The following is a 57,671-nucleotide window of genomic DNA, read 5'->3' as shown; positions in this document are numbered from 1 at the left end:
TACGTATCGAGATTATTTTCGGGACTCTGGCGAAGAATTCGCTCGAAATCTGCGCAAGGGCAATCTTTCCTACGAACCCCGTTGGATTGATAAAGAGTTGTATCCCGGTCGTAAGGACGATGCGTTCCTGAAAACCAAATGGACCGATTACGATCAACGTTTCGGGGCCATGAAGTTACCGGATTTCAAAGAGAATCTGAATGCTCTGACTTGGATTCTACGCTATGCTGATAAGCATAAACTGACTCTGCGAGTGATTTGGATGCCTTGGAACAAAGGGTATGCCGATCCGCCTTATGTCGCATCCCTCAAGCAAACAGTCAATGCGCAATTGCAAGCAGCGAATGTGCCGACACTCGATCTGATGCACACCTATGATCCGCGTTATTTCCATGATCTCGTGCATTTGAACCGCGAAGAAGGCGCTCCGCTATTTACGAAGGAGGTAGACACATGGTTAAAATCCTTAGGAAAACCATCGAAGTCCTGATCTATCTCGTGATGCTCTATTTGGTTTTCATCTATTTCACCGGCAAGGGCTTATTTATCTACGAAAAGTTCTAAGATAACAAGCTTTCCAAGCGAGGAGTTCTTTAGCCATGTTTTATATGCATATGAACGCGATTATCGCCATGATTGGCATGATTGCTGTTCTGATGCTCACTCGGAAGTGGGCCGACAACAAACGCATTCTGATGATTATATTCAGTCTTTGCTTTTTGCTGCTCTTCAGTCAGAAGCTGCTTGTTTTTTATGCTGCATTTACGGTTATCAACTATGCTGGTTTTGTTTATTTGTGTCGCACGACGGTCTGGCGTAAAGCTACCTTCATATTCGCGATAGCCGCTAATGTGATCGGGGTCTTCCTCGGTGTCCGCCTTTTCGTCACGGGTATTTTCCATAACCCGCTTTTTGATACCATCATTTATCTAGGCCTTATCTATAACGTTCTCAAGGTCATCGACGCTTATTATTTCGCTTACTTCTTTGGCAAAGAGGGGCAAGTGCCGGCGATTGACTACGCAAACTATTTGCTGTTCATTCCAACCTTCACCTCTGGACCTATTCTGAAATTCCGTGATTTCATGGCGGACAGCAAAAAGCCTTATACGGTGAACGCTGCGCTCTTCGAGGATAGTGTGAAACGAATTATTCTCGGCTTATTCAAAAAAATCGTTGTCGTCACCTGGATGACGAGCATCTTTGATCAAGTGCTGAAACAGGATCTGCATACGCACCAATCGTTATTTTTATTAATCTGGTTCTATATCCTTATCTACATGGATTTCTCCGGCTATTCCGATATGGCCATCGGTTTCGGTCGTTTAATGGGCTACACGATGCCAGAGAACTTCAAGCGTCCGCTCTTCTCGCCTTCCATGACGCAGTTCTGGCGCAATTGGCACGCCACGTTAGGCGACTTTTTCCGTGATCATATCTTCATGTTCTTCTCTCGTACTGTACCCACTCGCTGGGTTGCCTCTGGCCTGTCGGTGCTCATCATGGTGCTGATCGGGCTGTGGCATGGCTTCACTTGGCTATACTTCTTCTACGGGCTCTATCATGGCCTCATTCTTGCGATCGAAAATCTACTCAAGATTACAACTGTGAACAAGAAGAAGGTATCCAAAAGCTATTTCTATTTCCGTTGTTTTGTAACACAGGCGTTAGTTACTTTCTCCGTTATTATCTACAGTTCCAATTACGAGACCGTACTTCGCATCTACAAAGGCTTGCTTCATTTTACTGGATGATAGTGGTATAATTTGTTTGGTTGTTTACCATTTATGGAGGTGTACCTAATGAAGTTAGGCGTTTTTATGGTTCTTTTCGGTGGAAAACCTTTCGAGGAAGCTCTAGATTACATTGCAGCAAAAGGCTTGGATGCTGTTGAAATTGGCACAGGGGGCTATCCGGGCACAGCACATTGCAACCCAAGCGAACTCCTTGCCGATGCAGGGAAGCTTAAAGCCTTCAAACATGCGGTCGAGTCCCGCGGTTTAACGATCAGCGCACTAAGCGCACACGGCAACCCGCTTCACCCGCAAAAACACATCGCCAAAGAATTTCACGATGCTATTATACAAACAATTGATCTCGCTGAGCGCCTTGAGGTCCCTGTTGTAAACACATTCTCTGGCTGCCCTGGCGACCACGAGGACGCGAAGTATCCGAACTGGCCGGTTGCACCATGGCCGAACGACTTCCAGGAAATTCTGGACTGGCAGTGGGGAACGAAAGTCATTCCTTATTGGACGGAAACAGGCAAATATGCAGCTGACCGCAATATCAAGATTGGGCTTGAGCTGCACGGCGGTTTCTCGGTACATACGCCAGCCACACTGCTTCGTCTACGTGAAGCAGCAGGCGACGCGATCGGCGCCAACCTGGATCCGAGTCACATGTGGTGGCAAGGCATCGATCCTGTACAAGCCGTTCAAATTCTTGGCCGCGCAGGCGCGCTTCACCATTTCCATGCCAAAGATACATCCCTTGATGTGAATAACGTGAATCGTCACGGTGTAACGGACATGCAGTCCTACACGAACATGCTGGATCGCGCATGGCAGTTCCGTTCCGTTGGCTATGGCCATGATATGAAAGTATGGGCTGATATCATCAGTGCGCTTCGTCTTGTTGGTTATGATTATGTCGTGAGCATCGAGCACGAGGACGGCTTGATGTCTGTGGACGAAGGTTTCTCCAAGGCTGTCCAAAATCTTCAACAAGTTCTCATCAAGGAACCGCTTGGTGAAATGTGGTGGGTATAATCCCACAAAAAAGCCCACAGGCTCGATGATCTTGCGATCTCAAGCCTGTGGGCTTTTATCTTGTTTAACTCCGATTTACCAGCCGCTGATCATGACGTAATCCATGATGCCGAATACGATCAAGGAAACTCCTGCGAATCCTAGAGCAAACAAATTTCTTCGCGGGTTGATCAACTGTCGAATAACTGCAATTAAAATGACCACCGTGAAGATCAAAACGTAAATATCAAAGCTTGTATACGTGCTAGTCGTTGCTGCTGCTTCTGCCAATAACATGGTGAAACCTCCTTATAGTAACTCGGTGCAAGGCACACGTCCTGCTATTTTAATTCTATGTTAGCTTGATTGGGCACTAGATGCAAGTGATTACAACGATGTGTAACAAGTTTGTCACCTTTTGGATGAATTGGCCTTTCCTCATACGTATAAAATGTCCATCTCTTCGATTATTTATAACAAAAATAAACCCGAAGTTCCACAAGGGAATACGGGTTCCATCCTGGACCACAGACCTTATTTCCCCCCCATCAAATAACAAGCTCGTATGAGGAAATGAAATCTGAATGCGGACCCTCAGTTGGGTCTTGTTCTTTCAGTGCCAACTCTTTCTCCTGCCAAGCTAAAAAACGGAACGGGTCGATCCCCAAAGCAGCAACAATCTCTTGTAATTCTAACGTTGGTTTCATAACAGCCTCCAAATATGTAGATAGATTAGAACTGTCTGTATCTCTCGATTATCAATAGTGGGTACGGGACAATGGAAATTTCAACATATCTTCTTATTTCATTATAAGTCTACTATCTTGTTCCGCGATAGAGGGTTAAATTGTCGAATTCAATTAAGTCTTGACAAATATCATGGTAACCTAGTCGGAATTGTGAAAAAAGACACACTTTTGAATCGGTCCAAATAAAAAGCATGGCTTCCGACTACTTGCGTCAGATCACCATGCTTTTATTGTGTACAGCTAAAATTAGCCCACCGATTCTTCCAAAACAGCTAGTCGCTTCGCGTAGTTCTCAGACCGCTCCCGATCTCTCTCGAGGATCGGTTTCAAATACTGACCGGTATACGATCCGGCCACTTTCACAACATCCTCCGGCGTCCCGGTAGCCACGATCAAGCCGCCTCGGTTCCCACCTTCGGGGCCTAGATCGATTACATGGTCTGCCGTCTTGATGACATCGAGGTTATGCTCGATGACGAGCACCGTTTCACCGTTCTCTACGAGACGGTGAAGGACCTTGAGCAGACGATCGATATCGTGGATGTGAAGCCCCGTAGTGGGCTCATCCAAGATGTAGATCGTCTTGCCTGTGCTGCGGCGATAAAGCTCCGCAGCAAGCTTCACACGCTGGGCTTCGCCGCCTGACAGCGTAGTCGCCGGCTGGCCCAACGTCATGTAGCCCAGCCCCACATCGAGCAGCGTCGTCAACTTCCGGTGAATCCGCGGCAAGTTCTTGAAGAACTCGCAACCGTCCTCGATGGTCATCTCGAGCACTTCCGAAATGCTCTTGCCTTTGTATTTCACTTCCATCGTCTCACGATTGTACCGCTTGCCTTTGCACACTTCGCACGGCACGTAGACATCAGGCAAGAAATGCATCTCGATCTTGATAATGCCGTCCCCGCGACACGCCTCGCAGCGTCCGCCCTTCACGTTAAAGCTGAAGCGGCCTTTCTTATACCCGCGCACCTTGGCCTCATTCGTATTCGCATAAACATCACGAATATCGTCAAAAACACCCGTATACGTCGCTGGATTGGAACGAGGCGTACGGCCAATCGGCGATTGGTCGATATCGATTACTTTATCGATTTGATCAAGCCCGACGATTTCTTTGTGTTCGCCTGGTCGTACTTTGGCACCGTTCAAATCACGGGCCAACGTTTTGAACAAGATTTCGTTAATAAGTGTGCTTTTGCCTGAGCCAGACACACCCGTGACACATGTAAAGACACCCAGTGGCACTTTGGCGGAAACATTGCGCAAATTGTTTTCCTTAGCGCCTTTAACTTCAATCCACTTCCCATTGGGCTTGCGCCGCTCAGCTGGAATAGGAATGAACTTCTTGCCGCTCATATACTGGCCTGTCAGAGAATTCTCATCTTTCATGAGTTCAGCAGGCGTTCCCTGGGCAATAACTTGTCCCCCATGGATACCAGCGCCTGGGCCGATATCGATAATGTAATCCGCTGCCATCATCGTATCTTCATCATGCTCCACGACAATCAGCGTGTTCCCAAGATTGCGCATATGTTCAAGCGTCTGAATGAGACGCGTATTATCCCGTTGATGGAGCCCAATGCTAGGCTCATCCAAGATATAGAGAACGCCCATCAAGCTGGATCCAATCTGTGTTGCTAAGCGAATCCGCTGCGCTTCTCCGCCTGACAACGTGCCAGCTGCACGATGCATCGTCAAGTAATCCAGACCCACATTCACAAGAAAGCCTAGACGCGCTCTAATTTCTTTGAGAATCAGATTGGAGATCGTCAATTCTTTCTCATTCAGGTTAAGTCCTTTAAACCATTCCTCTGCCTCTCCAATAGAAAGCGAGGTTGCATGAGCAATGTTCTTGCCGTTAATGGTTACAGCTAACGTCTCTGGTTTCAGACGTTGTCCCTTACACTTAGGACAAGGCTTCGTGCTCATATAGGTTTGTATATGCTCGCGAATCCCCTCCGAGAACGTATCTTTGAATCGGCGCTCTAAGTTGCGAATAATCCCCTCGAAAGGCACTAACGCTTCCTTCGTCGCTCCCAAATCATTCTCATAGCGGAAGCGAATCTTCTCGCCGCCCGTCCCGTAGAGAATAACCTTCAATTGATCAGCGGTGATCTCGGATACAGAAATATTACGAGGAATCTTATAATGCTCGCAAACGGCCGCCAGAAACTGAGGATAATAATTGGACGTACTGCCTGCCCAAGCTTCGAAGGCACCTTCTTCGATCGTGAGCTTCATGTCCGGTACAAGTAAATCCGGGTCAACGATCATTTGGCTGCCCAGACCATCACATTCCGGACAGGCACCGAAAGGACTGTTAAACGAGAACATTCTTGGCGCCAGTTCTTCCACACTAAAGCCGCATTCCGGACATGCTAGATTTTGGCTGAACATCAATTCTTCTTTATCTATAATATCAACGATGACACGGCCATTAGCCAGCTTCAGAGCTGTTTCTAAGGAATCGGCAAGACGCGTTGCTACATCTTCCTTAATCACAATACGGTCAACTACGACATCGATGGTATGTTTCTTATTCTTATCCAGCTCAATCTTCTCAGCTAGATCTAGCGTTTCACCGTTCACGCGCACCCGCACAAAGCCTTGTTTCTGTACATCCGTAAACAACTTGACATGTTCACCTTTGCGACCAGAAATAAGTGGAGCAAGGATCTGGAGCTTCGTGCGCTCTGGATACTCCATAATGCGATCTACCATTTGTTCCACGGTTTGCGAGGTAATCTCGATGCCGTGAGTTGGACAATGCGGACGACCAATACGCGCATAAAGCAGGCGTAAATAGTCATAAATTTCTGTGACCGTTCCAACCGTGGAGCGTGGATTACGACTCGTCGTCTTCTGATCAATTGAAATGGCTGGGGACAATCCTTCAATCGAATCGACATCCGGCTTATCCATTTGCCCAAGAAATTGTCTGGCATATGCAGACAAAGATTCTACGTATCTGCGCTGCCCTTCCGCGTAAATCGTATCAAAGGCAAGCGACGACTTCCCCGAACCACTTAAGCCGGTTAAAACAACGAACTTATCACGTGGGATCGTGACGTCGATATTTTTGAGATTATGAGCTCTAGCTCCTTTAATGACGATTTGGTCTCTAGACACGTTACCCTTCCTCTCCTATGTGAAGCCGACGCCAAATTAGGCGTCAGCTTTCATTTCCATAATGGCGTCACGCAGTTGTGCCGCTCGTTCGAACTGCAGATTCTTCGCAGCTTCTTTCATTTCGCCTTCCAGACGCTCGATCAATGAAGCGCGATCTTTCTTCGACATCTTCGCGCCTTTCACATCAGCCAAGTAATCGGCTTTCTCTTCCGCCACTTTCGTAGCTTCAATGACGTCGCGAATCCTCTTGGCAATTGTCTGCGGCGTAATGCCGAGCTTCTCGTTGTGCGCCTCTTGCAAGCTCCGGCGGCGCCCTGTTTCGTAGATGGCCTTCTGCATGGAATCCGTGATCTTATCCCCATACATAATGACTCGGCCATCGGAGTTACGCGCAGCACGGCCGATCGTTTGAATCAACGAGCGCTCCGACCTCAGGAAGCCTTCTTTGTCAGCATCTAAGATCGCAACCAAGGAAACCTCTGGTAAATCAAGTCCTTCTCTGAGCAAGTTAATCCCTACAAGAACATGGAAAGTTCCTAAACGCAGATCACGTAAGATCTGCATCCGTTCAAAGGTCTTAATATCTGAATGCAAATATCGGACTTTAATCCCGATTTCTTTGAAGTAATCCGTCAAATCCTCCGACATTTTCTTGGTCAATGTCGTTACAAGCACTCGCTCGTCTTTCCGTATCCGATCATGAATCTCGGCAATCAGATCATCGATCTGACCTTTTGTTGGCCTCACCTCAATAATCGGATCCAACAAGCCCGTAGGACGAATAATTTGCTGCACCATCTCTGGGCAATGTTCCAACTCGTAAGGCCCTGGTGTTGCTGATATATATAAAATTTGATTAACTTTCTCCTCAAACTCCTCAAAACGCAGCGGGCGGTTATCCAGCGCAGAAGGCAGACGGAAACCATGGTCAACCAGCACTTCTTTTCTTGCTCTATCGCCATTATACATTGCGCGGATCTGTGGCAATGAGACGTGCGACTCATCGACCATAAACAGCATATCGTCCGGGAAATAATCAATTAATGTATAGGGTGTAGCCCCCCGCTCACGGAAAGTTAGTGGTCCCGAGTAATTCTCAATACCGGAGCAGAATCCCATCTCTTGCATCATTTCCATGTCGTAACGCGTCCGCTGCTCCAATCGTTGAGCCTCGAGCAACTTTCCTTGCTCCTTCAACTCAGCAAGTCGCTCCTCCAGCTCCCGTTCAATATTCACGAGCGCGACTTTCATCGTATCTTCGTGCGTCACAAAGTGAGACGCAGGGAAAATCGCGATATGTTCGCGTTCGCCAATGATTTCACCGGTCAGCACATTAATTTCTGTAATTCGCTCAATCTCGTCGCCAAACAACTCTACTCTTACCGCCTGTTCGCCATGCGATGCCGGGAAAATCTCAACGACATCCCCCCGCACGCGAAACGTCCCGCGGACAAAATTCATATCATTTCTCTGATATTGAATGTCTACGAGTTTATGAAGAATCTCATTACGCGATTTCTCCATCCCTACACGCAAAGAAAGCAGCATATTGCCATATTCGATTGGCGAACCCAAACCGTAAATACACGAGACGCTCGCAACAATAATAACGTCGCGTCGTTCGAATAGGGAACTGGTCGCAGAATGGCGAAGTTTATCAATCTCTTCATTAATGCTGGAGTCTTTCTCGATGTAAGTGTCAGAGGAGGCAATGTAGGCTTCTGGCTGGTAGTAATCATAGTAGCTGACGAAATAGGAGACGGCGTTATGAGGGAAAAATTCTTTGAACTCACTGCACAATTGTGCGGCTAGTGTTTTGTTATGGGCAATAATCAAGGTCGGGCGATTCAACTTGGCAATTACTTGCGCGGCTGTAAATGTTTTCCCTGTCCCTGTTGCTCCTAACAGCGTCTGGTGCCTTTTTCCAGATTGAATACTTTTGACGATTTCCTCAATAGCTTGAGGCTGGTCGCCTTGTGGAGAAAAATCAGATACGAGCTCGAACTTCTTAGAGCTAACAACAAGATCATTCATCACTTATCACCTACACTTATTGAAATAAATCGAACTTTTATCCTATTCATTTTCCATTTGTAATATCCGATAAAGAAGTTTATGGAACTTGCACGATCATTTATGAAGGAATTTGAAGCCGTTCCTCATAAGAATGTTTGTTCTGGTTTTTCCATTATACCCTTTTTGAATCATGGATGCAAACAGCAATATCTGTTAAAGCCTGTCGCCATCAGGATGAGACACCATAGAACTTATCAGGCTGCTTGTAGAATCCCTATTCTTTTTATGCTAATTAGGAGTGGTAAAGTCATGGATTTGACAACGGTTTTAGGATTAGTATTAGGTCTAGTAGGTTTAATTGGCGGCTACGTATGGGATGGAGGGCATATTAGTTCCCTAATTATTCCAAGCGCTATGCTGATCGTGTTCGGCGGGACCTTTGGAGCTGTAGCTATCAGCTTCCCCCTCTCTATTTTATCCAAAATTCCTAAAGCACTGGGCATCGCCTTCAAAGAAGCCAAAAAGGATCCAGCCGCAACCATTGAAGAACTGGTAGATATGGCCTCGATTGCTCGCAGAGAAGGTGTACTGGCTTTGGAACAGCGTGCTCAAGAGCATCAGAATCCCTTTTTGAAAGATGGTTTGCTTATGGTTGTGGATGGTACCGATCCTGAGCTAACCAGGCAGATCCTAGAGCTTGAAATGGATGCGATCGAGCATCAAGTTGACAATATGTCCAAAATCTTCGAAGCTGGCGGCGGCTACGCGCCTACTATGGGGATCATCGGAACGGTCATGGGGCTTATTCACGTTCTCGGCAACCTCGATGATCCGTCCAGCTTGGGACCTGCGATTGCCGTTGCCTTCACAGCAACCTTGTACGGCGTTATGAGCGCCAACTTGATCTATCTTCCTATTGCCAACAAAATCAAAGTACGGGGCAAAGAAATGGTCTCCGAAATGGAACTGATGCTCGAAGGCATTCTTGCCCTGCAAGCTGGTGAAAACCCTCAGTTAATTAAGAAAAAACTAAATTCCTTCCTCCACGATAAATCAAGGTCCAAAAAAGCAGTGGTAGAGGAGGAAGGCAACAATGGCGCGGAGAGGTAAGAAGCAGGAAGAGCATGTTAATCATGAGAGATGGCTCATTACCTATGCGGATTTAATCACCTTGCTGCTCGTATTCTTCATCATTATGTATGCGATGAGTAAAGTGGATGTTCAAAAGTATGCCGTTTTGGCGCAAGTATTAAACATGCAGTTCCAGAAAGCTGACTCGGTTCTAGATAAAGGCCACGGGATCAGCGGTCAAATGACTCCTAAACAGGGGGACTCTGACAGCAAGGACAAAGATTATACGAAGCAAAACTTAGACGAACAAAAGGAAGAGAAAGATAAAACCAAGCCTGATCAAAGCGAGAAAGAAAAGCGCGAAAAGGAACTCCAAGATCTCTTAAAACAAGTCCAAGCTTACATTAAGGATCAAAATTTGGAGGCTCAGGTATCCGCTAGCGATACCGAGCGCGGTGTGGCGATCACACTGAATGATTTATTCCTTTTTGACCTGGGCAAAGCGGATCTGAAACCAGCCTCCTCGCCCATTCTCCAAAAGCTTGCTTCCCTCTTCCCAACGCTAAATAGCAAGGTAAGCATTGAGGGGCACACCGACAACTTGCCTCTGGCTCCCGGTTCGCCACTCAAAGACAACTGGGGCTTGTCCTTTGCCCGTTCCCTTTCTGTCCTTCGTTATTTCAGCGATACGGCCAAGCTTGATAATAATAAATTCATTGCCACGGCTTATGCCGATACAATGCCCAAAGTCCCTAACACCAGCGATGAGAACCGCAGTAAAAACCGCCGCGTCGAAATCATTGTCCTCCGTGATGGACTGGCTCCAGCAACTGTTATTAAATAACGTAAGAGGCTATCCCAAAAGCAACGATCGTTGATGACCGGGACAGACTCATTCGTTGGGAAAAAATGAAAAAAGGAGCTAAGCGACTTGTATCGTCGCTTAGCTCCTTTTTTGGCGTCGGTAGTCGCCATTCGAACAAATAAGCACTTTCAACTAGCTTATTTTCAATGCAGAGAAACACTCCATAATGGTGTGGCGCCCAAAGCGCAGCAAGCACCTCTTACGAACTCAGCAAGCTTTATTTGATCAAAATCGAGCGTTTGGAAAATCTAATGAATCCCCATCCCGTTATATCATGCTTATGATCTTATGATCATTATTTCGCCTATAAGCTGCTCGATAACGCCAATTCAGTTCATTAGATCGCCGAAGAGGCTGTTTTCTCGTCTATAAGCATCATACAGTTCTTTAGAGAGCAGCAAATGAATTGTGGGGGGCGGAGAGCGATAACGGTATTTGAAACAGCCCCTCATTCAGTTGAAGATGCCCTTTGAGACCTTTACATCGATTTCGTTGAATCATTGGATAGCAGCCCGGTCAGTTTCCCGCGCAAATAGGAAAATAAATGCACTGGACGATGCTCTGTGAAGTAAAGAGCCTCTTGATCAGGTGCCAGAATAATGCCTAGCTGGTGGTGCTCGCCTGCATACAAGGCACGGTGCAGGAAGCGTACTTCACCCTGCTCATTCAACACTTCCAGCCTGCAAAACGCTGAGTTCAATCCCATCGCGACATGTAAATCGGTTTTTGTTTTGATCTTGTGACCATTCACTTTATGCAGAATTTCGCCTACTTGAATGCCAAGCTCTTGCGCTGGGCTCCCAGGTACAACCGATAAGACCATAAGCCCTCGCTGTGAATGCACGTAGAACGGAATTTGCTTCGCTTCCAACCATTGATTGTAACGGATCAATCCTTCATGCAAACCAATGCTCAGCACCGCTGCTACAAGCATAATCGGCGACCAGTACTGGGCTGCCATTGCCGCACCGAACAGGATAAGACCATAAAGATAGAGCATACTTGCACTAAAGCGAGCCTGTCTGCGCGGCAGCTTCGAAATCGTCAGCTCCGTGAAACCGATCATCGCCGGGAAAGCAAGCAGCGTCCATCCGGAGGCAAGGTTCGATCCAAACAGGGTTTCCCATGGAAGTCCTGCGGAATTGCCTCCTGCTAGCGGCACCAACAGGAACAGTGGGACGGGCCAGAAGCCTTGCAGTTGCTGGGCCCCGACGATCTGCCCACGTTTCCCCTCAAGGAAAAGAGGGCTTGCCATCCGCGCTCCCTGAAATCCAACCAGAAAGCCTTCCAGCAGATGAAGAACGGCTACGATCACCAGCAAAGAAGGGATATCTGCGCCTGCAACTATCTTAAAGACGGGAAATGCCTCCTGGATAGCTTCGCTTGGCAGCCAAGACAACAGAACTTGGGCGATCCCCAGAATCCCCACAGCATAAGCCAAACAGATAAATCGGACACGAAACAGCACAAGAACTGCCGTTAACACCCACAACAGAATAATGACATCCGCCTCAATGCTAACCCCGACGAAAAGCATGACAACTGAAGCGCCGATACCACCGATCCAACCCCAAAGAATGGTGCGCCAAGTCTCATTCAGCAACGAATGAAGACGAGTGTGAAATAACTTGCGTTCCATCTGTATTTGCTTACGATAATGCAAGACGATAAATAAAATGCCTATATAGTAGAAAGGATTCACAAACAACTGCCCAACGGCCTGCAGCAGCCTGTCCAAAAATTGAGTCAACACATCCATAAGGGCTCCTCGGATAAAAGAAATAGGAAGGCTGCCTAATCTAAGCAACCTTCCTATCTCATTTCGACTACAAACCGTACTTTTCCTGCCATACCTAACGAATTTCCATTATCTGACCCACAATTATTTCCCGAGCTGCTTCTGAATCTGACTGACCGCCGCTTTCAGCTGCAGATCATTCTTAGGTTCACGGATTTGCGTAAGAATCGATTTCTCGATCTTATTCGCTGTTTCTACGTCAACTTCACCTGTCATAGGCAGATCGTTCGTCCGTTGAAATGCTTTAACTGCTGTAACTGTCTTATCGTTGAAATAACCATCGGATCGCTCTGGATTAAAACCTAGACCAGCAAGCATAAGCTGCAAGTTTTTCACGTCATCGCTCGTTGTATCCTGTTTGAGAACGCCTTTTTTGGAAAGCGGAGCCGCTTTAAAATAACCAGGCTGCTCAACAGGGATATCCGGCGAGATGCCCGTTTTATGAATCCAGTTGCCATTCGGCGTCAACCATTTATACACTGTCATCTTAATATTGCTGCCATCGCCCATTTCCTTCTCGAAAGTAACTTGAACTGTCCCTTTTCCATAGGAGGTTTCGCCAACAATTTTACTTCCAACAGCTTCTTGGAACGCTCCTGCCAAAATCTCTGACGCGCTCGCGCTTCCTTTATTGATCAGAACCGAAATTGGATAATTCTTGCCTGTACCCGTGGAAGGCGTAGGCTCCCGCTTTCCGTCGCGGTTCTCAACTTGAACAATTGGCTTGCCGCTCTTCACGAACGGATTCACGATGTCTACAACGACGTTCAAGAGCCCGCCTGGATCATTCCGCACATCGATGACTAGACCTTTCATCCCTTTGGCTTCGAGGTTTTTCAGCTCTTCTGCGAAGCGCACAGCCGTGTTGGATGAGAACTGACGAATCTCGATTTTGCCAATTTGATCCTGCATCATTTCACCATACACGGTTTCAACATCAATGTTATCTCTCACGACAATCACTTGGACGGGATCTCCCGCACCTTGACGCAACAAATCCAGTTTGGCTTGTGTGCCTTTGGGACCTCGAATCTTCATAACCGCTTGGTTCAGCGTTAAGCCATCCAACTTGTCCCCGTTCACAGAGACGATGACATCTTTCGCTTGAATCCCAGCTTTCTCTGCTGGCGAGCCTTTGATCGGAGAGACGATCACGAATTTGCCATCCTCAATCGAAACCTCGGCGCCAATCCCTTGAAACGATGAGGTGATGCTTTCATCGAACTGCTTCGCTTCTTTCTGATCCATATAGACAGTGAATGGATCTTCGAGAGACTCCAGCATACCATTGATAGCGCCGTTGACTAACTTATCATGATCAGGCTGCTTCAAGTACTTGCTTTCGATGAGTTGAAAGGTTGTTGAAATCTTGCTCAGTTCCTTGCTCGAAAGTCCAGTAGAGCCCGAAGTCGCCGCAGCCGTACTTCCCACAGGCTTCTCGCTGCGTCCCCACGAGAAGGAAGAATCCACAATGGTTAGTGTGACAATACTACTCGCAAACATAGCTAACAATACGAATACAATGACCGTGCGACCTTTGAATTGCAAAGCGTGATACACCACCTTTTTCCTAAACCCATTTGAGTTCGCCTGTTTGTAGTATATGACAAGCTATTCCCATTTTATAACCAAGTTGTCCTAGCGTAAGTACGGTTTAGGATCTCTAGGAACTTCATTGAGTCTGACCTCGAAATGTAAGTGATTTCCTGTCGATTGTCCCGTCGAGCCAACACCGGCAATTTTCTGCCCGCGTTTAACGACGTCTCCGACTTTGACATAGATACCGTCATTCATGATATGTCCATACAACGTCCAGAGGCCATTACCATGGTTCACAATAATGCAATTGCCATAACCGTTCATCCATGAGGCATAAATAACCGAACCATTCTCTGCAGCCAGAATGCCAGTCCCTTTCGGAGCCCCCAAATCGATGCCTTTATGACTCTCTGCTTTACCCGTTACCGGATTAATCCGATCAACGAAATCAGAGGTTAGAGGCGCTTGAGCCGCTAATGGATAGCCCAATTTCCCACCTGTGTAGGTAAAAGGAGATTTAGCTTTGCTGGCAGCCCGCTTCTTCTCCTGAAGATCGGCTTCCTGCTTCGCAATTTGCGTAATCTGCTTATCGCTTTCTTCTGAAATATCTTCAAGAACTTTCTCCTGCTTGGACAAGGAGGCAATCTTAACTTCTTTAGCCTTCTCCTTGGCTTGCAGTTCATCTCGAAGGGCATCCGCATTGGCGTACAGAATCTTCACCTGTTCAAGCTGCTTCTCTGTTTCTTCTTTCTTCAGAGTGACAGTTTCTTTATCTTTCTTATTCGACTCTAGTATCTCTTTATCTTGATTCACAATCGACTTCAAAGCTTCTATACGATTCAAGAAATCATTAAAACTGGTCGCGCTAAGCAGCACGTCCATATAAGAAACAAAGCCATTCATATACATTAAGCGAACACGGGATTTGAGCATGCTGTCGCGGCTTTCCACGCGCGCAACCGCTTCGTCCAACTGCTTGGCATTCAGTTCTAAATTATCCGAAACTTGATCAATCTGCTCATTTAAATTCGTCAGTTTCTTGCTAGCTTCATTGACCTGATTAAGAAGGGTATTCATATCCTTCGTCGTCTGATCTTTTTCCGTTTGTACCTTGGTAATTTGGTTCTGTGCGTCACTCGCCTTCTGCTGCGCTTCCGCTTTCTGTTTCTTAAGCTGAGTCAACTGCTGATCGATCTTCTCCGTTGTAGAAGCGGCATATCCCGCATATGGAACCGCGAGCGAAGCCGCAATCCCAAGTGTCAACACCAAGGGTAGAATCTTCTTATTCAAGCACGTAGCCTCCCCATCATCAATAACCTGATGAATCATTATGAATCTTATATTCTGCGAATCTCTTAATCTTTGAATCTATGAAAACATAAATAAAAGCTTTAAAAATCGGCTTTCAGAACCGAGAAGGTTGGATGAAAATGAGGGCAGGAGGAACGGAGTGTAGCGAGCTACATGAGTACCACAGTGCCCCATTTTCATTCAAGATTCGATGCCGAGTACGCTTCCAGAAAAGCCTCGTTATCAAAGTCGGTTTTAAAAGCCACCATTTAAACGCGAAGGAATTTGCGGACGGAGATTAGGGAACCCCAGATTCCAATAACCATTCCAATCCCTAACAATAGCACCGCCATCGTAGGAGCAATCCTTCCAAAAGGCGTCAATTCAATCATAAGCAGATTCAAGTTCAACGAACTCAAATGAAGCAGCTTCCAGTAGCCCCCCAGGATCAGCGCGGCCGGAATAACCGAACCGATGAAACCAAGCAAGGCGCCTTCTATAAAGAACGGCCAACGAATAAACGAATTCGTCGCCCCCACCATTTTCATAATCGAAATTTCTTTGCGACGGGCTAAGATCGTAATTTTGATCGTATTGGCAATCAGGAAAACAGCTGTGAAAGACAATAAAATCACGATGCCAAAGCCAACCCAGCGGGCAATTTGCGTCACTTTAAATAAAGCTTCCACCGTGCCTTTGCCGTAGTTCACTTTATAAATGGGCTTAGGATCTTTGCCGATGTTCAAAGCGCTGATTTGATCAGCAACCGCGGCTACATTTCTCGGGTCATCCACTTCAATCGTGAAAGCATCGTTCAGCGGGTTGTTGTCACCCTCGAATCCATCCAGCAAGGCTTTCCCGCTATCGCCAAGCTTCTCGCGCAAATACACTAATCCTTCTTCTTTGGAAACGAATTTGGTCGATTTGACCTCGTTGATCCCTTTGATTTGGGATTGTAACGTATCTATTTGCTCTTGCGAAGTATTGACCTCGAGATACACATTAATTTCTACCTGATCTTCAATCTGGGCAGCAATATCATTCACATTCAATGTAATAAGAACAAAAATTCCTAGAATCAATAAAGAAATGGCAATAGAGCTGATCGAAGCAAATGTCATCCAACCATTTCGGACCACATTTCTTGTGCCTTCTCGCAAGTGACGCGCAGCCGTGCTAATCTTCATAACCGTATTCCCCCCGTAGCTGGTCGCGAGCAATAAGGCCATTCTCGATTGCAATAACTCGTTTACGCATCGTATTCACGATCTCTTTGTTATGCGTAGCCATGACTATCGTCGTGCCGCGGAAATTAATTTCCTCCATCAATTTCATAATGCCCCATGATGTTTCGGGGTCGAGATTTCCTGTCGGTTCATCGGCGATAATGACGGATGGGTTGTTAATTATTGCCCGGGCAATCGCTACGCGCTGCTGCTCGCCTCCAGAAAGCTGTGACGGCAGCGAATTCGCCTTGTCCTTGAGCTTCACAAGCTCGAGCACTTCCATCGTGCGTTTCTTGATTTGTTTCTTAGGCGCTTCAATAACTTCCATAGCGAAAGCTACATTTTCAAGAATAGACAGCTTGGGAAGCAAGCGATAATCCTGAAAGATGACGCCAATATTGCGGCGCAAATAAGGAATCTTGCGTTGTTTCAGCTTTTCTAGATTAAACCCATTGACGAAAATCTGCCCTTTGGTCGGCCTTTCTTCTCTATACATCAACTTCATAAATGTCGATTTACCTGCGCCGGAAGGTCCAACAACATAAACGAACTCGTTGCGGTCCACTTTTACATTAATCCCTCGCAATGCATGAGTGCCGTTGGAGTACGTTTTCCATACGTCCTGCATTTCGATCACAATATCACATCCTAATATAGGGATCTTTGAGCGGAGCTCAAAGTCTCTCTGCTTTATTGATAGCCTATATCCATTCGACACAAAAGCGGATATTCCTTCTAAAAACGCATTGAAATTCATGCGGAATACCGTCATTATAACATGATTTGTACATAATTCACCCGAATAAGGATTTAGTAATAAAATGATGCCAAAGAAGATACATATAGTAGTACATGCCCGTAACTCATTCGTATGTAAAGGAGCCACTAGACATGTCATACCCTTTCGCAAAAATTACCCTCTATGCATCGATTCTTGCCGGACTGCTAAGCGCCTTTGGCATAGCTCTCTATGTCTACGGATCTCAGGCTACTCTACCAGCGAATTTCTCTGTTGCAGGCTGGCGTGTCGGAGGTATGCCCTATGAAGCCTTCCAACAACAATTACAACAACGACTGGAGCTGCTCACTGCCTATCCAATTCAAATAGAAACCTCTTACCCTGATATTCCCAACAGACAATTAACACTAGGTCAGCTAGGTATTCATTTTCAAACTGAAGCGCTCACAAATTCCCTTGAACAACTGTTCCAAAGTTCCCCTCTCCATCGCATCCAAGCTCGCTGGACCTTGCGCCATGCCGCTATCCCATTAGAGGTTTCCGTCAATGAAACACAGCTCAGTTCAGAGGTAAAAGGGGCTTGGCAAACGCTCTATGCACAGCAACCCGCTCCAGCCAAAAGATTAGTGACCCCACAAGATTCAATTCTCTATGAACCCGAGCGAAAAGTGCTGCGTGTCGACTTTGCCCACTTATCCGAACACTTGCTAGAAGTCACGCCATCTGTCTCCACCATTCACAATGCCGCTCCCATACGACTGACTCTTCCTCTATATGAGGAAAGTCCGCCCACTACCGTTGAGAATTTGAAGCAGCAAGGCATCGATGGTAAAATATCAGAGTTCACGACCTCTTTTCCAACGTCAGGGGAAGGCCGTATTCACAACATTCGCTCGACAGCGGAATCCATTCAGGATTTGCTCATGGCCCCAGGAGAAACCTTTGACTATAGTAAAATCATTGCACAAACCGAAGCCAAATATGGCTACAAGGAAGCCCCGGTTATTCTCAACGGCAAGCTCGTCCCGGGTATTGGAGGCGGTATCTGCCAAGTGTCAACGACCCTGTATAATGCTGTTCTGCGAAGTGGCCTTGAAATTATAGAAAGGCGCAATCATTCACTGCCCGTTAGCTATGTCCCGCTTGGGCAGGATGCCACTTTTGCCAACGGTTATATTAACTTCAAATTTCGCAATAATACAGATACGTATTTATTAATACGAACCATTACGACAGACCAGGCGGTTACCGTAAAGCTTTTCGGACATATGTCACCAGGAATCACATACGATATCGACTCATCTATAGTGGAAACCATCCAGCCACCAATCAAATACTTGCATAATCCGAGCCTCCCGCTTGGAGCTACTAGGTCTGTCAGCATCGGTAAAGCTGGCTATAAAGTAGAAACTTATCGCACAAAGAAGGAAAACGGCATACTTGTGAAAAAAGAACTAATCTCTAAGGATCAGTATTCACCAGTTCCTACCTTAATCGCAGCCAATCGTGGTGATATCAAACCGGAAGAAGGCCTGCCCAATGAATCCAAGCAGCCAATCCTCGAAGATGGGGTAAAGGGACCTTCCTTTCGTTAATTACTAAGGTCATGTGACTGTAGTTACTAGGTCACTATGACTTTTTTTTATTATGATGAGAGTACGGAATAGCAAACAGGAGGTTAAACGATGAGTAAAATCGATTATTTCAAAGAATTAAACTATCGACTGCGCGGACTTCCCGAGAAGGAGCGCCAAAATATATTGTCTGTCTATGAAGAATTATTTCAAAAAGCGCTTGAAAACGGGAAACAGGAGGACGATGTGGCTGAATCGCTAGGCTACCCGCGCATACCTCAGTGGGATGGGCAGAAGGAAGCGCCAAGCAGCCAACAAGACCCAGCAGGCAGCACATTCACTGAGCCCGTAGAGAAGAAGGCATATACCAAGCAGGAGCCAGTTCCAGTTCCAACACCAACACCAGCACCAGCACCTACAAAGGCCCCTGAAACGAACGGATTTCCGCCGTATACGCCGCCTTATCAAACGAACCCGTATGCAAATAATGCCCCCTATCCTTATCCGGTGAAGCCGGAAACTGGAATTAAGGCAATTATCGTGAGCATTGGGCTTGGCTTTTTCAACCTTATCTTCATCGTTGGACCCTGGTTCGGTATATTCGCGACCTTGATCGCGTTATTTGTTTCAGGGTTTGCGCTAATTATCGCACCCATCATCGAAGTTATCACTACCTTTACGGGAGCCTTCGACAACGATATGCGCTTTATCGGATTCGCCATGCTCGCTTTGTTTGGCTTGGGAATCATTTTAACGACGTTCAGCTCCTGGCTGTTCAAAGTTTTCTTCAAACTCACTTGGACATATATCCAATTCAATGCCAAATTGATAAAGGGGGCGTAAGCCATGAAACGTGGACCTAAATTTTTCTTACTGATTGGTTTTGCCTGCTTGGCCATTGGGCTTATTGGAGCAGCTGTCTCTTTCAAAAGCGTCGACCTGAACGAGGGAATAGCCAACATCGATATCGAAAAGAAAATTTCCGCCGCTAACATCGATACGTTAATTCTCCAAAATGATATCTCCGGGATCACCTTTGTTCCGAGCAATTCGGATGAAATTAAAGTGCACTTGGTAGGAACAGTAGGGGAAAAGGCTGCCAAAGATTGCGTCATTGATGCAGCTACGGAAGGAAATAACGTGTGGCGGGTAAATGTTGCTACGCATAAAAAAAATCAAATTAACATTGGCATTAGTTTGTCCGAGCTAAAAAGCCTGATTGCCAGCCACGGCAAACAGCTAAAAACAGAAATCTCGCTTCCCGATAAAATGTTCAAAGCTATCACCATTTCTTCCGATACAGGAGCTATTAATCTCAAAGAAATCAAGGCGGCAAGCTTGGAAGCATCCACAGATACAGGCAATATTTCTATAGACCGTTATGAAGGAAAGCAGCTTAATCTACGAACGGATACAGGAAACATTACCGTCGACAATGGTCAGGGCAATGTGGCTTTAAGAACAGATACCGGTAGTATTACAGCGAAATTAAACGATATCGGTGATTCCGTTTCGCTGCAATCGGACGTAGGCAGCATTCGCCTTAAATTGGATCCCGCTCCGAAGAACGCAAGTTTTGATTTAAGATCGGATATAGGCAATGTTAATCTAACTATTCCAGGTGTCAATATGGAGCGCAACGAGAATAGTGGGCGTCATTCGGCCAAAGGTTCCATCGGTGACGGCAGCAAACAAGTGAAAGTGCAAACCGATACGGGTTCCATCTCAGTAACCAACAACTAATAATAAAGCCTTCATTCCCATCGAAACCGATGAGTTTGAAGGCTTTTGTTTATTTGCTTTTTTCTAGAAAAGCTTGCAGCCACTCGTTGGATTGAACCAAAACTTGCTCCGCACGAGCGATCGCTTCTGTCACTTGGTTGCTTGCTGTTCCACCAAAGACATTACGCGCATTGACCACTTGCTCCGGTTGTAAAACTTGATAAATATCGGATTCAAACAGTTCTGAGAACGTTTTGAATTCCTCGATGCTCATATCGAGCAAATATTTGTGGTTCTGGATGCAGTGCAAAACGGTTTTACCGATCACTTCGTGCGCTTGGCGGAAAGGCAGACCTTTGTTAACAAGGTAATCTGCGATATCCGTAGCGTTGGAGAAATCTTGGTTAACCGCTTGTCTCATACGATCCGTGTTGACCTTCATCGTAGCGACCATCGGAGCGAACAATTGCAGCGCCCCTTGCAGGGTGCGCACGGTGTCGAACATGCCTTCTTTGTCTTCCTGCATGTCCTTGTTGTAAGCCAGCGGCAGCGACTTGAGCACGGTCATCAGACCGAACAAGTTGCCGTAGACGCGGCCGGTTTTGCCGCGGACGAGCTCCGCCACGTCCGGGTTCTTCTTCTGCGGCATGATCGAGCTGCCGGTACAGAAAGCATCGTCGAGCTCGACGAACGCGAACTCGGTCGAAGACCACAGCACCATCTCCTCGCTGAAGCGAGAAAGGTGCATCATGATCATGGACGCGTTAGAGAGGAACTCCAGGATGAAATCGCGGTCGCTGACCGCATCCAGGGAGTTCTCGTACACGCGTCCGAACCCGAGCTGCTCCGCCACGAAATGGCGGTCGATCGGGAACGTCGTGCCGGCGAGCGCGCCAGCGCCAAGCGGCAAAATATCTACGCGCTTGTAGCTGTCCTGCAAGCGCTCCAAGTCGCGCTGGAACATGCTGACGTAGGCCATCAAGTGATGTGCGAAGAGGATCGGCTGCGCACGCTGTAGATGCGTATAACCCGGAACAATCGTATCAATGTTGTTTTTGGCTTGGTCGATCAGTGCTTCCTGCAGCTTGATCAGATGTCCGACAAACTCAACAACCCGCTTGCGCAGGTAAAGATGCATATCCGTTGCCACTTGATCATTGCGGCTGCGGCCCGTATGCAGCTTGCCGCCAACAGGACCAATCAGGTCGATTAGTGTTTTCTCGATATTCATATGAATATCTTCATTCTGAATCGTGTACTCGAGTTCGCCGCGGCGGATCATACCTTGGACTTGCAGCAGGCCGTCTTTGATCTTCTCTACGTCTTCAGCAGGCAAAATACCGCATTTGCCCAGCATCGTCACATGCGCCAAGCTGCCTTGAATATCTTCCTCAGCCAACTCTTTATCAAATGTAATCGATGCTGTATATTCTTCGACCAATTGGTCGGTTTGCTTCGTAAATCGTCCACCCCAAAGCTTTGACACGTTGCACTACCCCTCTCTAATGGACAGCCCAAAGGCTTTCCACAGTGGGAAAGCCCTTGAAAGACTGCGAACTTATTTCTTCGCGTTTTGCTCCACGCCGGAAGATACTTTCAAACGAAGCGCGTTCAAGCGGATGAAACCAGTTGCATCGCCTTGATCGTATGCTTTCGTCGGATCTGCTTCCATCGTTGCAATATCTGGGTTGTATAGGGATACTGGGCTTTTGACGCCAGCGCCGATTACATTGCCTTTGTATAGTTTCAAACGCACTGTACCTGAAACGTTCTTTTGGCTTTCTGCCACAAGCGCTTGAATCGCCAAACGCTCAGGGGCAAACCAGAAGCCGTTGTAAACCAGTGTCGCATATTTCGTAATCAAGGAATCACGAAGGTGCATCACATCACGATCCATCGTGAGGGATTCCATTTTGCGGTGAGCCGTGAAAAGGATCGTACCGCCCGGAGTTTCGTACACGCCGCGGCTCTTCATGCCAACGAAACGATTCTCAACCATGTCCACACGACCAATGCCGTGCTTGCCGCCGATTTCATTCAAAGTTTCCATCACTTGCAGCGGAGTCAATTTGGCTCCGTTGATCGCTACACAGTCACCTTTATCGAACTCAAGCTCAATGTATTCCGCTTCATTCGGAGCGTCTTCTGGAGCTACGCTCAAGACGTACATGCCTTTGTTGTCGTCATGTGCAGCATCGAACCAAGGATCCTCCAACATGCCGCTCTCGAAGGAGATGTGCAGCAGGTTGCGGTCTGTGGAATACGGCTTCGCCGCCGATGCCGTCACCGGAATGCCATGCTTCTCGGCATAGGCGATCATCTCTGCGCGGCCTGGGAACTCCTCGCGGAATTGCTCCAAACGCCAAGGCGCGATAACGGACAGCTCAGGCGCCAGCGCCGCTGCTGTAAGCTCGAAGCGCACTTGGTCGTTCCCTTTGCCGGTTGCGCCATGCGCAATCGCTGTTGCGCCTTCAGCGCGGGCGATCTCGACCATGCGCTTCGCGATCAACGGACGCGCAATGCTCGTGCCGAGCAGGTATTGTCCTTCATACAGAGCGCCCGCTTGGAACATCGGGTTGATGAAATCCTTCGCGAATTCATCGCGCAGGTCGTCGATGTAGATTTTGGATGCGCCGGTTTTCAGCGCTTTTTCTTCCAGACCGTCGAGCTCATCTTTTTGCCCGATATCCGCTGTGAAAGCGATGATTTCCGCGTCATAAGTCTCTTTTAACCATTTCAAAATTACCGATGTATCCAGTCCGCCGGAATAAGCGAGTACGATTTTTTCCTTAGCCATGTCTACTAATCTCTCCGTTTCTAATTCTGTTGATTGCTAGCAATTATATCATTGTCGCGGCCATAATAGCCTTTTGCGCATGAAGACGATTCTCTGCTTGGTCAAAAATGATCGAATGCGCGCCATCAATAACGCCCTCGCTCACTTCTTCCCCACGATGGGCTGGCAAGCAGTGCATGAACAAGTAATCTTGTTTCGCATACTTCACAAGCGCTTCGTTGATTTGGAAATTTTTGAAAGCGACTTCGCGTTCCTGCTGCTCCGCTTCAAAGCCCATGCTTGCCCATACGTCGGTATAGACGATATCGGCATTCTCAATCGCTTCGCGCGGATCGCGCGTAAGCAGCACGCTGCCGCCGGATTGCGCAGCATTTTCCTTGGAAATCTGAATCACTTCCTGGTCCGGGTCATACCCTTCCGGTGAAGCAATCGCGAAGTCCATGCCCAGTTTGCTCGCGCCCATCATCAGGGAATGAACCATATTGTTGCCATCACCGATGTAAGCAACCTTAATCCCTTTCAAGCGGCCTTTCTTCTCCAGAACCGTTTGATAATCGGCCATCACTTGGCAAGGGTGCGCATAATCAGTCAGCCCATTGATAACTGGAACCGTTGATCCACGCGCAAGATCGATCACTTTACGATGTTCATAAGTACGAATCATAATGCCATCAAGGTAACGCGACAACGTTTGCGCCGTATCCCAAACGGTTTCTCCGCGTCCAAGCTGCAGGTCATTTTTGCTTAAAAATAACGCCTGACCTCCGAGCTGGTACATCCCAACTTCAAAAGATACACGCGTACGCGTCGATGATTTCTCGAAAATCATCCCCAGCGTTTTACCCGCTAAGACAGCATGAGGCTCTCTGGCCTTCTGCTTGCGTTTAAGCTCAATACCATAGTGAATTAAGTATTCGATTTCTTCCGGTGTATAATCAACCAAAGCAAGAAAATCTTTGCCCTTCAGTTGGGCAGCCATTTCTTCTTGTAAGGTACTGTTCATTTCATCCAACCTCTCTGCGTTTAACTCTGTCTAAATGCTGCTGATGGTCGATGCCTTCTGGGAGAGGACACCGCACACTACGTCGAGTGCTTGATCTAAATCTGCTTGCGGTATCGTCAAAGCCGGCACCAAACGAATCACGTTCGGCCCTGCCGGAATAACCAGCACACCTTGTTTGTGAATCTCACTGATAATGTCTCCAGCTGGTTGAGTGCATTCGATACCGATAAGAAGTCCAACACCGCGAATCTTCGCGATTAATGGATTGCCGGCAAGCTTGCTTTCCAGCTTCTTCACCGTGTACTCGCCTAATGCTGCCGCGCGTTCAGGCAATTTCTCCGAAATAATCGTGTCCAACGCCGCATGAGCCGCAGCCGTAGCAATCGGTGTTCCACCGAATGTCGAGCCGTGACTGCCAGCGCTGAAAGCTTCAGCCAAATGCGCTTTGCCCAGCATAGCACCAATCGGGAAACCACCGCCAAGACCTTTGGCCAAAGTGAAAATATCCGGCTCCACGCCGTAGTGTTCATATGCGAATAATTTGCCCGTACGTCCGATACCTGTTTGGATTTCATCCACAATCAACAGCAAATTCTCTTGTTTGCACAGCTCGGCAATCTGCTTCACGAATTCCGGATCAGCCGGCAGAACGCCGCCTTCGCCTTGAACCATTTCGAGCATGATCGCACATGTTTTATCATTCACGAGACTGCGTACAGCCTCGATATCGTTATAAGGCGCATAAACGAAACCGCCAGGAAGCGGATGGAAGCCTTCCTTTACTTTCTCCTGACCTGTGGCGGTCAGTGTAGCCAACGTACGTCCGTGGAACGACATGTTGAACGTGATAATCTCATACCGACCATTGTTGAGCACCTTCTGCGAGTAGCGACGCGCTAATTTGATCGCTGCTTCATTCGCTTCCGCACCCGTTGAACAGAAAAATACCGCGTCCGCACAGCTGTTATCCGTAAGCAAAGTGGCCAACTTTTCCTGATTCGGAATATGAAAAAGATTGCTCACATGCCAAAGCTGATCCAGTTGTTCAACTAGCTTCTCTTTCACCGCTTGAGGCGCGTGTCCGAGGTTCGTCACCGCGATACCGCTCATCAAATCGATGTACTCCTTGCCTGTGTCATCCCACAGTCGGCTGCCTTCCCCCTTCACCAATGTAATCGGATATCTGGCGTAAGTTGGAAAGAGCGAGCTTTTTCCCGTTTCTGTCATGTACATTCCCTCCTTAGTGGTTATTCCAATGCGCACTTTTGTGCGTATTGATTACGATTCTTTAAGTGATGTCCTATAGATAATTGCTGCTATTTCATCAGCCTTACGGCTTCTCGCATACCGCTTAAAGCGTGGATTCGCACACTTTAAGCGCGTAAATCATGCTAACGCACAATCCGTGTACCAATACCGGTGCCTTTCAGCACTTTGCTCAGCACATTCGGCTCAGAACCATTCACGATAACAACTTCCTGCACCTTACCCTGTATACAAGCAATCGCTGCACGGACCTTAGGGATCATGCCCCCGTAGATCTCACCGCTTACGATCATGTCTTCAATCTCTGCTACACTTACAACCGGCAGCACCTGCTTCTCGCCGTCCACCGTCTTCATGATGCCTGGAACGTCTGTCACAACAACCATCTGCTCAACACCGAGATGAGATGCAACAGCTCCAGCTGCCGTATCCGCATTGATGTTGTAACGCTGCCCGCCATCTGCGCCAAGTCCCACCGGTGCAATGACAGGTATATAGCCCATATTCACGATTCCCTGAATCAATTCAGCGTTAACCTTGGTTACATCGCCAACCAGACCTACCTCGTGACTATTCGCCACCGGCTTCGCTTCGATCAAATGTCCATCTACACCGGACAACCCGAGCGCTGCTGCACCCGTCAATTGAATGCGGCGGACAATTTCCTTATTGATCTGGCCGGAAAGCACCATCTCCACAACGTCCAACACCGCTTCACTCGTCACCCGCAGACCGTTCACGAATCCAGACTCAATGCCGAGCTTCCCCAGCGTCTCCGAGATGGCAGGTCCGCCGCCGTGTACGATGACAGTCACGATGCCTTCCTCTTGAAGCTGACGCATATCTTCAAAAAAGCTGGACGGCAAAGCCGCAAGCGTGCTCCCGCCGCACTTCATCACAAAACAATTGTTCTTCACAGCCGTTCGTTCCCCTTTGCTTTCTTATGTGCGATAAGCCGCATTGATCCGCACATAATCATATGTCAAATCGCAGCCCCAGCCTGTTGCCTTGCCAGTGCCCATATGCAAATTCACGTGAATTTGAATCGTATCTGTTTTCAAATAAACAAGCGCCGCTTCCTCGTCAAACTTCACTGGACGAGACTGCTCCAACACCGCGATATCGCCAAGACGAATATCGACCGTGTTTACGTTCACCGGCTGGCCGGAGTAACCGACAGCAGCAATGATCCGACCCCAGTTGGCGTCAGCTCCGTATACAGCCGACTTCACCAGGCTAGATCCGATGATCGACTTGACGATCTTGCGAGCCGCCTCATCGCTCTCCGCGCCGACTACCGTCGTCTCGATCAGCTTCGTCGCGCCTTCGCCGTCGCGCGCAATCGCTTTGGCGAGGTATTCGCCAACGTACTGGAACCCTGCCGCGAACGCTTCCCAATCCGGATGCTCCGGATTCAAAGCTTCGCCGCCGGCCAGCCCGCTAGCCATCACCACGACCATGTCGTTGGTGCTAGTATCTCCGTCAACGGTGATCATGTTGAAGGTGCTGTCCGTAATCCTGCTCAGCAATTGCTGCAGGTGTACGCTCTCAATCGGCGCGTCGGTTGTCATGAAACCGAGCATCGTCGCCATGTTCGGGTGAATCATCCCCGAACCCTTGGCTGCCCCGGCAATATGGACTTCCTTGCCGCCTACCACAACACGGACACACGTCATCTTCTGCGTAAGATCCGTTGTCAGGATCGATTGGCAGAAGTCTTCGCCGCCGTCTGCTTTCACACGGCCCGGCAGCTGCTCGATGCCGCTGAGCACCTTGCCCATCGGCAATAACTCGCCGATGACGCCTGTGCTCGTCACGCCGACGTGATGTTCCGCCACGCCTAGCGCCTTCGCGCTGGCGGCTCGCATCGCGCGCGCGTCCTGCTCGCCTTGCTCGCCGGTGCACGCATTGGCGTTGCCGCTGTTGACGATCATCGCCTGCAGCTTACCGCTGTGCGCGATGCTTTCTTGCGTCACGCGAAGCGGCGCCGCCTGGAATGCATTCAGCGTGTACACGCCCGCCGCCGCTGCTGGCACTTCACAGACGATTGCGCCCAAATCATAGCGCTCCGTCTTCTTCAATCCACAGTGCAGACCGCCTGCACGAAAGCCTTTCGGCGTCGTAACCGTGCCCTCTGGCACGACAGTAAAGCTACCTTGCTCTAGCATGTTCGTTCTTCACCTATCCTCATCTTCGCGTTATGGATACACCGGTGCGAACAACAGCCCTGTCGTTTCGTCCCAGCCCTGCATAATATTTAAGTTCTGAATCGCCTGACCTGCGGCGCCTTTCACCACATTATCAATGACCGAAACAATGGTCACACGTCCTGTACGTTCATCCACAGCAAAACCGATGTCACAATAATTCGAGCCGAAAACTTCTTTCGTAGAAGGCAGTTTGCCATTCTTGCGAATACGCACAAACTTCCTGCCTTCATAATACTGGCTATACAGCTCTACGAAATCTTCCAGCGTATGCTCCCCATTCACAGAGGCATACATCGTAGCCATAATTCCACGAGTCATCGGCACAAGGTGCGTGGTGAACGTCGTAATCACCGGCTTGCCGGCAATCCGACTAAGCGCTTGCTCAATTTCCGGAATATGCTGATGTTTATTCACTTTATATGCGGTTAAATTCTCATTCACTTCGGAATAATGAACACCCAAACTCACGCCTCGGCCAGAACCGGAAACGCCGGATTTAGCATCAATAATAATCGTTGAAGGGTCGATCCAACCCGCTGCAACAGCAGGTACCAGACCAAGCAGCGTAGCTGTTGGATAACAACCAGGGTTCGCGATCAGATCGCTCCCTTTCACTTCGTCTCCGAACACTTCGGACAGACCGTAGATCGAACGAGCCAGCGCCTCTTCGGAAGCAGCCGGTTTTTTGTACCATTTCTCATAATCCGCAGACGACTTCAATCTCAAATCTCCGGAAATATCGATCACTTTCAATCCAGCTGCCAATAATTTCGGTGAAAGCTCTGCACTCACACCCGCTGGCGTTGCCAGGAAAACAACATCTGCTTTACCTGCGATAAGGTCAACATCCAATACATCAAGCACATCCAGAACGATTTCCTGCAAATGTGGAAAATGCTCCGCAAGCGGTGCTCCGGCATTCGAAGTCGAGATCACCGAAGTTACTTGAACTAACGGGTGCGCCTGCAATAAACGAATTAACTCTGCACCACCGTACCCTGTGGCGCCAATAATAGCCGCTCTTATGCCATGACTCATTTGAATTTCCCCCAGACGTCCTCAAAATATATGTATTATTATACAGTCGTATACATAATAACTCAATCAATTTTTTCGTGCGTTTTTTGACAATAAATCGGTTTTTTATCACGTCTTTTCAAGGACTTTTTGGATTTATCGCAAAGTCCTGCGCAAACCGGTTATCTCCGCAGAAATATACATAATATGCATCAAATTCACGCATCAATTGCATAAAAAAACCTCGAAAACAGCGTCATATTACGGATTGCTTCTATTATCCCAAAACGAGCAGTAAACAAGCAAATTTTGTCTATGTGAGCTAGACGATTTGGCTCGAATGTGGGTAACTATTAGCCTTATCCACAGCTTATCCACAATTTGCCCACAAGTTATTTGCAATTGAGTATAGTTATACACAAAACACACCCGATCCCCCGTCGCTTCCCCCAATCCAAAAAAAAGCCGCACTCGAGTGCGGCTTTCCTCCACTATTCCCTAAGCTAGGCATGTCTCTTGAAACCCTCGCCCAGCACCTCATTCGTTTCACTCAAAATGACAAAAGCTTGCGGGTCCACCGATTGCACTAATGTTTTCAAACGGCTAACCTCGTTCTGTTTCACGACCACCATCATAACCGTGCGGGATTCCCCTGTGAATCCTCCCGATCCATTCAACTCGGTAAGTCCCCGATCCAAATCATATAAAATCGCTTTGCGAATAGCCTCCGTATGATCCGAAATGATAAAGGCTACTTTGGCATAGTTGAAGCCTAGTTGTACGACATCTATCGTTTTCGTTGTGACAAACAAACCGATCATGCCATAAAGCGCATTCTCCGGTGTGAAAATCAAAGCTGAGCTTATAATGACTAAACCATCAAAAACGGCTACTGAAAAACCTAGGCTTAAACCGGAGTATTTATGGAGGATTTGAGCAGCCAAACCCAATCCACCCGTCGAACCCCGTCCGCGAAAAACGATGCCTAACCCAAGTCCGACTCCCATCCCTCCATAGACGGCCGCTAATAAAGGATTCTCCGTAGGCACACCTAGATGGCTGGTAACAAGCACGCATAGTGGAAAAATAACCGATCCAACCGCAGCCTTCACCCCAAACTGCCCACCCAGCAACCACAGCGCCAATAGGAAAATGGGTATATTTAATGCCCACTGTGTGATCGCAGGGTTCAGATTCGTCATATGCTGCACGATGGTTGAAATCCCCGAAACCCCTCCAGTGGCAATCTGATTTGGATTCAAGAAACTATTAAAACTCGCAGCCATGATAAGCGAGCCAATAACTAATAACGTATATTCCAATACGGTATGGGAAGGACTTCCGATCCGTATCCTCGGTTCTTTTCTGGGCACGAGCAGCCCTCCTCTCACAAAAAATCCTACACCTTCTAAGGTGTAGGATGATCGTCTATGGCTTCAGGTATGCGCAGTTTTCCTGAGCGCAACACAATGCGCCCTGTTCCAACTACACTTCACTATCCGGCTTCCGAATCTGATGACGTAGATAAGCATCAATGAACGTATCGAGATCTCCATCCATTACCGCGCCTACATTACCTGTCTCCGCCGAAGTTCTGTGATCTTTGACCATGCTATAGGGATGAAACACATAGGAACGAATTTGGCTGCCCCAGCCAATGTCAGATTGCTCGCCGCGAATCTCAGCCAGATGCTTTAAGTTCGCTTCGATCTTCTTCTCATACAGCTTGGAGCGGAGCATTTTCATCGCTTTCTCGCGGTTCTTGATCTGCGAGCGCTCTTGCTGACAGCTCACCACGACACCGGTTGGCATGTGCGTAATCCGCACGGCCGAATCCGTGGTGTTGATGTGCTGACCGCCGGCGCCGCTGGCACGATACGTATCGATTTTGAGATCCTCGGTGCGGATCTCAACCTCTGTATCGTCCTCAATCTCCGGCATGATGTCGCACGACACGAAGGACGTGTGACGCCTTCCTGAGGCATCGAACGGCGAGATGCGGACGAGCCGATGCACGCCCTTCTCCGCCTTCAAATAGCCGTAGGCGTTGAAGCCTGTGATCTGCAGCGTGACGCTTTTCACGCCGGCTTCGTCGCCGGGCAAATAGTCGAGGACCTCGACTTTGTAGCCCCGCTTCTCCGCCCAGCGGCGGTACATGCGCAGCAGCATCTCCGCCCAGTCCTGCGACTCGGTGCCGCCGGCACCGGGATGCAGCTCAAGAATAGCATTCAGCCGGTCATACGGCTGATTCAGCAATAAACCAAGCTCGAACGTTTCGAGCTTCTTCTTAAGTGCGGCGATGCCATCCTCAATGTCGGCCGCCAACCCCGCATCGGCTTCCTCTTCCTCGAGCTCGACCATGACCTGCAGGTCATCGAACGCGTTCGAGAAGCCATTGAATTCATCAACGACACTTTTGATGACGTTGAGGTCGGCGATGGTCTTCTGGGCACGTTCGTTATCGTCCCAGAAGTCCGGCGCCCCCATTTTTTCCTCAAAATCACCGATCGCTTCCAACTTATGATCTAAGTCAAAGAGACCCCCGTAATTCGGTTAGTCGCTTCGCTGTTTCTCTCAAGTCTTGTTTTACTTCTGGTTCCAGCATGTCTTACACCTCTTTATTCTCTTGTGCCCCTACAATTCGGGTTAATTAGCCGCAGCCCGGTAATCCTGCTTAGCTGCCTTGGCCATGGCACTGTTTGAACTTCTTCCCGCTGCCGCAAGGACATGGGTCATTGCGCCCGATACGCTGCTCTTCGCCGCGCACCAATGGTTTCTTGCCGCCAGCTTCGTTCTTCGTATCCACCGCTTGACCTTCGGCTACCGCTTGGCGCTCCAGGTTGCTTTGAACGTGAGCTTTCATGATGTACATCGCGACTTCTTCGCGGATGTTGTCAATCATCTCCTGGAACATTTCGAAGCCTTCAAATTGGTATTCACGAAGCGGATCCGTACCGCCGTATGCACGAAGGTGGATACCTTGGCGAAGCTGATCCATGGCATCAATATGATCCATCCATTTGCTGTCTACCGCACGAAGAGCGACAACCTTCTCGAATTCACGCATGAATTCAGCGCCGATTTCTTCTTCACGCTCATCGTATCGTTTGCTGACAAGAGCTTGAATAAATTCAATAATCTCTTCTTGCTCTTTGCCCCACAGATCTTGATCCGTAATTTGTGCATCATCATGCAGCAAATTGTTGTTCACGAAGTTAGCCACTTCTTGAATTTCCCACTCTTCCGGAATCTGCTCCTCCGGACAGTGCGCTTTCACCACGCGCTCAATCACAGAAGTAATCATACCTTCGATGACTTCACGAATGTTGTCGGACTCCAGAAGCTCGCGACGTTGTTTATAGATAATACCACGCTGTTGATTCATTACATCATCGTATTGCAGAACGACTTTACGTACGTCGAAGTTGTTGCCCTCTACGCGTTTTTGCGCCGATTCTACTGCGCGGGAAATTAATTTGCTCTCGATCGGCTGATCTTCTTCCATCCCGAGGCGGTCCATCATCGCCATGATATTTTCCGCGCCAAAGCGTTTCATCAGTTCATCCTCTAGGGAGAGGTAGAACTGGGAAGAACCAGGGTCACCTTGACGGCCTGCGCGTCCACGCAGCTGGTTATCGATCCGTCTGCTTTCATGACGTTCTGTACCTATAATATGCAGTCCGCCTGCGTCATGTACGCCTTCACCAAGCACAATGTCCGTACCGCGGCCCGCCATGTTCGTCGCAATCGTCACAGAGCCCGGTTGGCCTGCGCGTGCTACAATTTCAGCTTCCTCCGCATGATACTTCGCATTCAATACTTTGTGCTGAACACCTTTCTTCTTGAGCATATCCGATAAGACCTCGGAATTCTCAATTGAAACGGTACCGACTAGAACCGGTTGATTCAGCTTATGACGCTCTAAGATTTGCTCAACAACTGCTCTGAATTTACCCATTTCTGACTTGTACACCACATCCGGCATATCCTTACGGATCATCGGACGGTTCGTCGGAACAATGATAACTTCAAGACCATAAATCTTCTTCAGCTCTTCCTCTTCCGTCTTCGCTGTCCCCGTCATCCCCGCCAGCTTGCGGTACATCCGGAAATAGTTCTGGAACGTAATCGTTGCGAGCGTCATGCTCTCATTCTGAACTTGCAGCTGCTCTTTGGCTTCAATCGCCTGGTGCAGCCCATCGCTATAACGACGGCCTGTCATAATACGGCCTGTAAATTCATCAACAATCATGACTTCGTCATCTTGTACCACATAATCCACATCGCGTTTCATAATGAAACGTGCTTTAAGCCCTTGGGTCACGTGATGATTAATATTCACATTCTGATGATCGAATAAGTTCTCGATACCGAAAGCTCGCTCCGCCTTCGCTACCCCTTCTTCTGTAAGTGCCACTGAGCGCACTTTAATATCTATCGTGTAATCTTCTTCTACTTTTAATGTGCTCACGAAACGGTCAGCCGCGTAATACAAATCCGTAGACTTCGCAGCTTGTCCGGAAATAATCAACGGTGTTCTCGCCTCATCGACTAGGATGGAATCAACCTCATCGATAACCGCAAAATAAAGCGGCCGCTGAACCATTTGTTCTTTGTAAAGCACCATGTTGTCACGAAGATAGTCGAAACCATATTCGTTATTCGTTCCATACGTAATATCACAAGCATAAGCAGCTTGTTTCTCTTCGTGAGACAAATCATGCAGATTTACCCCAACCGTCAAACCAAGGAACTCGTAGATTTGGCCCATTTCGCCGCTATCCCGCTGTGCCAAATAGTCATTGACCGTAACCACATGAACCCCTTTGCCAAGCAAAGCGTTCAAATATACAGGGAGCGTTCCAACGAGCGTTTTCCCTTCCCCTGTTCTCATCTCCGCGATACGGCCTTCATGCAGCACCATACCTCCGATAAGTTGAACATCATAATGACGTTTACCCAGTACACGCAAACCCGCTTCTCTAACTACAGCAAAAGCTTCCGGCAGCAAATCATCCAGTTCCTCGCCTTTTTCCAAGCGGTTTCTGAACTCAACTGTCTTGCCTCTTAACTCTTCATCGGATAGCGGCTTAATAGTAGCCTCAAGCTCATTGATGTAATCAACCGCTTTAAGCATCCGTTTAATTTCCCGTTCATTGGAATCACCAAAAATTTTCTTCACTAGTCCTAGCATCGGTGAACCCCTTTCTATTGCATTCGTATCCTTAAATTGTACCACTTTTGACAGCCTTGCCGCAACAAACGCTCATGCCTACTTACTTATAAACTGTCCATATCCTGTAAAAAGATCAGCTTCTTGCTTATTTAAGTAGTATTGATTCGAAGTTTAAAATGAATGCATATAAAAAAGCTTAATTCGACAGAATCGAATCAAGCTCATTTTGAGGGAAAGTATAAGGGCTAAATTTCTTAAATAGCTGGTTCTATAAGTCCGTATTTACCATCGTTACGTTTATAAACGACATTTACCGTGTCTGTGTCCATATTGGAGAAAACAAAGAAGCTATGCCCAACCATGTTCATTTGAAGAATTGCTTCTTCCACATCCATCGGTTTCAAATCAAAGCGTTTGTTCCGAACCAATTCAAAATCTTCTTCCTCATCCACATAGGTGACAGCGGAAGTTTCAACTTTAAATAGGTCACGCTTGCCGCCCTCTTGGCGAATTTTGCGGTTTGTTCTCGTTTTGTGTTTGCGAATTTGGCGTTCCAACTTGTCCACAACTAAATCAATGGAAGCATACATATCTGTATTGCGTTCCTCAGCTCGGAGCAGCACGCCCGTCAGTGGAATGCTAACCTCAATGGATTGCAGCCCTTTAATCACGCTTAATTTCACTTGTACATCAGATGTAAGGGGGGCTTCAAAATACCTCTCAAGTCTGGTCAATTTCTTGTCCACATAGTCCCTAAGGGCTTCAGTTACTTCAAGGTGTTCTCCGCGTATGCTAATCATCATAGTTAAACATCTCCCTTCCTTACTTACAGTATACTACATTCCACCCTCATCTTCATAATTCCTTTAAATTCCGCGCTAAGTTGTGCAAAAAAAACACCCTAGGATTATTTCCTAGAGTGTGCTCTTAGATGTATACAAGCGGTACCTCGTACCGAATGGTTATAGTCTGCTTACGTTAGCTGCTTGTGGTCCACGTGCGCCTTCTACGATGTCAAACTCAACAGCTTGCCCTTCGTCCAGCGTTTTGAACCCTTCGGATTGAATCGCTGAGAAATGCACGAACACATCCCCACCATCTTCACGTTCAATGAAACCATAACCTTTTTCCGCGTTAAACCATTTCACTTTACCTTGCATAACGTACACAATCCCTTCGTCTTAAAAATGTAAGCCCTTACTTTTTGACTATATCACCCCTGTGCTTGACCTGTCAATTTCAAAGTTAACAATAAATTAAATATTTAGAAAATTCACGTATATACAAGTCGTGGATAAGTGAAAAATTTGTAGAAACTTGTCGTGGCGGGCTTCTTTACACTTTATTAACAAAGTTATGCACAACTTTGTACACATTATCCACAGGACAAATGAGGTTTATTTAGAACAACTCGCTACAACGCGGTTGGTTTATACACACCCAGATTAATTGCGGAGTTACTTGTCCACAGTCATAATAAAATACCTAGAATACGAAAAGCCTCTTGCCGCGACAAGAAGCTTTTCCGTTCTATATAATTCTTTCCATATCATTTACGGTAATGAGCTACCACTTTCTCCACAGCATTTACAACATCTTGAATATCGGAATCTGACATCGCAGGAAACAACGGAAGTGAAATAATTCCTTCGTATAACGCTTCTGCAGTAGGGGTAATCCCCTTTTTATAACCAAGTTTTTTATAATAAGGATGATAATGAACTGGGAGATAGTGAACATTAACTCCGATATTCTCTTTGCGTAACGCGTCGAACACTTCTTTTCTTCCTGCGGTAAGCTCATCTAGTTTAAGCTGAATGATATAGAGATGCCAACTTGAATCGTGATCTGGCTTTTGAGCAGGGGTAATAATGGTAGAATTCTTAGCGAAAGCTTCGGAATATTGCTTGGCAATCTCCTTCCTTCTCTTGACAAAACCATCAAGCTTCCCTAATTGTGAGCTTCCTAAAGCGGCCTGGATATCTGTCATTCTATAATTAAATCCTAATTCATGCATTTCGTAATACCAATCACCTTCATTCTTTAACTCAAGCAAATCTTGGTCACGTGTAATACCATGACTGCGGAACAAAAGAAGCTTCTCGTATAATTCAGCCGAATTTGTTGTAATTACGCCACCTTCACCAGTGGTTACGTGTTTCACCGGATGAAAGCTAAACATAGTCATATCCGCAATCGCCCCCACTTTGCGCCCTTTATATTCGGCACCAAGGGAATGCGCGGCGTCTTCAATCACGATAATCTTCCGATCCCGTGCAAGATCCATAATCTCGTCCAGATCAACAGGCTGCCCCGTGAAGTCAACTGCAATAATTGCTTTCGTTTTAGAAGTAAGAACATCTTTTATCTTATATTTATCGATATTATACGTATCTGCTTCAATATCAGCAAATACGACTTCCCCGCCGCAGTAACGAACACAATTCGCGCTAGCGGCAAAGGTCATAGGCGTTGTAATAACCTCGTCGCCTTCACCAATTCCGGCAGCAAAACATGCACCATGAAGCGCCGCTGTCCCATTCGAAAAGGCAACCGCATATTTGGCCCCCACGTACTGAGCAACCGCTTCCTCAAACTCTTTAATTTTGGGGCCTTGTGTCAGGAAGGGGGATTTCAGTGTTTGAACAACCGTTTCAATATCTGCTTCATCGATCCATTGTCGGCCATAAGGAAGTAATGATGTTCGGACGGGTTGTCCACCTAGAATGGCTAACTGGGTATTTAATTTATTTAGCAAGCGGAACACCTCCGATAGTTATGAAACGGGCTGAGATGCAGTCCATGACCACACATCAGCCCCTATGATTACAAAATGGTTTTAATCCATTCTTCTGTTAATTTCAAGCCTTCCTTCAAGGACGTTTGCGGTTCCCAGCCGAGCAGTTGTTTGGCTTTGGAAGAATTACATAAAAGCTTTTGAATTTCGCTTTGCGGATGAATATGTTCCACGTGTTCGATTCTGCTCTCGTCTTCAACGATCAACTTCGCCAAATCATTCACTGAGATATCATAGCCAAGACCGGCATTAACGATGTGTCCATCTACTTTATTCGAATACCCGGCTTCTACAACAAACCTTGCGCAATCATCTACAAACAATAAGTCCCGAGTCTGAGTTCCCTCGCCATAAATGTGCAGCGTCTCACCCTTCAGCTTTTTCTTAATGAAAATGGCAACTACACCACCCTCACCGCCAAACTTTTGAAAAGGGCCATACGTATTAAAAGGGCGGACCACAACTGCCGGCAAATCATAAGCATAGAAGTAAGACAGCACCATATTTTCCGCTGCAATTTTGGCTCCAGCATAAGGAGATGCCGGCTTGATTGGATGTATTTCTGTTATACCTGTTTCATCTAGACAGCGATCATAGACCATACAAGTACTCATAAATACTATTTTTACTTGATGCTTACGACATTGTTCCAGCACATAAAAGGTACCTAGTGTGTCGTTATTAAACGTAGTGCGCGGATCATCAATGCTATCCTGTACGTTAATACTAGCGCCCAGGTGATAGCAAACATCGAACTTATTTTCAAACAGTTGAGCAAGTGTTTCTTCACTCTTAATATCGCCATGTACGAATTTTTGAAAACCCGGATGAGAGGTGAACTCGGCAATATTGGATTCTTCACCGTTTGATAAATCATCCAATACCCAAACTCGTTGACCGTCGTCTAATAGTCTTTTTACAACCCATCTGCCAATAAAACCGGCACCGCCCGTAACTAAAACATTCATCTATATCGTCCTCTCTCGGATAAAGCCTCATCTGTTATAGAGCGCAAATTTATAAAATCATATCTAGTGTTACAGCCGTCCCTCTTGATATATCCTTCTTAACCGTTTTGCCTAAAAGTAAGTCAATGTATTTGGGAGGAAGCCCAAGGCCGGGACGTATGACACGTAGATTGTCTGTTGTAAAAGTTTCACCGACTTTCATATCCTTAACCACGTACAGAGACCTACGGAACTTCAATGAGTTTTTTTCTTTCTCGCTAACGCCATACGATATCGCACCTAGTCCCTGCCATGCGCGCTCCGTTTCTTCAACCAAGCTATGCATTTCAGCAGGCTCAAGAGAAAATGCGCTATCTACTCCACCATCAGCTCTGCTCAAGGTAAAATGCTTCTCGATTACAGTAGCTCCTAATGCAACACTTGCTACCGCAACACCAACACCTAATGTATGATCAGATAAACCAACTTGAATATTAAATAATTGCTGCATATGTGGAATCGTTCGGATATTCGAATTTTCAGGTGTAGCCGGATAAGAACTCGTACATTTTAATAGAACTAGATCCTTGCATCCCGCTTCACGTACAGTTTTCACTAACTCATCCAACTCAGCAACACTTGCCATCCCCGTTGAAGCAATAATTGGTTTACCCGTTGAGGCAACTTTACGAAGAAGCGGTATGTCTGTATTTTCAAAAGAAGCGATTTTGTAGCACGCCACATTAAGTGACTCAAGGAAATCAACAGCCGTTTCATCAAACGGTGTACTAAATCCAATCATACCAAGCTCTGTACAACGATCAAAAATCGCTTTATGCCATTCCCATGGCGTGTGCGCTTGTTGGTATAGGCCGTAAAGGGACTGCCCATTCCATAAACTCTTAGCATCCCTAATAAAAAAGTCAGCTTGATCCGAATCAATAGTCATTGTATCTGCTGTATAAGTTTGTATTTTCAATGCATGGGCACCCGCTCGTGCTGCTGCATCTACAATTTCAAGTGCGCGTTCTAATGATTGATTATGGTTACCGGACATCTCCGCAATGATGAATGGTGGGTGATTGGGACCGACTTTTCGGTTACCAACAATAATTTCAGGATTTTGCATGATAACGCACCCCGTTGTTTGTGATAAAATTTGATTCTTTAACTGTACGCAATCAAAAGCTTTTCCTTTAAAGCAGCCCACTGATCGGAAAAACAGGCAAAAAGCACAATGTCCTCATATTTATTATTTTTCCAAACATGTCGAAACAACTTACCTTCCTGTGTAAACCCTAGTTTTCTATGAAACCTCAGGCTAGCATCGTTAAATGCAATGACTTCTGCACACACTTTACGAATATGTAAATGCTCAAAGGCTTCTACAAGTCCAAGGAAACCCAAGGCAGTACCACTTCCGCGTGGAGCTTCATTATCACCTATATAAAATCCCCAATTACACATACCGTTGATACGATCAATATCTGTAAAGTTTACTACACCAATCGGTTTGTCGATGTGCTCAAGGACATAATATTTAATGGAATCACTTTTCTGAATACGCGAAAACCACGTACAATGGATTTCCCAGCTAATGAGCTCCTCTGAGTACATATTTGTACGAACACGATCTGAGTTTCGCCATTGTAATACCATCGCCAAATCATCTTCCAACATTGGTCGAATACGATATGAATTGAATGGATTCACTGCTATACCCCACAATCGGATTTTAACATAAAACTTCCCTAGCTAAAATAATTTCAGCTATACGAGTAGAACCTCCGGTTTCAAAATTATCTAAAATAAGATATCCCGTACGACTCATACTCTCTAATAGCTCTGGAACTAATAACAAATGGTGAAGTGCATCTGCTATTGAGTGAGTACTAACATCGTTGTAGTGACCCAAATGATATATGGCTCCTACTTTAGCAACTGCATCTGTCACTTCCACTTGATTCTCAGCGGTTGTTACAGTCAATGTAGGCAAACCAACAGAACACCTCTCCCAAGTAGTGGATCCCCCCGCTCCTATAGCCAGATCTGCTTTTACCATCAATTCAGCAATATTATTGATCTGACAATGAAAATAAGTGTTCGTTATTTGGGAACATAACTCACGAATGCGCTCTCTGTTTGGATTCGAATTCCCTACAACTACATCCACAGTAAGCTCATCTCGATTCAGTAACTTAATCGCTTCTAATGCTTTTTCCGTTTCATTTGTCGGATCACTACCTCCGAAAAAAACGAATATTCTTCGAACAAATCCATCCCTCACGTGAGGATTCTTCTGTGCTTCAATAAACTCTTCACGTAATAAAGCATAGCTAGGTCCAAGCAGTTGTACACAGTGTTCAGGAAGAAGATGCGCATAACGTGTTTCCATATTTTCATAGAAATTCTGATCAAGCAATAGATCACAATCGTGTGAGCGATTTGCTAAATCATCGATAACCATAATTTGTGATATGCATGACCGAATCTGGCTTTCCCATCTGTTATCAATAGCATAGTGATCAACAACTAATAGGTCAAACTTCTTTTCAACAGCGTTTACGACTTCACATGTTTGAACAACATCTGTTTCCCACGTTTCACCAAGCCATTGTTCATACAGTTCTCTTTCTCCATGACGAGAAAATCTTTGTGTGGGAAGAGGCAGTTTGTGAACAATAAACCCATTTTCTTGGATAATAGAGCAAATATTACCGGGAAATTCGCGACAGATGAACTGTACGGACGCACCATTTTCCCGCAGCTTGTTGGCCAAGGTCAAGCACCGCATCACGTGCCCCGTTCCTATTTGAACTGACGCATCAACCCGAATAACTACTCGCACTAGATCAAATCCTTTCTTAAAAAAGAGAAAGAAAAAAGCCCGCTAAACAGGGGCTATATTTTTTTATCAACTATTAAACCAAGATTTTCTCTGAAAACAGCAACTGCATCCATTACCTTCTTGGAAGGAAGCTCCTTCACTACTTCATTCGAGCTATCGTTGATAATTTGAACGTAGTACTCATTAAGTTTGTCGTGTAGAACAAATCTTAAGTGCGAAGTATTCGAATCCAACCATTTGTTAAGATCCTCGACTTCTTTAACCACTTCTTCTTTGCTATACTCTCGCTCTTGTTGTTTATCGACTACTGTCTTATGTTCTTTGGATTCAACTGTTTTCTTTTCAACAGGTGCAGTGGCGGGTTTATCCCGCAAAATCGAATTTTCATTAAAAGCTTGAATCTCCATAATATCCCCTTTTCTGCCGATTCACCGAGACCATTCATCTTTTTTTGTCAAGAAATGCTCCATACGGCATTTGTTTTAAATAAGAATCGTATTTATTAGAATTGGATTGGGATTGGGACTGGGAGTGGAGATTCTTAGCTGATTCGATCTTCTGGTCCAACTCTTGTATAGTACCTTTCACAATTGACCGTAATTCTAGTTCTTGTGTTTGCCATTCTTCGTATAAAATTGAATATTGATTGGCGTTCGAAGTACGCTGTAAGTTTTTGTCCAGCTGCTTTAACAGCTCATCTCGAATAACAAACAAATCATCTACTTCGTCGAAAGTCTCAGGCATTACAGGTGATTTAAATATCCGAAGAAGCTCACCAGTCTTGCCGATCAACTGATGAAACAAATTCTCTGTTAGTTCCATAAGGCCAGCTTCCTAACTTCTTTGACTTCGAGCTAATACTATCGCTTGTTTCCAAGTATCACGAAACTCCACCAAAAATCCTTCCACCTCATCTAGAATAGTCACGTCTTTTGAGATGTTAGCCTCAATTAGCCTTCTCTTTAGGTAATCATAAAGAGCTAAAAGCTGTACTGAGATCGGATACTTTCTATCAAGTGTAATTATCAATTCATCGATAATATCCTGTACTCGGGTAATAAATTGATGTGCTTGATTCAAATTCTTATCCGAAATGGCTTGTTTAGCTTTTTTGGTAAATGTAATCGCTCCACCGTAGAGCATTAGAGTAAGTTCTTCTGGCGACGATGTATCCACTTGGTTTTGCTTATAGCTTTGAGCGGCTGGTTGAATCATCTGGTCCCTCCGTTATTTAGACTGGAAAAAGTTTGCTAGTTGAGACCCTTGGGAGTTTAATTTGCTTAGCGCTTTTTCCATCTGAGCATACTTGCTATATAAACCTTGTTCATAATCCGTCAAAGCATATTCCGCTTTGGAAATACGGCTTGTATAGTCATCAATCTGAATATTTAAATAGCTTCTTGTTGGCACAATTTGAGTTTTTTGCGAAAGTCCACTAATCATATCATTCTTTAAAATTTCGTATAGTTGCGTCCCTACGCCAGCATCGTTACCAGATACCAATTTACCATCAGCTTTACGGGCTCCGTCTTTAGTAAACAATGCAACAACTTCGTCTGGTGAGTCTGATAATGCCTTTCTTAATTTATCTTCATCAATATATATTTTACCCTTTTCCAGATATGCTAAGCTGCTAGCGCCTCCTGTAGACCTGGCAGTAGTAATACCGATATCTGCCAAATTATTGATCTGCCCATTAGGGATACCGGAAACCGAATTCGCTAAGGCTCGTCTCATCTTCTCGATACCTTCGCCTAAAATAGAATCACCTTTCAGCAATCCCGATTTGGCTTTCTCTTCCCATAGTTTAATATCGGAATCAGACATTTTTTCTTTTTGTGCACTAGTTAGAGGTGTGTAGGAACGATATTTGGTTTCACCTAATTTATCGTTTATTTTAGAGATGATATCGTTATATTTATCGAAAACACCTTTGATTGTTTCAACAATCTTGTCTGTATCCATATTTACAGTTCCATTAACTGTGTATGCATTAGCCGGGGTCCCTGGATCAACCATTAAAGAAAAGTTAATGTTGCTTAATGTAAAAGAGTTGGTTCTTATAGTCACCTCACCAGAACCGTTTAAATCTACCTTAGCGTCTTGGCCCTTAACTAAAGTTGTTTCATACGGCGTGCTGCCTGTTGAAAGCTTTAATTTATCATGCAAAAGATTTGTTCCGTCTTCATCTACGATTTTGATAGTGGAAGCCTCGCCTGTCTGAGTGCTTACCAGCGTTATCTTATCTGAAATTTTATCGTATACCGCTTTCACACCAGAAAGCGACGTTTTTTCATTTATCTTGGAAACAATTTTATTTAAACTATCTCCATAGGTAATTTCAACATTTACTGCTCCCAATTCACCTGTAACCTTCAATGTAGCATCAGCGTCAGCTAAAGGGTCTGTTGCGGCAGCTGCACCACCAAGCACAGTTGAACTGCTAGAGGTGGTTGCATTCTTAGCAATTTGCGAAACTTTCAAAGAGAAGTTTCCATTAAGCGCGTTTGATGTTGGTGTAACTTTGACTTTATCCGCGTCGGCTGTTGACATATTTGATTTCTTAGCGAGAATATTAGTTTGAAACGTCAGCTTCTGCGCTTCTTTCATAAACGCGGAAACATCGGTATTCATACTACGGTAGGCATCGCGCTGCCAATCTAAATATGTTACTTTTTGCGTCATTTTATCGATTGGCACACGCTTCGCTTGCATCATTTGACTAACTAATGAATCTACCTCTAGCCCTGAACCTAGTCCACTAACTCGAGTTGGCATTAGGATCACCTCTTTCAAGAATTTTTAATTACTATATATATCGGCAGAAACTTGATTTTGAATTAGTGCTTTTGCTGAATATGTTGATTAATTGTGTTCCAATCAGGATTTTTTTGCATCAAAGCTACAGCATCCCTCCAAGGAAATATACGATCAGGATTGTGCAAACTATTATATATTCGATTTATTAAATCCCAGTCCTCTGGTGTATCCAATGTCCATCGATAATCAGGAACCTTCGTTTCATTGACATATGAGTGCAGTAAAAACTTATCTGGATTATTATAAATATAAGGAGTTACATGTTCACGATCATGAAGAGAACTTGATTCCTTGTGAGCGGTTTCTAATGCCTCGAAAGTGAATATCTCTGTGTCTAATCCTCGCGGATACGATCTCACCAGTGTATTACTTACATAATCAAATTTGTGAGTATTGAGAAACTCCTTTATCACGCCTGATGAGGTCTCTGGATCCACCATTGGGCAATCAGACGTAATCCTTATAACATTGTCAGCTTTAGCAATAACCGCAGCTTCATAGTAACGGGACAGTACATCCGATTCATCCCCCCGATAAAAGGCAACTCCGAGGCGCCTCGCCTCATCTTCTATAACATTATCTTGCTTGCCAACTGTAGTTGCTACAATAACATCTGCGACATCTTGAAACGCCTGTGCCCGTTCAACGACATGTGCTAATACCGTTTTATCGGCTAATACTTTTAGTACTTTACCGGGCAATCGCGTGGAACCCATTCTCGCTTGAATAATAACAACATTTTTCATACAAGCCCCCTATATTAACCCTTCTTCAATAATCCACCGTCGCAGAGTTTCTCTATCAATGGTTTCTTCTTGGTGGGAATTAATAGACTGTGCGGACATTTTTGTAGCTCCTGAGTATGGATCAATCGGCATTTTTTCATTAAAAGGGGATGGGATAATGTACATATCATTTGTTTCCCAACCATGTAAAGTTTCATCATGAGTCATCAATTCTTCATACCGCTTTTCACCAGGACGCAAGCCGATTTCATTACGTTCAATGTATTTCGATATCTGATGTTTTTTAGTAACTTCCTCAACAAGCACATCAACCAAATCAGATAATTTAATTGTTGGCATTCTCAAGACAAATACTTCGCCGCCCAAAGATAACTCATTAGCTTTCAACATTAAGGTGATAGCTTGTGTGGAAGTCATCATATAACGTGTCATGCTCATATCTGTTACAGTTACCATTTGATTCTCAAGAATCTGTTTACAAAACAATGGAATGACCGAACCTCTAGAACCCATAACATTGCCAAATCTAACAGAAGCAAAAACCGTCTGCTTAGGTCCCTTTTGGTACTCGGCTGCAGAGATTAAACGCTCCGCCATCAATTTAGTAGCCCCATATGTATTGGTTGGTGAAATAGCCTTGTCTGTCGATGTAAACAGTACTTTTTTCACCCCATTTTGGATTGCAGCTTGTATCATGTTTTGAGTGCCGATTATATTCGTCTGTACAGCTTCAAATGGATTGTACTCACAAAATGGCACATGTTTCATAGCTGCTAAATGAAAAACATAATCTATATCTTCCATTGCGCGTTGTAGCCTCTGAGCATCTCTAACGTCCCCAATTAAGAACCGCAATTTAGCTTGTTGATCAACAAAATACCTTTGCATTTCAAATTGTTTATATTCATCACGGCTAAATATTCGAATAACCTGTGGATTATAGCGGAGCAAATAACGTGTAAGAAGTTGTCCGAGTGTTCCCGTACCGCCAATAATTAGTATTTTCTTTCCCTCATAGTTCATAATTCACGCCTCCGAATCAGTTCTAGCTGCAGATGTTGCTTTCCTATGAAAGGATTCCCGTGCCTGTTTAACCACATACCCTTCTACTATCTTCAAATAATCCAGGAATGTAATGTGCTTAAATCCTTCGATGTAAGCTCCACCTTCTGTCGCATTATAAAATGTCTCTAAACTGCCGCGGGCCTGCTCTTCAAACCATTTCTTATACAAGAGTAAATTGCGAGGTGAGACCACCTTATTATAACCGTCAAAAGCTATTACTTCTTTCCCTTTGGCTTGCATCTCCCATTGATGGTGAAGATGTGTCCCCTCTACATGTGAATGATTATTAGTATAAGCGAGATCCTGGCCCACTAAGCAAATTGAATGAAGACCAAGTAATCTAGCAAGCGAGAAGAGTGTTGTAGCAACTGATCCGCCTGTTTGAACCAATGGCTCCTTGCGGAGCAGTGCCAGTTTCTCCGCGGCATCATCACCGTTTTGAAACAGTATAAATTTAGGGCCGCGATACTTTTCAACAACTTCCCAGTAGACCGTACTTAAGAAAAATAAAGGTATATCCTCCATCTCCCAATCCACTAATTGTTCAAGCATTCTTGGATGAGGATCTGTCATAACGACAAAGTCAGGACGAATACCTTTACTATGCAACAAGGGGACAACAGTGCCCACAGCCCCAAGCAGACAATGCTCAGCAGCACTTGGTAACAAGTCTAGTGTTTTGGCCAGTGAGGGACCTGCACTAATAAGAACGGCAGGTACTGAATCGATCACTTCAAATGTAGAAAGGGATGGTGAAAAATGTAAGGTGTTTCTTTTGAAATTATCTTGCATCAATTCTCGGTGAGCAATTGCGCTATTCTGTTGCATTTGATAATTTTGCAGTACCCCTTTAAGAGACTCTAATTGTTGTGGTACTGCTCTTAGAGACGGCTCGTGTACAATGACATGTACACGCCCTTCTTGCCACATTTTTACCCGGTCCGCAAAAACATGAAGATCTGTGGAGACAACAAGCATGAGCCTTGAATTATTGATTATTGGGTTCAATGCTCCTGAGCGTTCAACTTCTAAAAATCCAGAAACATTTGTCTCCCATACCTCGATTGAAACTTGAAGATCCAACGTTTGCTCTAGAATAGCAGCGATATGATGCCCACATCCTACTCCATAAATAACAATCTGCTCGACAACATCTTTTTCGATATTGCTAAGTTGCGATGTGGCGAAGCGTACAGCCTCCGATGCTGGATCGTACCGGCTATGAAGAAAAAAAGGTGAAAGATCCCCTATTTGAATGGAGGCCGTCCACATTTCATTTTTCGCCTTTTCAAGCAGCATCCTCGGTGAGTTTTCAAGTGAATCTACCCTCTCGATATGGTGCTTTCTATTTATCAATTCACAATTCCCCTCAAATTTTCATCGTAAGACTTGAGTAATGGTTGCATTTCAAACTGCAATAAATCACATAAGGTAACGAAATCCTGTTGTTCTAAGGCCTCAGATAATTTTAGTAGAATTTCGCCTAAACTATTAACATCCATATCTGATAAAAGTTCTGGATCTATTTGTTGTATACCCGTGATGGCTGTAGCTACCCAGTGCACCCCTTCCAAATATGAAATAAAGGTTTCGACCCAAACTCCTTCATTGGATTGGATATCAAAAGCAATTTTCTCAGACGCAACTAGTAGTTTAGGTACGTAATCTTTCATACTTTCTATGGTTTCTTGAATTAATTGATCTTGCATAATTTAATTATTCTCTCCTTCATCCCAGTCGGGAACTTCCCATTTTGGTTTTGCATCTAAGAATAGCTCTTCACTATTAAATCCTAGTTCAATGACTGCTTTGTTGACGCCATTATCATATACATCTATAACTTGCTTGCTGCCTAGTATTAATCTCTTCATAAAATAAGCTTGATGCGTTAATATTTGTTGCAGCCGTTCTACTGAAGATACACGAGAAATTGGGTTAATTTTTACATGATAATTCGATAGTAATGGACGGAAAAAGAAAGTTTGAAATGGATCTTTGAGTACTTCCCTTAAGACATGCTCTACATTACGTAAAATTCGGCTTGCTTTAATTTGTAAGAACTCAATTGATCCTTCTTGAGAATCAGCTAGTTCAGCTTGTAAAGAATCTATCGAGCTTAATATCTCATCTGAAAAAGCACTAACTCTTTCCATCTCACTTAATTGAGCATTAAGGAAAGTAATTGCTTCTTTTAATCTTATATATAACTCTTCATTTGTTGAAACCGCTGGTAATTGTTCGAACAATTCAGGGATTGAGAGAATACGGTCGTCGCAATATTCATTAACCACTTCCTGAAATGGCATTTTCAGCGTTCCCTTAATATCAGCTCCGCCTTCAGTTGCGTTAATTACCAAAGGACCAGGCATGATGCTTATCATGTGTTCCATCCAAAAGAGAAATTGTCGCCAAAGCTCTCTCGTTTTAACTTGTCCACCATAATACCCGTCTACATAAACCGTTTTATTAAAGAAGCTTTGATCATCTTCCAAACTATCTTTAATCTGCTTACGTTGTTCATTGGTCATATTCATATCTTCTTGATCCACGTAGAAGCTGTCTTTGCTGTGGGTATTACCCTCTTCTGAATAAGCTAGATCTTGACCGATAAAGACAATCGGACTACCACCTAAGTGAATAGCTAATGAGTAATTCAAATGAGCAACTGAGCTGCCATTATACAATGACCCAATATCACCAACGGCCTGATTCATAAGACGACTATGTGCAATGTTTTCCTTAAACACCGGGATAACATATTGATTCCATGCTCTAGGAATTCTTGCATCCATTAGAGTCAGAGCGATAAGTGCTGTCTCATCCGGAATCTCAACATCCTTGATGCTGAGTTCATAAGAATTTTCTCCACGCTCTAGAATACATACAATATCTGGAGCGATCCCATTTTTAAGCAGCACTCGAAATGCTGATTCAGCACTTATTATGAGCGCCTTTCCTTTAATCCTCTTTAGCAGAGGCAATTGTTTATCTAATGAAGGTCCGGAGGCAACACATATGATAGGTTTACCTTTGAATTTATCTTTTATATCGTCTAGTTTGTGAGATTTAAGTGTAATTGGCATATTCGCCAATTCATTACGCATTCCCATCAATGTGTCTTCTAGAGAATTCCCCATAGAAGTCATATGTGTACGTAAATGGTTAACAATATCAACAATTGCATCTTCATAGAACTTAACATCTTTTCGATAACTGGAGAAAGTACGTAATAAATCGGTACTCAAGAAATAGTACCCTACAAGTGAAATCAGATATTGATTTAAAACGACAGACAGATCACCCATCAGTTCAGTAAGGATAATTACTTTCTGCAATTTCCCTTCAAGATAAGGTGAAAGATCAATCTCCTCTAAGAACTTCTTAACAAGAGCCGTGTCTTTTTCTATAATTAAAACCCAGGCAGCCTCGGTTTTATTTTCGAGTATTTGTTTTATGATGGCTGAAGAACCCATGCCCATAATAATGTAACCAGTATTGTCGAAATTTACGCCATCAAGGAATTGCGTTGCTTCAAATGTTGGATCATATATGCTTGCTGTAAAGAATTCATTTCCCTGCTCGTCAGTTAATTTAAAGGCAATATCATCTTTAACTCTTACAAATTCAAGATCATCTGTATTTAATTGTTCCATATGATGCAACAGCCATTGATTATATTCGGTCAAGAACGATGCATTTTTATTATAATGTGTCATGACTCTCTCCTGACTGCCGATGAACTAGCTACAAGCAATTTTCCTTCAAGAAATTCATATTTTAAAAGGTCAGCAGCAACTATAAAATCTTTTTTTTCAACAGCTAAGAAAATCATTTGTAGCAATTGATTTATGTCTCTCAAGTTTTCTTCAGAAATAATTTGCTGGCTTAAAAAGCGACTAATTTCAGGAATAGTTGATTCCAAGAGACTCAACCCGCTCTTTATTTCATAACGATACAAGGCATAACAGATTTGATGCACATTTTCTTGCAACGTCTTAAATTCAAGCATAGTTGCCTCCACCATTCTTTTGATTCTAACCCTTTTTTAGTTATAAAAAAAGCCAACCTGATATTCAGTTGGCTTTTTCGAAAAAACATTCTTAATTTTAACGAAGCAATTGAAGAACACCTTGTGGAGCTTGGTTTGCTTGTGCCAACATCGCTTGTGCAGCTTGGGAAAGAATGTTGTTTTTAGTGAAGTTCATCATTTCTTTCGCCATGTCTACGTCACGAATACGGGACTCAGCAGCTGTAAGATTTTCAGAAGAAGTGTTCAAGTTATTGATAGTGTGCTCAAGACGGTTTTGGTATGCCCCGAGGTTTGCACGCTCTTTGGACACTGTGTTGATACCGCTGTTGATGTTTGCAATTACTGAGCTGAATGTAGCAGAACTGAATGTGGAACCAATTTTAGCTCCGATCAGTGCAGTTACAACCATTTTGTTAATGCTCATACCGATTGTTTGACCAGAGTTAGCTCCAACTTGGAACGTTACGGAGATACCACTGTTAAGCAATTTCTTAGTATTGAACTCAGTTTGGGAAGCAATACGGTTAATTTCGTTTTGCAATTGAACTACTTCTGAACCTAACTTTTGACGATCTGAAGTTGTGTATGTGTCGTTGTTCGATTGAACAGCAAGTTCACGCATACGTTGGAGAATTGAATGAGTTTCGCTAAGTGCACCCTCAGCTGTTTGAATCAAAGAGATACCATCTTGTGAGTTACGAGATGCTTGATCCAAACCACGAATTTGTGCACGCATTTTTTCGGAGATTGCAAGACCTGCTGCATCGTCGCCTGCACGGTTAATACGCATACCTGAAGAAAGTTTCTCCATGGATTTACCAGCACCTGCGTTGTTGATAGTAAGCTTGTTGTACGTGTTCAAAGCTGCAAGATTGTGATTGATAATCATTTGATATTCCTCCTTGAATTATGGTTTTCCACTTCCATGTGGGTAGGTTCATGCCCTACATAATCTTTATCGGCATTATACCCCTAACACTTTATAGTAATGTGAAAAAAATTATTTTTTATGGTTTCTAAGTTTGTTTAAGTCTTCTAAAGCGATTTTCCCACTAATAGCTTCTTTATTACTTTGCTGCACAGCATCATATACTTCCTTGCGCAATATATTAACATCTACCGGCGCATTAATGCCAATCTTCACTTGGTCGCCATCAATAGCTGAGATTATTATTTCAATATTATTATTAATAATAATCGATTGGCCTTTTTTTCTTGTTAGAATAAGCACCGCTACTCACCGCTTTCTTCAGATGCTTGGTTAATAAGGAGAACTGCAGTCCCGTAGTTAGACTTAGGAGGCAGTACGATTTGCCGGGCTTTTCCATTCGCTATATTTATAACTAAGGGAGCAAGTAGATTTACAGTGGACTCTGTGAAAGGCTCTTTAATTGTGACGGTGTTAAAAACAAGCAAATCTTCCTCAATTGTAAGGTCAAGCCACTGTTTATCCTTCTCGTCAATTTCAAAAGAATAATCTGGAAAGAAAACGAACGGCGCAATGACTAGAAAGGCAATACTTTCATCCTGTAAACTTTGTAAATAAGCATATGCGCTGTTTTCTTCTATAAGAGATATTGAAAATTCATCATATTCCTCGAAACCTAGAATACTTCCCTTAAAATAGATAATTTTTTCATGTAATAGTTGAGACATTAGGTTATCCTTCCTAAAAAATGAATGCTATAGCCTAAGCCATAGCATTCATTTTTCTAATAAAATATAGGTTTTCATATTTAATAATTATAACCACAAGTTTGATAACTAGTAAATGTTTACCCTTTGACATCAATTTGTGGAGGAATGATCTCGACTTTTGGATACTGAATCATGTAGATATCAAGTTTTCCTCGTGTGTAATTAATTTCCGGAGCATTAGGATGTGAGTTTATATTCACTTTCCCTTCCTCAACCTGAATATCTATACTACCAGGATCATAGTTCAGATCTACATTATCAATGGAGGCTTCCCCCATAAATTCAAACTCGAAAAATTCAGCACCTTTTTCTTTCGCAATCTCCGCGATTGCATTTCCACCATGGTGAATTGCCGCTAAACGATTGCCGTCTTCCACTATTTTAGCAATTCCTTGCAGGGCTACATCATGAGCTCTTGAGTAGATTTTACTAAACGTTTGGAGAGCAGGCCCATGTCCAAGTGCGTCCCATGCTTTACTAGAGTCAATATAAAGCTTACTTTTTTCGGAATGTATTTCAAGCCGCGGACTCTGTGTTGTGATTTCAAAGGTAGCTTTGGGCTGTTTGATATCCTGAACACCAATGTCGGCATCAATACCTAACCGAGCATTTTGTAAATGCATTTGTATTTGTGGAATAGGCATGGACTGCAGCTCCTAACGAAGGAAATCAACTAAACTTGTACTTATGATCTTAGCGCCTACAGATAGAGAAGCATTATAAACATTCTCATCCGTTTTTAAATTTGTTATAACGCCTGGTATATCAGCATCTTCCGCTTTAGCCTGCAAAGTTTGCAGGTTCATGCTAATATCCTCAAGTCGTGCTTGAGCTAGTTCAATTCTGTTCTGTCTAGCACCTACATCGGCCCTAGCTTGTAGGAATGCTTCATTACGTGAATCCAGTCGCCCTACAATAGCACCGATTGCCGGTTGGTTGCCAGACCCTAAAGCAGCTGAAAGATCCTTCAGAACCCGAAAAATATTATCACTATCCCCTGGCGATCCAAAAATTTTATCCCCAGTAACATTTGCCGGTACCCGAACACCAACACCAATATCAAATTTAATTTCGCCTTGGTCAACAATATCTGCCTCAGGGAAAGTTAGTGAGTATGGTTGTTTATCCGTTAATTGCCCATTAAATACATATTTTCCATTAAATTGACTGTTTCCTATTGTAATCATTTGTTCTTTAAGCTGATCTATCTCTTTCTTAGTTGCATCCAATGCTGCTTGAGAGTTCGTTCCATTCGCAGCCGCTATAGTTAATTCACGAACCCGTTGCATGACAGTTGTAGCTTGGTTTAGAGTGGTATCTGTGTAATCCAGCCATGACACAGCAGTATCTGCATTCGTTTTGTACTGTTCATTAGCTGATCCTTCGCTTCTGTAACGTAGAGAAAAGCTAATTCCAACAGGATCATCAGAGGCTTTATTTATTTTTCGGCCCGTAGATAATTGATTCTGATTTTCGTTCATCCTCAACAGGTTAGCATTAACATTACGAAGTAATTGATTATTCATCATACCTTGCGTTACTCGAGTAGTCATGAAGCAGAATCACCTCGTTCCCTTAATATTTATGGATATTATCTACCAACGGTCCCCATACTATTGATAACTTTATCTAACATTTCGTCAAAAGTTGTCATTACACGAGCAGCGGCAGCGTAAGCTTTCTGATATTTGATCATATTGGACATTTCTTCATCCAAGGAAACACCACTCACACCTTGACGGTTAGAATCAACCTGATTCACTAAAGTTTGCTGATTCGTCGCTTGTCGAGTTGCTTCTTGGCTCTGAACGCCTAATTGTCCAACAATGGATCGGAAAAATTCATCGAATGTACCATCTTTTAGAATAGATCCTTCTCCTGAAGTGGAATCAAAATTCACCTTTTTATCCCTAACGCCCGCAAGTAAAAGCGCCATATCATTATTCCCTTTTACTACTTTTTCCACACCGTCAGTATCTATATAAGTTCTGGCAGATGATGAAACATTAGAAGCATCCTTAAGAATATCAGGGTTAATAGTTACACTAGCAGCATTAAACTCACTTGCCCCTGGTTTCAGGGTGAAAAAAGATATGCCTGATTTCAAAGGACTTGAACCCGCATAACCAAGCTGATGTAACCCATTAAACCCCTTAACCGTCACATTCAAATCATTTGTAAGGGTTCTTTGCGCCAAAGTCCCACTAAAAACCTGTGATGTAGTAGTTCCATCGGCATTTAAGACTGATAATGTAGTACCCTCAGGAATTACAACTCCTTTGGGCAGCGTGGTTTGAACATCACCTTGCACCATCGCTTTCAACATAGAGTCAAGTTGAAATTGATAATTTGCTACATATTTGTCTCGAGATTGAATTAGACCATATACTTCACCGCTATTTAAATCCCCAGATGATGCTGCAATGAGTGATTCGGTTGTAAGTGTAGTACTTACTTCTTTACCTTCTACCAGTGAGATAGTACCCATCTTCACATTATATCCGTTGCTATCTTCTGTGTGGGTAATATTCACGATTTTTGAAAGATTGTCCAAAAGAAGATCGCGCTGATCCCTTAAATCATTGGCACTATCTCCAAGACCTTCAATGCGATAGATCTCTTCGTTTAATTTCGCTATCTGGTTTATTGCTGTATTAGCTTCAGTTGCTTTTATGCCAATACTTGTAGTCAAATCAGAAGAAAGATCTTGCAGTTGTTTTGACGTTTGATTAAATGCATCTGTCATTGCCAGAGCACGCTCTTTTACAAGCACGCGTGCTGTAGTATTCTCTGGAGATTTACTTAACTCTTGCCATGCATTCCAAAAACCTTCGACAGTCTGTCTAATCCCCGTATCCGATGGTTCATTAATAATCGTCTCAATCTTATCAAGCGTATCTTTCCGAATTGACCAATCACCCAAATTTTTGTTCTCATTATGAAACTGATCATCCAAAAACTTTTCGCGAATTCGGGTTATCTTATCAAACTCTACACCTTGTCCCATTTGCCCTGGAATGTTGCTTCTGGAGAGCCCAGGATATTCAATGGGAATAGATGCTACCATATTCACAACTTGTCGAGAATACCCTTTGGTATTCGAATTGGCAATATTATGACCTGTTGTTGACAAAGCAGCTTGTTGTGTAAATAATGCGCGCTTTGATATTTCTATTCCGCCAAATGTTGACCTCACAGGTGTTATCTCCCTTCGTTAGACCATAACTACGCTTTCGTATCAAAAATCCCTGTTCGTTTGGTTCCATAGGACTGCTGTTGCGGATTCTGATAAACCACATCGTCTTCAGGGGCCCCTAAGACTAGATCAACTGAATAATCGATAAAAGCTAGCGATTGCTCAATTAATTGTTGATTTAATTTGTTGATCTGTTTTAGATCCTGAATGGTCATCATTAATTTTTGCTGAGCCTGCAAAAGCGCTTGCTTCTCTTCTGCCTTAAATATCACTTTTATCAAGTCGCTGATCGTTATTTTGGGATTTGGATTATAACCCCTTGAAATCAAGTAAGAACTAACATGTTGCAAGCGTTCTTGATTGGCTTCAGCAACTGCTCTTACATACTTACTTTCTTTGTTTACAAACATATTTAGCCGCTCAACATCGTTACTAATAAGAATTTGCTTCTTAGCTTTTGCCAATTCGAGCAATGCCTCATGAGCATCTTGAAGTTTATCCATTGTATCCAACAAAGGCTTTATCGACATGCTCCTTCACCTGCTTTTACGTTGTTGTTCACTTCAGAAATGGAAGAAGTTTTTCTGCAATTTTATTCGCATCCACACGGTATGTACCATTGGCTACTGAACTTTTCAAGTCTTCAATACGACGAGCTTGCTCTTCCGTACGAGCACTCTCATGTACACCTAAAAGTTCCTTTGCTTCAGCTGAAATTTCAACTTGATCTTTGGGTTTATCTTTTTTTTCAGTTGAGTACGCAAATTTACTATCTCCTACTTTTTTGTATGGATTTACTGCACCGATCCTTTGATTGTCATTAATCTTCATAAGGTAACACTCCTAATTGCTAAGACATATAAAATAAAAAGCCGATAATCTTTACTACTATTATCGGCATCATGCTTATGAAACTTTATATCCTTAAAAACCTTTTAAGGATTAATTAGTGTCTTTCATCCAAACGATCTTTAATTTTAAAACTAACTTGAACTCTTGCTTCCTGCTCTGTTTTCCGCCGCTCATCTTCTGCGTTGTTTCTAACATCCTTAACAAGCTTACTGCGGCAAGGTTCACAAATAGTATTCTCACGGATGGACGCTCCGCAAACTTCACAGGAGTAGGCCATATTCGGTGCATGCAGAATAGAAATGCGACCATCACGAATAAATTTTGTAATCTGTTTAACTGATACACCTGTCGCCTCACTTAAATCATGAATGTTTGTACCTTTATTCTCACGTAGGTACTTCAGGCATTTATCGTACTGCTGCTCCAAATCCTTTAAACAGTTTGGACACATTTCGGCAAAGCCCTTAACATATATTTTACCACAGCGTGGACAGTTAGCGACATTCATTCCCACTTGTATCTCCTCCTTCTATTATCCCCATTACCCATTTATTAATTCCAGTTTACCGCAATTCGACAGCGTTTGCACAATAATATTTTTCTTCACTTTATGCAGCTTTTTATTCCCTGAAACAAGTAACATCTCTGGATACACAAGCTTGGTTGGTTAAAAAAGAGCCTCAGATCGGAATATCCGAACTAAGGCCTTTTGGGTAATTTGATTATAAGTGCAATTGCAACTCTCTAATATTAATTAATTAATTATTCAGCAGCATAATCAACTTCAACAGTATCACTTTCTAATTTCCCTACTTCTGCATTTGTAACATACACTTTACCTGCCGAGAAACCTAAGTTTGAAACATTCAATGTAACATCTGTTTTACCAGCTAACACAGTTGCTACTCCAATTTGTGTTCCAGCTAATGCTTTAGTATACACTTTGACTACAGTGCCTGTTGTTAGACCAGTAACAGTTACAGAGTCTGCATTACCTACTTTATTCAACACTGTTATTTTACTTGCATCTAGGGTTGCCGTTTTCGCTTCTGCGTCGAAAGCTTTCTCTACTTTCGTAGACTCCAGTTTCCCTGTCGAAGTTACGGTTACTTCGATGTCGCCCGCTACTGCTCCCAGTTGCGGAATACTTACAATGGCTTCTGTCTTCCCTGTTGCTACCGCTGTCGATGTCGCCAGAACGGTTGCTTCGCCTTTTTTGTACACTTTCACGATATCGCCAGCAGCTAGACCTGTTACTTTTACGCTATCTGGAATTACTGCATTATTAACAATCGTGATGCTTGCCGCATCTGGAGCCGTTGATACTGCTTCCGCTGTGTAGCTAACTTCCAGCCCTGCGCTTTCGGTTTTACCTGCGACCGTTGCAGTAACATAGACTTTACCAGACGTTGCGCCCAGTTGTGGGATGCTGACGGATGCCGTTGTTGCGCCTGCCGCTACGGTTGCCGTTCCAATTTGCTTTTTCGTCGTATCCGACAATGCTTTGTCGTACACTTTAACGATGGTGCCCGCTGTTAATCCCGTGAAGGCAACCGTATCTGCTTTCCCGACGTTATTTGTTACGGTTACGTTCGCTTCTACTACGGTATCGGCTTGTCCTTCTGCTTCAAAAGCTTTCTCCACTTTCGTGGATTCCAGTTTACCTGTGGAAGTTACCGTTACTTCAATGTCGCCAGCTGCTGTTCCCAGTTGTGGAACACTTACGATGGCTTCCGTTTTCCCTGTTGCTACCGCTGTCGATGTCGCCAGCACGGTTGCTACGCCTTTTTTGTACACTTTCACGATATCGCCAACAGCCAGACCTGTTACTTTTACGCTATCTGCAATAACCGCATTATTGACGATTGTGATGTTAGCCGCATCTGGAGCTGTGGAGACCGATTCCGCTGTGTAGCTAACTTCCAGCCCTTCGCTTTCGGTTTTACCTGCTACGGTTGCAGTAACATACACTTTGCCAGACGTTGCGCCCAGTTGTGTGATGCTGACGGATGCCGTTGTTGCGCCTGCCGCTACGGTTGCCGTTCCAATTTGTTTTTTCGTCGTATCTGATAGGGCTTTGTCATACACTTTGACGATGGTGCCCGCTGTTAATCCCGTGAAAGCAACCGTATCTGCTTTTCCAACGTTGTTGGTTGCTGTTACGTTCGCTTCCACCAAAGCATCGGATTGACCTTCTGCATCGAAAGCTTTCTCCACTTTCGTGGATTCCAGTTTACCTGTGGAAGTTACCGTTACTTCGATATCGCCCGCTGCTGTTCCCAGTTGTGGTACGCTTACGATGGCTTCTGTCTTCCCTGTTGCTACCGCTGTCGATGTCGCCAGCACAGTTGCTACGCCTTTTTTGTACACTTTCACGATATCGCCAACAGCTAGACCTGTTACTTTTACGCTATCTGCAACAACCGCATTATTAACGATTGTGATGTTAGCCGCATCTGGAGCTGTGGAGACCGATTCCGCTGTGTAGCTAACTTCCAGCCCTTCGCTTTCGGTTTTACCTGCGACCGTTGCAGTAACATAGACTTTACCAGACGTTGCGCCCAGTTGTGTGATGCTGACGGATGCCGTTGTTGCGCCTGCCGCTACGGTTGCCGTTCCAATTTGTTTTTTCGTCGTATCTGACAGAGCTTTGTCATACACTTTGACGATGGTACCTGCAGTTAATCCCTTGAAGTCTACCGTATCTGGTTTCCCGACGTTATTGGTTGCCGTTA

Annotated in this window: 54 protein-coding genes (2 of these 54 only partly in view); 8 read left to right on the top strand and 46 right to left on the bottom strand. The window is 44.7% G+C overall.

What is annotated here, in order from left to right:
* The 3 genes from LOZ80_RS32305 to LOZ80_RS32295 form a co-directional block, all read left to right on the top strand.
* Positions 1-490: the 3' portion of a hypothetical protein gene (locus LOZ80_RS32305; protein ID WP_238168406.1), read on the top strand. Its footprint begins 413 nt before the window's first position; only the last 490 of its 903 coding nucleotides appear in the window; the start codon falls outside the window, past its left edge; the stop codon is at positions 488-490.
* A 109-nt stretch (positions 491-599) separates the two neighbouring features.
* On the top strand, positions 600-1,754 hold the full coding sequence (locus LOZ80_RS32300) for an MBOAT family O-acyltransferase (protein WP_238168405.1): 1,155 nt from the start codon (positions 600-602) through the stop codon (positions 1,752-1,754).
* Between the two features lie 48 nt (positions 1,755-1,802).
* Positions 1,803-2,771, top strand: a complete 969-nt coding sequence (locus tag LOZ80_RS32295; RefSeq protein WP_189016389.1) for a sugar phosphate isomerase/epimerase family protein — start codon at positions 1,803-1,805, stop codon at positions 2,769-2,771.
* A 75-nt stretch (positions 2,772-2,846) separates the two neighbouring features.
* Here the strand turns inward: LOZ80_RS32295 and LOZ80_RS32290 are convergent, their stop codons facing one another.
* The 4 genes from LOZ80_RS32290 to uvrB all read right to left on the bottom strand — a co-directional run bounded on the left by LOZ80_RS32290 (position 2,847) and on the right by uvrB (position 8,662).
* A complete protein-coding gene (locus LOZ80_RS32290) occupies positions 2,847-3,047 on the bottom strand; it encodes a DUF2759 family protein (RefSeq protein WP_238168404.1) in 201 nt (66 codons plus the stop codon).
* Between the two features lie 251 nt (positions 3,048-3,298).
* On the bottom strand, positions 3,299-3,457 hold the full coding sequence (locus LOZ80_RS32285; protein WP_238168403.1) for a hypothetical protein: 159 nt from the start codon (positions 3,455-3,457) through the stop codon (positions 3,299-3,301).
* A 288-nt stretch (positions 3,458-3,745) separates the two neighbouring features.
* Entirely contained in the window at positions 3,746-6,628 is a 2,883-nt protein-coding gene (uvrA, locus tag LOZ80_RS32280; RefSeq protein ID WP_238168402.1) for an excinuclease ABC subunit UvrA, read from the bottom strand.
* A 36-nt stretch (positions 6,629-6,664) separates the two neighbouring features.
* Entirely contained in the window at positions 6,665-8,662 is a 1,998-nt protein-coding gene (gene uvrB, locus LOZ80_RS32275) for an excinuclease ABC subunit UvrB (RefSeq protein ID WP_238168401.1), read from the bottom strand.
* A gap of 291 nt (positions 8,663-8,953) precedes the next feature.
* On the opposite strand from uvrB, the gene LOZ80_RS32270 reads away from it, so the two are divergent.
* Positions 8,954-9,754 (top strand): flagellar motor protein, encoded by an 801-nt coding sequence (locus tag LOZ80_RS32270; RefSeq protein WP_238168400.1) that lies wholly within the window; start codon positions 8,954-8,956, stop codon positions 9,752-9,754.
* Complete coding sequence (locus LOZ80_RS32265; protein WP_238168399.1) at positions 9,738-10,559, top strand: OmpA/MotB family protein; 822 nt, start codon at positions 9,738-9,740, stop codon at positions 10,557-10,559. Before LOZ80_RS32270 ends, LOZ80_RS32265 begins: the two co-directional genes overlap by 17 nt.
* A gap of 499 nt (positions 10,560-11,058) precedes the next feature.
* Here LOZ80_RS32265 and LOZ80_RS32260 read toward each other — a convergent pair whose 3' ends face one another.
* The 5 genes from LOZ80_RS32260 to ftsE all read right to left on the bottom strand — a co-directional run bounded on the left by LOZ80_RS32260 (position 11,059) and on the right by ftsE (position 17,070).
* The gene (locus LOZ80_RS32260; protein WP_238168398.1) at positions 11,059-12,339 is read right to left on the bottom strand and encodes a PDZ domain-containing protein; all 1,281 of its coding nucleotides are present in this window, start codon (positions 12,337-12,339) and stop codon (positions 11,059-11,061) included.
* Between the two features lie 123 nt (positions 12,340-12,462).
* Positions 12,463-13,926 (bottom strand): S41 family peptidase, encoded by a 1,464-nt coding sequence (locus LOZ80_RS32255; RefSeq protein WP_238168397.1) that lies wholly within the window; start codon positions 13,924-13,926, stop codon positions 12,463-12,465.
* A 90-nt stretch (positions 13,927-14,016) separates the two neighbouring features.
* The gene (locus LOZ80_RS32250; RefSeq protein WP_238168396.1) at positions 14,017-15,207 is read right to left on the bottom strand and encodes a murein hydrolase activator EnvC family protein; all 1,191 of its coding nucleotides are present in this window, start codon (positions 15,205-15,207) and stop codon (positions 14,017-14,019) included.
* A gap of 269 nt (positions 15,208-15,476) precedes the next feature.
* A complete protein-coding gene (ftsX, locus tag LOZ80_RS32245) occupies positions 15,477-16,394 on the bottom strand; it encodes a permease-like cell division protein FtsX (protein ID WP_238168395.1) in 918 nt (305 codons plus the stop codon).
* Entirely contained in the window at positions 16,384-17,070 is a 687-nt protein-coding gene (gene ftsE / locus LOZ80_RS32240) for a cell division ATP-binding protein FtsE (RefSeq protein WP_189016359.1), read from the bottom strand. The genes ftsX and ftsE overlap by 11 nt, the downstream gene beginning before the upstream one ends.
* Before the next feature lie 254 nt (positions 17,071-17,324).
* On the opposite strand from ftsE, the gene LOZ80_RS32235 reads away from it, so the two are divergent.
* The 3 genes from LOZ80_RS32235 (at position 17,325) to LOZ80_RS32225 (ending at position 20,489) form a co-directional block, all read left to right on the top strand.
* Positions 17,325-18,767: a VanW family protein gene (locus LOZ80_RS32235; protein ID WP_238168394.1), complete on the top strand. Its 1,443-nt coding sequence runs from the start codon at positions 17,325-17,327 to the stop codon at positions 18,765-18,767.
* Between the two features lie 90 nt (positions 18,768-18,857).
* Positions 18,858-19,589 (top strand): HAAS signaling domain-containing protein, encoded by a 732-nt coding sequence (locus tag LOZ80_RS32230; protein ID WP_238168393.1) that lies wholly within the window; start codon positions 18,858-18,860, stop codon positions 19,587-19,589.
* Positions 19,590-19,592: 3 nt separating this feature from the next.
* Positions 19,593-20,489, top strand: a complete 897-nt coding sequence (locus tag LOZ80_RS32225; RefSeq protein ID WP_238168392.1) for a DUF4097 family beta strand repeat-containing protein — start codon at positions 19,593-19,595, stop codon at positions 20,487-20,489.
* A 49-nt stretch (positions 20,490-20,538) separates the two neighbouring features.
* Here the strand turns inward: LOZ80_RS32225 and argH are convergent, their stop codons facing one another.
* The 37 genes from argH to LOZ80_RS32040 form a co-directional block, all read right to left on the bottom strand.
* Positions 20,539-21,954 (bottom strand): argininosuccinate lyase, encoded by a 1,416-nt coding sequence (gene argH, locus LOZ80_RS32220; protein ID WP_238168391.1) that lies wholly within the window; start codon positions 21,952-21,954, stop codon positions 20,539-20,541.
* Positions 21,955-22,026: 72 nt separating this feature from the next.
* On the bottom strand, positions 22,027-23,265 hold the full coding sequence (locus tag LOZ80_RS32215; RefSeq protein WP_079415071.1) for an argininosuccinate synthase: 1,239 nt from the start codon (positions 23,263-23,265) through the stop codon (positions 22,027-22,029).
* Positions 23,266-23,308: 43 nt separating this feature from the next.
* Positions 23,309-24,268: an ornithine carbamoyltransferase gene (gene argF, locus LOZ80_RS32210; protein ID WP_189016345.1), complete on the bottom strand. Its 960-nt coding sequence runs from the start codon at positions 24,266-24,268 to the stop codon at positions 23,309-23,311.
* Positions 24,269-24,298: 30 nt separating this feature from the next.
* Complete coding sequence (locus LOZ80_RS32205; RefSeq protein WP_238168390.1) at positions 24,299-25,495, bottom strand: acetylornithine transaminase; 1,197 nt, start codon at positions 25,493-25,495, stop codon at positions 24,299-24,301.
* 164 nt (positions 25,496-25,659) lie between these two features.
* On the bottom strand, positions 25,660-26,430 hold the full coding sequence (argB, locus tag LOZ80_RS32200) for an acetylglutamate kinase (protein ID WP_238173178.1): 771 nt from the start codon (positions 26,428-26,430) through the stop codon (positions 25,660-25,662).
* A 45-nt stretch (positions 26,431-26,475) separates the two neighbouring features.
* On the bottom strand, positions 26,476-27,702 hold the full coding sequence (gene argJ / locus LOZ80_RS32195) for a bifunctional glutamate N-acetyltransferase/amino-acid acetyltransferase ArgJ (protein WP_238168389.1): 1,227 nt from the start codon (positions 27,700-27,702) through the stop codon (positions 26,476-26,478).
* A 30-nt stretch (positions 27,703-27,732) separates the two neighbouring features.
* Positions 27,733-28,782: an N-acetyl-gamma-glutamyl-phosphate reductase gene (gene argC / locus LOZ80_RS32190; RefSeq protein WP_238168388.1), complete on the bottom strand. Its 1,050-nt coding sequence runs from the start codon at positions 28,780-28,782 to the stop codon at positions 27,733-27,735.
* A 482-nt stretch (positions 28,783-29,264) separates the two neighbouring features.
* Positions 29,265-30,134, bottom strand: coding sequence for a YitT family protein (locus tag LOZ80_RS32185; protein WP_443146992.1), 870 nt, complete (start codon positions 30,132-30,134; stop codon positions 29,265-29,267).
* A gap of 112 nt (positions 30,135-30,246) precedes the next feature.
* Positions 30,247-31,366, bottom strand: a protein-coding gene (gene prfB, locus LOZ80_RS32180) for a peptide chain release factor 2 (protein ID WP_238168387.1) whose coding sequence is annotated in 2 segments (ribosomal slippage) — positions 30,247-31,293 and positions 31,295-31,366 — 1,119 coding nt in all. Because the reading frame shifts where the segments join, the coding sequence is not laid out codon by codon here.
* A 69-nt stretch (positions 31,367-31,435) separates the two neighbouring features.
* Entirely contained in the window at positions 31,436-33,955 is a 2,520-nt protein-coding gene (gene secA, locus LOZ80_RS32175) for a preprotein translocase subunit SecA (RefSeq protein ID WP_238168386.1), read from the bottom strand.
* 236 nt (positions 33,956-34,191) lie between these two features.
* Positions 34,192-34,740 (bottom strand): ribosome hibernation-promoting factor, HPF/YfiA family, encoded by a 549-nt coding sequence (gene hpf, locus LOZ80_RS32170; RefSeq protein WP_238168385.1) that lies wholly within the window; start codon positions 34,738-34,740, stop codon positions 34,192-34,194.
* A gap of 159 nt (positions 34,741-34,899) precedes the next feature.
* Positions 34,900-35,097 carry a cold shock domain-containing protein gene (locus LOZ80_RS32165; protein ID WP_028556842.1) on the bottom strand — a complete coding sequence of 66 codons (198 nt, stop codon included), beginning with the start codon at positions 35,095-35,097 and terminating at the stop codon, positions 34,900-34,902.
* Between the two features lie 389 nt (positions 35,098-35,486).
* On the bottom strand, positions 35,487-36,695 hold the full coding sequence (gene pseC, locus LOZ80_RS32160; RefSeq protein WP_238168384.1) for a UDP-4-amino-4,6-dideoxy-N-acetyl-beta-L-altrosamine transaminase: 1,209 nt from the start codon (positions 36,693-36,695) through the stop codon (positions 35,487-35,489).
* A gap of 68 nt (positions 36,696-36,763) precedes the next feature.
* Positions 36,764-37,702, bottom strand: a complete 939-nt coding sequence (locus LOZ80_RS32155; protein ID WP_238168383.1) for a dTDP-glucose 4,6-dehydratase — start codon at positions 37,700-37,702, stop codon at positions 36,764-36,766.
* A 49-nt stretch (positions 37,703-37,751) separates the two neighbouring features.
* On the bottom strand, positions 37,752-38,810 hold the full coding sequence (gene pseI / locus LOZ80_RS32150; protein WP_238168382.1) for a pseudaminic acid synthase: 1,059 nt from the start codon (positions 38,808-38,810) through the stop codon (positions 37,752-37,754).
* A gap of 38 nt (positions 38,811-38,848) precedes the next feature.
* Positions 38,849-39,394, bottom strand: coding sequence for a UDP-4-amino-4,6-dideoxy-N-acetyl-beta-L-altrosamine N-acetyltransferase (gene pseH / locus LOZ80_RS32145; protein ID WP_238168381.1), 546 nt, complete (start codon positions 39,392-39,394; stop codon positions 38,849-38,851).
* Positions 39,395-39,416: 22 nt separating this feature from the next.
* Positions 39,417-40,529 carry a UDP-2,4-diacetamido-2,4,6-trideoxy-beta-L-altropyranose hydrolase gene (gene pseG, locus LOZ80_RS32140; protein ID WP_283214717.1) on the bottom strand — a complete coding sequence of 371 codons (1,113 nt, stop codon included), beginning with the start codon at positions 40,527-40,529 and terminating at the stop codon, positions 39,417-39,419.
* 53 nt (positions 40,530-40,582) lie between these two features.
* Complete coding sequence (locus LOZ80_RS32135; protein ID WP_238168380.1) at positions 40,583-40,936, bottom strand: flagellar protein FlaG; 354 nt, start codon at positions 40,934-40,936, stop codon at positions 40,583-40,585.
* A gap of 34 nt (positions 40,937-40,970) precedes the next feature.
* Positions 40,971-41,351 (bottom strand): hypothetical protein, encoded by a 381-nt coding sequence (locus LOZ80_RS32130; RefSeq protein ID WP_238168379.1) that lies wholly within the window; start codon positions 41,349-41,351, stop codon positions 40,971-40,973.
* A gap of 12 nt (positions 41,352-41,363) precedes the next feature.
* Positions 41,364-41,744: a flagellar export chaperone FliS gene (fliS, locus tag LOZ80_RS32125; protein ID WP_238168378.1), complete on the bottom strand. Its 381-nt coding sequence runs from the start codon at positions 41,742-41,744 to the stop codon at positions 41,364-41,366.
* A gap of 12 nt (positions 41,745-41,756) precedes the next feature.
* Entirely contained in the window at positions 41,757-43,307 is a 1,551-nt protein-coding gene (fliD, locus tag LOZ80_RS32120) for a flagellar filament capping protein FliD (RefSeq protein WP_238168377.1), read from the bottom strand.
* A 62-nt stretch (positions 43,308-43,369) separates the two neighbouring features.
* On the bottom strand, positions 43,370-44,095 hold the full coding sequence (locus tag LOZ80_RS32115) for a cytidylyltransferase domain-containing protein (protein WP_238168376.1): 726 nt from the start codon (positions 44,093-44,095) through the stop codon (positions 43,370-43,372).
* 9 nt (positions 44,096-44,104) lie between these two features.
* A complete protein-coding gene (locus LOZ80_RS32110; RefSeq protein ID WP_238168375.1) occupies positions 44,105-45,118 on the bottom strand; it encodes a polysaccharide biosynthesis protein in 1,014 nt (337 codons plus the stop codon).
* Between the two features lie 3 nt (positions 45,119-45,121).
* Positions 45,122-46,516, bottom strand: coding sequence for a motility associated factor glycosyltransferase family protein (locus LOZ80_RS32105; RefSeq protein ID WP_238168374.1), 1,395 nt, complete (start codon positions 46,514-46,516; stop codon positions 45,122-45,124).
* Entirely contained in the window at positions 46,513-46,869 is a 357-nt protein-coding gene (locus LOZ80_RS32100) for a DUF8042 domain-containing protein (protein WP_238168373.1), read from the bottom strand. The genes LOZ80_RS32105 and LOZ80_RS32100 overlap by 4 nt, the downstream gene beginning before the upstream one ends.
* Before the next feature lie 3 nt (positions 46,870-46,872).
* Positions 46,873-48,876, bottom strand: coding sequence for a motility associated factor glycosyltransferase family protein (locus LOZ80_RS32095; protein ID WP_238168372.1), 2,004 nt, complete (start codon positions 48,874-48,876; stop codon positions 46,873-46,875).
* Positions 48,873-49,169 carry a DUF8042 domain-containing protein gene (locus LOZ80_RS32090; RefSeq protein ID WP_238168371.1) on the bottom strand — a complete coding sequence of 99 codons (297 nt, stop codon included), beginning with the start codon at positions 49,167-49,169 and terminating at the stop codon, positions 48,873-48,875. Before LOZ80_RS32090 ends, LOZ80_RS32095 begins: the two co-directional genes overlap by 4 nt.
* A 97-nt stretch (positions 49,170-49,266) precedes the next feature.
* Positions 49,267-50,079, bottom strand: coding sequence for a flagellin N-terminal helical domain-containing protein (locus LOZ80_RS32085; RefSeq protein ID WP_238168370.1), 813 nt, complete (start codon positions 50,077-50,079; stop codon positions 49,267-49,269).
* 111 nt (positions 50,080-50,190) lie between these two features.
* Positions 50,191-50,421 carry a carbon storage regulator CsrA gene (csrA, locus tag LOZ80_RS32080; protein ID WP_238168369.1) on the bottom strand — a complete coding sequence of 77 codons (231 nt, stop codon included), beginning with the start codon at positions 50,419-50,421 and terminating at the stop codon, positions 50,191-50,193.
* A gap of 2 nt (positions 50,422-50,423) precedes the next feature.
* Positions 50,424-50,846: a flagellar assembly protein FliW gene (gene fliW, locus LOZ80_RS32075; RefSeq protein WP_238168368.1), complete on the bottom strand. Its 423-nt coding sequence runs from the start codon at positions 50,844-50,846 to the stop codon at positions 50,424-50,426.
* A 119-nt stretch (positions 50,847-50,965) separates the two neighbouring features.
* On the bottom strand, positions 50,966-51,532 hold the full coding sequence (locus tag LOZ80_RS32070; protein WP_238168367.1) for a DUF6470 family protein: 567 nt from the start codon (positions 51,530-51,532) through the stop codon (positions 50,966-50,968).
* Positions 51,533-51,544: 12 nt separating this feature from the next.
* Positions 51,545-52,441: a flagellar hook-associated protein FlgL gene (gene flgL / locus LOZ80_RS32065; protein WP_238168366.1), complete on the bottom strand. Its 897-nt coding sequence runs from the start codon at positions 52,439-52,441 to the stop codon at positions 51,545-51,547.
* A gap of 38 nt (positions 52,442-52,479) precedes the next feature.
* On the bottom strand, positions 52,480-54,084 hold the full coding sequence (flgK, locus tag LOZ80_RS32060; protein ID WP_238168365.1) for a flagellar hook-associated protein FlgK: 1,605 nt from the start codon (positions 54,082-54,084) through the stop codon (positions 52,480-52,482).
* A gap of 29 nt (positions 54,085-54,113) precedes the next feature.
* The gene (locus LOZ80_RS32055) at positions 54,114-54,614 is read right to left on the bottom strand and encodes a flagellar protein FlgN (RefSeq protein WP_238168364.1); all 501 of its coding nucleotides are present in this window, start codon (positions 54,612-54,614) and stop codon (positions 54,114-54,116) included.
* A gap of 28 nt (positions 54,615-54,642) precedes the next feature.
* The gene (flgM, locus tag LOZ80_RS32050) at positions 54,643-54,915 is read right to left on the bottom strand and encodes a flagellar biosynthesis anti-sigma factor FlgM (protein WP_238168363.1); all 273 of its coding nucleotides are present in this window, start codon (positions 54,913-54,915) and stop codon (positions 54,643-54,645) included.
* Positions 54,916-55,030: 115 nt separating this feature from the next.
* On the bottom strand, positions 55,031-55,444 hold the full coding sequence (locus tag LOZ80_RS32045) for a TIGR03826 family flagellar region protein (RefSeq protein WP_337951041.1): 414 nt from the start codon (positions 55,442-55,444) through the stop codon (positions 55,031-55,033).
* Positions 55,445-55,698: 254 nt separating this feature from the next.
* Positions 55,699-57,671 carry the end of a hypothetical protein gene (locus LOZ80_RS32040; protein WP_238168361.1) on the bottom strand. It continues 4,666 nt past the right edge of the window, so 1,973 of the gene's 6,639 nt are visible here — the last part of the coding sequence; its start codon lies beyond the right edge, outside the window — the gene reads right to left on this strand; it ends in the stop codon at positions 55,699-55,701.

Origin of the sequence: Paenibacillus sp. HWE-109 (assembly GCF_022163125.1) — a bacterium.
Classification (GTDB): Bacteria; Bacillota; Bacilli; order Paenibacillales; family NBRC-103111; genus Paenibacillus_E.
This window is presented reverse-complemented; position numbering and strand designations above follow the sequence as displayed.

Excerpts from the sequence above, each read along its gene's own strand:
- flgM (WP_238168363.1), bottom strand. The coding sequence starts at position 54,915 with ATGAAGATTAATGACAATCAAAGGATCGGTGCAGTAAATCCATACAAA.
- LOZ80_RS32130 (WP_238168379.1), bottom strand. The coding sequence starts at position 41,351 with ATGGAACTAACAGAGAATTTGTTTCATCAGTTGATCGGCAAGACTGGT.
- LOZ80_RS32135 (WP_238168380.1), bottom strand. The coding sequence starts at position 40,936 with ATGGAGATTCAAGCTTTTAATGAAAATTCGATTTTGCGGGATAAACCC.
- LOZ80_RS32090 (WP_238168371.1), bottom strand. The coding sequence starts at position 49,169 with ATGCTTGAATTTAAGACGTTGCAAGAAAATGTGCATCAAATCTGTTAT.
- LOZ80_RS32235 (WP_238168394.1), top strand. The coding sequence starts at position 17,325 with ATGTCATACCCTTTCGCAAAAATTACCCTCTATGCATCGATTCTTGCC.
- LOZ80_RS32300 (WP_238168405.1), top strand. The coding sequence starts at position 600 with ATGTTTTATATGCATATGAACGCGATTATCGCCATGATTGGCATGATT.
- fliD (WP_238168377.1), bottom strand. The coding sequence starts at position 43,307 with ATGCCAACTCGAGTTAGTGGACTAGGTTCAGGGCTAGAGGTAGATTCA.
- argJ (WP_238168389.1), bottom strand. The coding sequence starts at position 27,702 with ATGCTAGAGCAAGGTAGCTTTACTGTCGTGCCAGAGGGCACGGTTACG.
- LOZ80_RS32110 (WP_238168375.1), bottom strand. The coding sequence starts at position 45,118 with ATGAACTATGAGGGAAAGAAAATACTAATTATTGGCGGTACGGGAACA.
- LOZ80_RS32100 (WP_238168373.1), bottom strand. The coding sequence starts at position 46,869 with ATGCAAGATCAATTAATTCAAGAAACCATAGAAAGTATGAAAGATTAC.
- LOZ80_RS32265 (WP_238168399.1), top strand. The coding sequence starts at position 9,738 with ATGGCGCGGAGAGGTAAGAAGCAGGAAGAGCATGTTAATCATGAGAGA.
- LOZ80_RS32225 (WP_238168392.1), top strand. The coding sequence starts at position 19,593 with ATGAAACGTGGACCTAAATTTTTCTTACTGATTGGTTTTGCCTGCTTG.
- LOZ80_RS32070 (WP_238168367.1), bottom strand. The coding sequence starts at position 51,532 with ATGCCTATTCCACAAATACAAATGCATTTACAAAATGCTCGGTTAGGT.
- secA (WP_238168386.1), bottom strand. The coding sequence starts at position 33,955 with ATGCTAGGACTAGTGAAGAAAATTTTTGGTGATTCCAATGAACGGGAA.
- fliS (WP_238168378.1), bottom strand. The coding sequence starts at position 41,744 with ATGATTCAACCAGCCGCTCAAAGCTATAAGCAAAACCAAGTGGATACA.
- LOZ80_RS32205 (WP_238168390.1), bottom strand. The coding sequence starts at position 25,495 with ATGACAGAAACGGGAAAAAGCTCGCTCTTTCCAACTTACGCCAGATAT.
- hpf (WP_238168385.1), bottom strand. The coding sequence starts at position 34,740 with ATGATGATTAGCATACGCGGAGAACACCTTGAAGTAACTGAAGCCCTT.
- argC (WP_238168388.1), bottom strand. The coding sequence starts at position 28,782 with ATGAGTCATGGCATAAGAGCGGCTATTATTGGCGCCACAGGGTACGGT.
- fliW (WP_238168368.1), bottom strand. The coding sequence starts at position 50,846 with ATGTCTCAACTATTACATGAAAAAATTATCTATTTTAAGGGAAGTATT.
- LOZ80_RS32230 (WP_238168393.1), top strand. The coding sequence starts at position 18,858 with ATGAGTAAAATCGATTATTTCAAAGAATTAAACTATCGACTGCGCGGA.
- LOZ80_RS32085 (WP_238168370.1), bottom strand. The coding sequence starts at position 50,079 with ATGATTATCAATCACAATCTTGCAGCTTTGAACACGTACAACAAGCTT.
- LOZ80_RS32260 (WP_238168398.1), bottom strand. The coding sequence starts at position 12,339 with ATGGATGTGTTGACTCAATTTTTGGACAGGCTGCTGCAGGCCGTTGGG.
- LOZ80_RS32055 (WP_238168364.1), bottom strand. The coding sequence starts at position 54,614 with ATGTCGATAAAGCCTTTGTTGGATACAATGGATAAACTTCAAGATGCT.
- pseI (WP_238168382.1), bottom strand. The coding sequence starts at position 38,810 with ATGCAAAATCCTGAAATTATTGTTGGTAACCGAAAAGTCGGTCCCAAT.
- LOZ80_RS32095 (WP_238168372.1), bottom strand. The coding sequence starts at position 48,876 with ATGACACATTATAATAAAAATGCATCGTTCTTGACCGAATATAATCAA.
- LOZ80_RS32115 (WP_238168376.1), bottom strand. The coding sequence starts at position 44,095 with ATGAAAAATGTTGTTATTATTCAAGCGAGAATGGGTTCCACGCGATTG.
- LOZ80_RS32045 (WP_337951041.1), bottom strand. The coding sequence starts at position 55,444 with ATGAATGTCGCTAACTGTCCACGCTGTGGTAAAATATATGTTAAGGGC.
- LOZ80_RS32215 (WP_079415071.1), bottom strand. The coding sequence starts at position 23,265 with ATGGCTAAGGAAAAAATCGTACTCGCTTATTCCGGCGGACTGGATACA.
- LOZ80_RS32285 (WP_238168403.1), bottom strand. The coding sequence starts at position 3,457 with ATGAAACCAACGTTAGAATTACAAGAGATTGTTGCTGCTTTGGGGATC.
- LOZ80_RS32165 (WP_028556842.1), bottom strand. The coding sequence starts at position 35,097 with ATGCAAGGTAAAGTGAAATGGTTTAACGCGGAAAAAGGTTATGGTTTC.
- LOZ80_RS32295 (WP_189016389.1), top strand. The coding sequence starts at position 1,803 with ATGAAGTTAGGCGTTTTTATGGTTCTTTTCGGTGGAAAACCTTTCGAG.
- LOZ80_RS32270 (WP_238168400.1), top strand. The coding sequence starts at position 8,954 with ATGGATTTGACAACGGTTTTAGGATTAGTATTAGGTCTAGTAGGTTTA.
- LOZ80_RS32155 (WP_238168383.1), bottom strand. The coding sequence starts at position 37,702 with ATGAATGTTTTAGTTACGGGCGGTGCCGGTTTTATTGGCAGATGGGTT.
- uvrB (WP_238168401.1), bottom strand. The coding sequence starts at position 8,662 with ATGAATGATCTTGTTGTTAGCTCTAAGAAGTTCGAGCTCGTATCTGAT.
- argB (WP_238173178.1), bottom strand. The coding sequence starts at position 26,430 with ATGAAGTGCGGCGGGAGCACGCTTGCGGCTTTGCCGTCCAGCTTTTTT.
- flgL (WP_238168366.1), bottom strand. The coding sequence starts at position 52,441 with ATGACTACTCGAGTAACGCAAGGTATGATGAATAATCAATTACTTCGT.
- LOZ80_RS32290 (WP_238168404.1), bottom strand. The coding sequence starts at position 3,047 with ATGTTATTGGCAGAAGCAGCAGCAACGACTAGCACGTATACAAGCTTT.
- ftsX (WP_238168395.1), bottom strand. The coding sequence starts at position 16,394 with ATGAAGATTAGCACGGCTGCGCGTCACTTGCGAGAAGGCACAAGAAAT.
- argF (WP_189016345.1), bottom strand. The coding sequence starts at position 24,268 with ATGAACAGTACCTTACAAGAAGAAATGGCTGCCCAACTGAAGGGCAAA.